Annotated in this window: 51 protein-coding genes (2 of these 51 cut by a window edge); 28 read left to right on the plus strand and 23 right to left on the minus strand. The window is 72.5% G+C overall.

Translation table 11 applies throughout. The annotated features are described in order from the left end of the window. Positions 1–131 carry the 5' portion of a UBP-type zinc finger domain-containing protein gene (locus IO36_RS17165; protein ID WP_037620866.1) on the minus strand. It extends 130 nt beyond the left edge of the window, so only the first 131 of its 261 coding nucleotides appear in the window; its start codon is at positions 129–131; its stop codon lies off the left edge, out of view. A gap of 62 nt (positions 132–193) precedes the next feature. On the opposite strand from IO36_RS17165, the gene IO36_RS17170 reads away from it, so the two are divergent. Further along, positions 194–1789, plus strand: coding sequence for a Na+/H+ antiporter (locus IO36_RS17170; RefSeq protein WP_037620868.1), 1596 nt, complete (start codon positions 194–196; stop codon positions 1787–1789). Here IO36_RS17170 and IO36_RS17175 read toward each other — a convergent pair. Continuing rightward, on the minus strand, positions 1771–2718 hold the full coding sequence (locus IO36_RS17175; protein WP_037621002.1) for a 1-aminocyclopropane-1-carboxylate deaminase/D-cysteine desulfhydrase: 948 nt from the start codon (positions 2716–2718) through the stop codon (positions 1771–1773). The genes IO36_RS17170 and IO36_RS17175 overlap by 19 nt on opposite strands. 520 nt (positions 2719–3238) lie before the next feature. Further along, positions 3239–3829, minus strand: coding sequence for an N-acetylmuramoyl-L-alanine amidase (locus IO36_RS17180; protein WP_037620869.1), 591 nt, complete (start codon positions 3827–3829; stop codon positions 3239–3241). A 260-nt stretch (positions 3830–4089) separates the two neighbouring features. Between IO36_RS17180 and IO36_RS17190 the strand changes: the two genes are divergently transcribed. From IO36_RS17190 to IO36_RS17220, 7 genes are all read left to right on the plus strand, one after another. Further along, positions 4090–5496 (plus strand): family 2B encapsulin nanocompartment shell protein, encoded by a 1407-nt coding sequence (locus IO36_RS17190; RefSeq protein ID WP_037620873.1) that lies wholly within the window; start codon positions 4090–4092, stop codon positions 5494–5496. Further along, complete coding sequence (locus tag IO36_RS17195) at positions 5487–6632, plus strand: family 2 encapsulin nanocompartment cargo protein polyprenyl transferase (RefSeq protein ID WP_037620877.1); 1146 nt, start codon at positions 5487–5489, stop codon at positions 6630–6632. Before IO36_RS17190 ends, IO36_RS17195 begins: the two co-directional genes overlap by 10 nt. Positions 6633–6848: 216 nt before the next feature. Continuing rightward, complete coding sequence (locus IO36_RS17200; RefSeq protein WP_037620879.1) at positions 6849–7475, plus strand: GNAT family N-acetyltransferase; 627 nt, start codon at positions 6849–6851, stop codon at positions 7473–7475. A 50-nt stretch (positions 7476–7525) separates the two neighbouring features. Continuing rightward, the gene (locus IO36_RS17205) at positions 7526–7738 is read left to right on the plus strand and encodes a hypothetical protein (protein WP_037620882.1); all 213 of its coding nucleotides are present in this window, start codon (positions 7526–7528) and stop codon (positions 7736–7738) included. 139 nt (positions 7739–7877) lie between these two features. After that, positions 7878–8291, plus strand: coding sequence for a YciI family protein (locus tag IO36_RS17210; protein ID WP_037620884.1), 414 nt, complete (start codon positions 7878–7880; stop codon positions 8289–8291). A gap of 5 nt (positions 8292–8296) precedes the next feature. Continuing rightward, entirely contained in the window at positions 8297–9523 is a 1227-nt protein-coding gene (locus tag IO36_RS17215) for an RNA polymerase sigma factor (protein ID WP_037620889.1), read from the plus strand. A 10-nt stretch (positions 9524–9533) separates the two neighbouring features. Next, positions 9534–9881 (plus strand): DUF952 domain-containing protein, encoded by a 348-nt coding sequence (locus IO36_RS17220; protein ID WP_037621003.1) that lies wholly within the window; start codon positions 9534–9536, stop codon positions 9879–9881. Positions 9882–10066: 185 nt separating this feature from the next. On the opposite strand, the gene IO36_RS17225 is transcribed toward IO36_RS17220, so the two are convergent. From IO36_RS17225 to IO36_RS17250, 6 genes are all read right to left on the minus strand, one after another. Further along, positions 10067–10858 carry a VOC family protein gene (locus tag IO36_RS17225; protein ID WP_051900585.1) on the minus strand — a complete coding sequence of 264 codons (792 nt, stop codon included), beginning with the start codon at positions 10856–10858 and terminating at the stop codon, positions 10067–10069. Beyond that, positions 10855–11691, minus strand: coding sequence for an ATP-grasp domain-containing protein (locus IO36_RS17230; RefSeq protein WP_037620891.1), 837 nt, complete (start codon positions 11689–11691; stop codon positions 10855–10857). The genes IO36_RS17225 and IO36_RS17230 overlap by 4 nt, the downstream gene beginning before the upstream one ends. A 117-nt stretch (positions 11692–11808) precedes the next feature. After that, positions 11809–12228 carry a VOC family protein gene (locus tag IO36_RS17235; protein WP_037620893.1) on the minus strand — a complete coding sequence of 140 codons (420 nt, stop codon included), beginning with the start codon at positions 12226–12228 and terminating at the stop codon, positions 11809–11811. A 36-nt stretch (positions 12229–12264) separates the two neighbouring features. Next, entirely contained in the window at positions 12265–12645 is a 381-nt protein-coding gene (locus tag IO36_RS17240) for a helix-turn-helix transcriptional regulator (protein ID WP_051900599.1), read from the minus strand. Between the two features lie 173 nt (positions 12646–12818). After that, the gene (locus tag IO36_RS17245; RefSeq protein ID WP_037620895.1) at positions 12819–13238 is read right to left on the minus strand and encodes an SHOCT domain-containing protein; all 420 of its coding nucleotides are present in this window, start codon (positions 13236–13238) and stop codon (positions 12819–12821) included. Positions 13239–13938: 700 nt separating this feature from the next. Next, entirely contained in the window at positions 13939–15426 is a 1488-nt protein-coding gene (locus IO36_RS17250) for a DUF2254 family protein (RefSeq protein WP_051900587.1), read from the minus strand. Positions 15427–15964: 538 nt separating this feature from the next. On the opposite strand from IO36_RS17250, the gene IO36_RS17255 reads away from it, so the two are divergent. Next, positions 15965–16162, plus strand: coding sequence for a hypothetical protein (locus tag IO36_RS17255; RefSeq protein WP_037620896.1), 198 nt, complete (start codon positions 15965–15967; stop codon positions 16160–16162). 152 nt (positions 16163–16314) lie between these two features. On the opposite strand, the gene sodN is transcribed toward IO36_RS17255, so the two are convergent. Then, on the minus strand, positions 16315–16710 hold the full coding sequence (sodN, locus tag IO36_RS17260; RefSeq protein WP_037620897.1) for a superoxide dismutase, Ni: 396 nt from the start codon (positions 16708–16710) through the stop codon (positions 16315–16317). 145 nt (positions 16711–16855) lie between these two features. Here sodN and sodX point away from each other — a divergent pair, with 145 nt between their 5' ends. Beyond that, entirely contained in the window at positions 16856–17290 is a 435-nt protein-coding gene (gene sodX / locus IO36_RS17265; protein ID WP_037620899.1) for a nickel-type superoxide dismutase maturation protease, read from the plus strand. Here sodX and IO36_RS17270 read toward each other — a convergent pair. Further along, entirely contained in the window at positions 17194–17823 is a 630-nt protein-coding gene (locus tag IO36_RS17270; RefSeq protein WP_037620900.1) for a CGNR zinc finger domain-containing protein, read from the minus strand. The two genes, sodX and IO36_RS17270, sit on opposite strands and share 97 nt — an antisense overlap. Before the next feature lie 100 nt (positions 17824–17923). Here IO36_RS17270 and IO36_RS17275 point away from each other — a divergent pair, with 100 nt between their 5' ends. The 3 genes from IO36_RS17275 (at position 17924) to IO36_RS17285 (ending at position 20070) form a co-directional block, all read left to right on the plus strand. After that, positions 17924–18682: a class I SAM-dependent methyltransferase gene (locus IO36_RS17275; RefSeq protein WP_037620901.1), complete on the plus strand. Its 759-nt coding sequence runs from the start codon at positions 17924–17926 to the stop codon at positions 18680–18682. Between the two features lie 126 nt (positions 18683–18808). Next, positions 18809–19297, plus strand: coding sequence for a SigE family RNA polymerase sigma factor (locus IO36_RS17280; protein ID WP_037620902.1), 489 nt, complete (start codon positions 18809–18811; stop codon positions 19295–19297). After that, a complete protein-coding gene (locus IO36_RS17285) occupies positions 19294–20070 on the plus strand; it encodes a hypothetical protein (protein WP_037620903.1) in 777 nt (258 codons plus the stop codon). Before IO36_RS17280 ends, IO36_RS17285 begins: the two co-directional genes overlap by 4 nt. 87 nt (positions 20071–20157) lie before the next feature. Here IO36_RS17285 and IO36_RS17290 read toward each other — a convergent pair whose 3' ends face one another. From IO36_RS17290 to IO36_RS17300, 3 genes are read right to left on the minus strand one after another with little or no spacing between them, the layout of a single operon-like run. Continuing rightward, complete coding sequence (locus IO36_RS17290) at positions 20158–20919, minus strand: amino acid ABC transporter ATP-binding protein (RefSeq protein WP_037620905.1); 762 nt, start codon at positions 20917–20919, stop codon at positions 20158–20160. Next, positions 20916–21881: an amino acid ABC transporter permease gene (locus IO36_RS17295; protein WP_037620906.1), complete on the minus strand. Its 966-nt coding sequence runs from the start codon at positions 21879–21881 to the stop codon at positions 20916–20918. The genes IO36_RS17290 and IO36_RS17295 overlap by 4 nt, the downstream gene beginning before the upstream one ends. A 28-nt stretch (positions 21882–21909) precedes the next feature. Next, a complete protein-coding gene (locus tag IO36_RS17300; protein WP_037620908.1) occupies positions 21910–22860 on the minus strand; it encodes an ABC transporter substrate-binding protein in 951 nt (316 codons plus the stop codon). 538 nt (positions 22861–23398) lie between these two features. Between IO36_RS17300 and IO36_RS17305 the strand changes: the two genes are divergently transcribed. From IO36_RS17305 to IO36_RS17320, 4 genes are all read left to right on the plus strand, one after another. Continuing rightward, a complete protein-coding gene (locus tag IO36_RS17305; RefSeq protein ID WP_037620909.1) occupies positions 23399–24622 on the plus strand; it encodes an NAD(P)-dependent malic enzyme in 1224 nt (407 codons plus the stop codon). A gap of 346 nt (positions 24623–24968) precedes the next feature. Further along, positions 24969–25934, plus strand: a complete 966-nt coding sequence (locus tag IO36_RS17310) for a zinc-binding dehydrogenase (RefSeq protein WP_037620910.1) — start codon at positions 24969–24971, stop codon at positions 25932–25934. Positions 25935–26158: 224 nt separating this feature from the next. Next, complete coding sequence (locus IO36_RS17315; RefSeq protein WP_010984411.1) at positions 26159–26368, plus strand: helix-turn-helix domain-containing protein; 210 nt, start codon at positions 26159–26161, stop codon at positions 26366–26368. Next, on the plus strand, positions 26368–26955 hold the full coding sequence (locus tag IO36_RS17320) for a Clp protease N-terminal domain-containing protein (RefSeq protein ID WP_051900589.1): 588 nt from the start codon (positions 26368–26370) through the stop codon (positions 26953–26955). The genes IO36_RS17315 and IO36_RS17320 overlap by 1 nt, the downstream gene beginning before the upstream one ends. A gap of 265 nt (positions 26956–27220) precedes the next feature. Here IO36_RS17320 and IO36_RS17325 read toward each other — a convergent pair whose 3' ends face one another. Then, a complete protein-coding gene (locus IO36_RS17325) occupies positions 27221–28291 on the minus strand; it encodes a PadR family transcriptional regulator (protein ID WP_037620913.1) in 1071 nt (356 codons plus the stop codon). 1 nt (position 28292) lies between these two features. Further along, a complete protein-coding gene (locus IO36_RS17330; RefSeq protein ID WP_037620915.1) occupies positions 28293–29243 on the minus strand; it encodes a DUF4097 family beta strand repeat-containing protein in 951 nt (316 codons plus the stop codon). Between the two features lie 163 nt (positions 29244–29406). On the opposite strand from IO36_RS17330, the gene IO36_RS17335 reads away from it, so the two are divergent. Continuing rightward, positions 29407–30240 carry a hypothetical protein gene (locus tag IO36_RS17335; protein ID WP_037620916.1) on the plus strand — a complete coding sequence of 278 codons (834 nt, stop codon included), beginning with the start codon at positions 29407–29409 and terminating at the stop codon, positions 30238–30240. A gap of 24 nt (positions 30241–30264) precedes the next feature. On the opposite strand, the gene IO36_RS17340 is transcribed toward IO36_RS17335, so the two are convergent. Continuing rightward, on the minus strand, positions 30265–30450 hold the full coding sequence (locus IO36_RS17340) for a DUF6104 family protein (RefSeq protein ID WP_037620917.1): 186 nt from the start codon (positions 30448–30450) through the stop codon (positions 30265–30267). Between the two features lie 155 nt (positions 30451–30605). Between IO36_RS17340 and IO36_RS17345 the strand changes: the two genes are divergently transcribed. The 8 genes from IO36_RS17345 (at position 30606) to fxsT (ending at position 44262) form a co-directional block, all read left to right on the plus strand. Continuing rightward, a complete protein-coding gene (locus IO36_RS17345; protein ID WP_037620918.1) occupies positions 30606–31160 on the plus strand; it encodes a CU044_2847 family protein in 555 nt (184 codons plus the stop codon). Next, the gene (locus IO36_RS17350; RefSeq protein ID WP_037620920.1) at positions 31157–33283 is read left to right on the plus strand and encodes a VMAP-C domain-containing protein; all 2127 of its coding nucleotides are present in this window, start codon (positions 31157–31159) and stop codon (positions 33281–33283) included. Before IO36_RS17345 ends, IO36_RS17350 begins: the two co-directional genes overlap by 4 nt. 157 nt (positions 33284–33440) lie before the next feature. Then, positions 33441–34469 carry an AAA family ATPase gene (locus tag IO36_RS17355; protein ID WP_037620921.1) on the plus strand — a complete coding sequence of 343 codons (1029 nt, stop codon included), beginning with the start codon at positions 33441–33443 and terminating at the stop codon, positions 34467–34469. A 7-nt stretch (positions 34470–34476) separates the two neighbouring features. Continuing rightward, positions 34477–37791, plus strand: a complete 3315-nt coding sequence (locus tag IO36_RS17360) for an SAV_2336 N-terminal domain-related protein (RefSeq protein ID WP_037620923.1) — start codon at positions 34477–34479, stop codon at positions 37789–37791. A gap of 43 nt (positions 37792–37834) precedes the next feature. Further along, a complete protein-coding gene (gene fxsA / locus IO36_RS44575) occupies positions 37835–38134 on the plus strand; it encodes an FxSxx-COOH cyclophane-containing RiPP peptide (protein WP_037620925.1) in 300 nt (99 codons plus the stop codon). Between the two features lie 308 nt (positions 38135–38442). Next, positions 38443–39555 (plus strand): FxsB family cyclophane-forming radical SAM/SPASM peptide maturase, encoded by a 1113-nt coding sequence (locus IO36_RS17370; protein WP_051900600.1) that lies wholly within the window; start codon positions 38443–38445, stop codon positions 39553–39555. Further along, positions 39555–41036, plus strand: a complete 1482-nt coding sequence (locus IO36_RS17375; RefSeq protein ID WP_037621008.1) for an aKG-HExxH-type peptide beta-hydroxylase — start codon at positions 39555–39557, stop codon at positions 41034–41036. The genes IO36_RS17370 and IO36_RS17375 overlap by 1 nt, the downstream gene beginning before the upstream one ends. Before the next feature lie 214 nt (positions 41037–41250). Continuing rightward, the gene (fxsT, locus tag IO36_RS17380; RefSeq protein WP_037620927.1) at positions 41251–44262 is read left to right on the plus strand and encodes an FxSxx-COOH system tetratricopeptide repeat protein; all 3012 of its coding nucleotides are present in this window, start codon (positions 41251–41253) and stop codon (positions 44260–44262) included. Positions 44263–44357: 95 nt separating this feature from the next. Here the strand turns inward: fxsT and IO36_RS17385 are convergent, their stop codons facing one another. The 4 genes from IO36_RS17385 to IO36_RS17400 all read right to left on the minus strand — a co-directional run bounded on the left by IO36_RS17385 (position 44358) and on the right by IO36_RS17400 (position 51156). Continuing rightward, positions 44358–48143, minus strand: coding sequence for a multifunctional oxoglutarate decarboxylase/oxoglutarate dehydrogenase thiamine pyrophosphate-binding subunit/dihydrolipoyllysine-residue succinyltransferase subunit (locus IO36_RS17385; RefSeq protein WP_037620928.1), 3786 nt, complete (start codon positions 48141–48143; stop codon positions 44358–44360). A 281-nt stretch (positions 48144–48424) separates the two neighbouring features. Further along, complete coding sequence (locus IO36_RS17390; protein WP_245173325.1) at positions 48425–49564, minus strand: HAMP domain-containing sensor histidine kinase; 1140 nt, start codon at positions 49562–49564, stop codon at positions 48425–48427. Positions 49565–49627: 63 nt separating this feature from the next. Next, entirely contained in the window at positions 49628–50365 is a 738-nt protein-coding gene (locus tag IO36_RS17395; protein ID WP_037620929.1) for a response regulator transcription factor, read from the minus strand. 113 nt (positions 50366–50478) lie between these two features. Continuing rightward, positions 50479–51156, minus strand: coding sequence for a spermine/spermidine synthase domain-containing protein (locus IO36_RS17400; RefSeq protein ID WP_037620930.1), 678 nt, complete (start codon positions 51154–51156; stop codon positions 50479–50481). Positions 51157–51916: 760 nt separating this feature from the next. Between IO36_RS17400 and IO36_RS17405 the strand changes: the two genes are divergently transcribed. Beyond that, positions 51917–52642 (plus strand): rhomboid-like protein, encoded by a 726-nt coding sequence (locus IO36_RS17405; RefSeq protein WP_051900590.1) that lies wholly within the window; start codon positions 51917–51919, stop codon positions 52640–52642. Positions 52643–53029: 387 nt separating this feature from the next. Here the strand turns inward: IO36_RS17405 and IO36_RS17410 are convergent, their stop codons facing one another. Beyond that, entirely contained in the window at positions 53030–53308 is a 279-nt protein-coding gene (locus IO36_RS17410) for a hypothetical protein (RefSeq protein WP_037620931.1), read from the minus strand. A 199-nt stretch (positions 53309–53507) separates the two neighbouring features. Here IO36_RS17410 and lon point away from each other — a divergent pair, with 199 nt between their 5' ends. Further along, positions 53508–55922 (plus strand): endopeptidase La, encoded by a 2415-nt coding sequence (gene lon, locus IO36_RS17415; protein WP_037620933.1) that lies wholly within the window; start codon positions 53508–53510, stop codon positions 55920–55922. Between the two features lie 92 nt (positions 55923–56014). On the opposite strand, the gene IO36_RS17420 is transcribed toward lon, so the two are convergent. Next, positions 56015–56600, minus strand: partial view of a lysozyme gene (locus IO36_RS17420; protein ID WP_037620934.1) — the 3' portion only. 233 nt of this gene lie beyond the right edge of the window; the window shows 586 of its 819 coding nt (coding positions 234–819); its start codon lies off the right edge, out of view — the gene reads right to left on this strand; its stop codon occupies positions 56015–56017.

Below are 56600 nucleotides of genomic sequence, written 5' to 3' on the forward strand. Positions count from 1 at the left end.
AGATGCCCGCACTCCAGACACAGCCGGAGCTGCACCGGGTGGGTACCGGCGGCCACGCACTCCAGGCAGGTCTCGCTCCCGGGGGCGGGTTCGGGCTGCGGCAGCGCGTCGGCGTGCGTGCACTGTTTCATGATTGCCAGGTTACGTCGGGCGTGCGGGATGCCGCGCGGAAAAAGAGGGCGGGCGGAAGTCGATGGATGTGTTGCCACTGCTGTTGCTGGTCGCGGGGAGCGCGGCGGTCGCCGGGGCCGCCCGCCGCACCCCCGTCCCGGCGCCGCTGCTGATCGTCGCCGTGGCGCTGCTGGTCTCGTACCTGCCCGGGGTGCCCGCGTACGAACTCGACCCCGAGGTCGTGCTCCCGCTGGTGCTGCCCCCGCTGCTGTACACGGCCGCCACGGACAGCTCCTACCTCGACCTGAGGGCCCAGCTGCGGCCCGTGGCGCTGCTGTCGGTCGGCTACGTGCTCTTCGCGACCCTGGCGGTCGGCTGGGCCGCCTATCTGCTGGTGCCGGGCCTGCCGCTGCCCGCGGCCCTCGTCCTCGGCGCCGTGGTCGCGCCGCCGGACGCGGTGGCCGCGACCGCCGTGGCCCGCCGGGTCGGGCTGCCGTCACGGATCACCACGATCCTCCAGGGCGAGTCCCTGGTGAACGACGCGACCGCGATCACCGCCTACAAGGTCGCCCTCGCCGCGGCGGTCGGCGAGGGCGCGACCTGGGCCGGCGGCATCGGGGAGTTCCTGCTCGCCGCGGTCGGCGGGGTGGCCGTCGGACTCGTGCTGATGATCCCCATCCACTGGCTGCGCACCCACATGAACGAGGCGCTCCTGCAGAACACCCTCTCCCTGCTGATCCCGTTCGTCGCCTACGGGATCGCCGAGCAGCTCGGCGCCTCCGGGGTGCTCGCGGTGGTCGTCGTCGCGCTCTACCTCGGGCACCGCTCCTGGGAGGTGGACTTCGCGACCCGGCTCCAGGAGGAGGCGGTGTGGAAGATGGTCGCCTTCGTCCTGGAGTCCGCGGTGTTCGCGCTGATCGGACTCCAGCTGCCGGTCGTCCTCAAGGGCCTCGGCGCCTACGAGGGCACCAGCGCCGCCTGGTACGCCGTCGCCCTCTTCCTCGTGGTCGTCCTCACCCGCTTCGTGTGGGTGTACCCCGCCACCTTCCTGCCGCGCCTGGTGTCGGCGCGCATCCGCGAGCGCGAGGAGAACCCCACCTGGAAGGGGCCGTTCGTCATCGGCTGGGCCGGCATGCGCGGCGTCGTCTCCCTCGCCATCGCCTTCTCCATCCCGCTCACCGTGCACGGCGGCGGCGCCTTCCCCGACCGGAACCTGATCCTCTTCCTGACCTTCACCACCGTCATCGGCACCCTCGTCGTCCAGGGGCTGACCCTGCCCCCGCTCATCCGGCTGCTGAAACTGCCCGGACGCGACACCCAGGCCGAGACCCTCGCCGAGGCCAACGCCCAGGCGCAGGCCTCCCGCGCCGCCGAGGAGCGCCTCGACGCACTCCTCGCCGACGAGCGCAACGAACTGCCGCCGCCGCTCGCCGAGCGGCTGCGCACGGTCATGGAGCGGCGCCGCAACGCCGTCTGGGAGCGGCTCGGCGCGGTCAACCCGGTCACCGGGGAGACCGCCGACGACACCTACCGCCGGCTGTCCCGCGAGATGATCAGCACCGAGCGCGACGTCTTCGTCAGGCTGCGCGACCACCGCTACATCGACGACGAGATGCTGCGCACGCTGCTGCGGCGGCTGGACCTGGAGGAGGCGGCGGCCTACCGGGAGGCGGCCTGAGGCCCGTCTCCCACGGAGGGGAACGGCGCTCCGGTGATCACCGCCGCCACCGTCGTGCCGCGCGGGAAGGCCCCCTCCCCGGCGAGGGCGACAAGTCCGTAGAGCATCTTGGCGACATAGAGACGTTCGACCGGCAGCCCGTGCCGCTGCTCGAAGTCCTCGGCGAAGGCGTCGAGTTCGGGCGTGGTGCGGGCGTAGCCGCCGAAGTGGAAGCGGTCGTCGAGGGACCAGGTCCCGCGCCGGGCGCCGAACGCGGCCCGCTGGAGTGCGGTCGTGTCGGCCTCCAGGAAGCCACCGCGCACGACCGGGATCCCCAGGGTCCGCCGGCCCGGGCCGAGCCCCGCGGCCAGGCCGGCGAGGGTGCCGCCGGTGCCGCAGGCGACGGCGGCCACGTCGACGCCACCTGCCTCCCGCAGCTCCTCGCCGAGCGCGAGGCAGCCCCGGACGGCGAGGGCGTTGCTGCCGCCCTCGGGCACCACGTACGCGTCCTCGGTGCCCGTCGCGCGCAGGATCCCGGCCAGGGTGCCGGGGTCCGTCTTGTGCCGGTAGGTCGATCTGTCGACGAAATGGAGCCGCATGCCGTCGGCGGCGCAGCGGGCCAGCGAGGGGTTGAGGGGGCGGCCCGCCAGTTCGTGGCCGCGGACCACGCCCAGGGTGGGCAGGCCCAGCAGCCGGCCCGCGGCGGCGGTGGCGCGCAGGTGGTTCGAGTAGGCGCCGCCGAAGGTGACCAAGGTGCGGCCCGCCGCCGCCTCCAGGTTCGGCGTGAGCTTGCGCCACTTGTTGCCGATCAGCTCCGGGTGGATCAGATCGTCCCGCTTCAGCGCGAGCCGCACCCCGTACCGCTCGAACCGCTCGTCCACGACGTCCCCGAGGGGTGAGGGGAGCCGCGGGGGCGGGCCGGGGGAACCGGGGTCCGGGGCGCCGGGCACCCGCGGGCCCCGGGAGCCGGTCGGCGTGCGCGTGCCGACGGCCCGGTCACCGGCGTCGTCCGGGACGGCGGGGTCCGGGGTGTCGGGGCTGGTCACGGACTCATTGTCGGACACATGTCCGGGGGGTGCCGGACGTGGGGGCCGTCGGCCCGGCCGCCGTCCGCGGTCGCCCCTCCAGGGGTGCCGGACGCCGGCGCCGAACGCCTGGCCACCGTCCGCGGGCGTTCGTACGCGGTCGCCCCTCCAGGGGCGCCGGACGTGGGGCCGGACGAGGCCGTGCGCCCCGGCCGTCGTCCACGGTCGCCCCTGCGCGCTCACCTCTCCGCGGTCGCCGGACGCGTGGCCGGACACCGGGGCCGTGACTCCGGCCGTCCGTGTCCGCCCGCCGGCGCTCGCCCTCGCGGTCCCCGTCCCCGTCCCCGTCCCCGTCCGCGGTCGCCGGCCGCCGGGGCCGTGGCGTCGGGGCCGTGGCGTCGGGGCCGTGGTGTCGGCCGGCGGCCTTCGGCCCCGGCGGCTCGGCTCACTTCAGGAGTTCGCGGACCCGACCCCGCAGGAAGCTCATCGTGAAGCCCCGGGGGTCCACCTTGCCGGGCTGCCACTCCAGGTGGCCGATGACCGAGCGCTCCGTCCAGCCGTGGAAGCGGCAGATCGCGGCGCAGACCTTGGCGATGGCGTCGAGCTGCACCTCGGGCCACGGGTCCTTGCCGTCGCCGAGGTTCTCGCACTCGAAGCCGTAGAAGTGGCGGTTGCCGTCGGTGTTCGCCTCGTTGTCGTGCGGCAGCGCCCGCTCGGCGATCACCGCGCGCAGTACGTCGTCGTCGCCGAGGCCCGCGTGGTTGGCGCGGCCGTAGCCGACGAGATGGACGACGCCGTCCTTGGTGATGACCCCGTGGCACAGCGGTCCCGGCAGGTCCTCGCGGCCCTCGCGGCACAGTCCGACGGTGAGCGCGCCGCCGGAGGTCACCGTGTGGTGGATCATCACCCCGTGCACCGGCCCCCACGGCCCCTTGTGGTTGCGGTTGTGGTGCTCCCAGTCGCCGACCTCGACGACACGGACGCCTTCGTCCCTGATCCGGTCCAGGAAACTGCCCGCGGACATGGGCGATGCCATGGCCGACTCCTTCGCGCTGTACGCCGGCCACCCTGCCGTGGCCGTCTGGTACCGCAGCTTCTATATCCGGCCAGGTGGCCGGACCCAGCCGTTCGCACAGCGTGCGAGCCGATCCGGTCAGGCCCGCGAAAAGCGGAACCGGCCCTCCCTGCCCACGTCCGGAGTGATCCATTCCCCCTCATTCGTGTAATGGCATCAGCACACACCGTGATGAAAGGCTTGGCCGCGAAGATCAGTGCACGACCGGGAGGGCAATTTTCATGTCGGTAGGCGAAGAGGTCCGCGCGGAGCAGAACCGTCCGCAGCAGAGTCTCGGCACATCAGCCGCGCGGAACCTGGCCACCACCACCAAGTCCGCGCCACAGATGCAGGAGATCAGCTCACGGTGGCTGCTGCGCATGCTTCCGTGGGTGAACGTGCAGGGTGGCACGTACCGCGTGAACCGGCGGCTCAGCTACTCCGTGGGCGACGGCCGGGTGACGTTCGTCAAGACCGGCGACCGCGTCCAGGTCATCCCCGCGGAACTCGGAGAACTGTCCGTGCTGCGGTCGTACGAGGATCACGACGTGCTCGGCGAGCTCGCCCAGCGCTGCCAGCAGCGGGAGTTCGCGCCCGGGGACGTGCTGGCCTCGTTCGGCAGCCGAGCCGAAGAGGTGTTCCTCCTCGCGCACGGCAAGGTCGAGAAGATCGGCACCGGTCCCTACGGGGGCGACGCGGTGCTGGGCGTCCTCGCCGACGGCGCCTACTTCGGCGAGCAGTCGCTCATCGACCCGGAGGCCATCTGGGAGTACACGGCCCGCGCGGTGACGGCGGTGACCGTGCTCGTCCTGCCCCGCAACGACCTCGAACAGGTGGCGGAGCGCTCCGAGTCCCTGCACGCCCACCTGCGCGAACTGCGCGCGATCCCGTCGCAGCGCACCAACAAGTACGGCGAGAAGGAGATCGACCTCGCGGCCGGCCACACCGGCGAGCAGGACATCCCGGGCACCTTCGTCGACTACGAGGCGTCCCCGCGCGAGTACGAACTGAGCATCGCCCAGACCGTCCTGCGGCTGCACACCCGTGTGGCCGACCTCTACAACCAGCCGATGAACCAGACCGAGCAGCAGCTGCGGCTCACCGTGGAGGCGCTGAAGGAACGCCAGGAGCACGAACTCGTCAACAACCGCGAGTTCGGCCTGCTCAACAACTGCGAGTACGACCAGCGGCTCCAGCCGCACGACGGCGTGCCGAGCCCGGACGACATGGACGAGCTGCTCAGCCGCCGTCGGGGCACCAAGCTGTTCCTCGCCCATCCGCGCGCGATCTCCGCGTTCGGCCGTGAACTGAACAAGCGCGGACTGGTCCCCGAGAGCATCGAGGTGGCGGGCAACCGCATCCCGACCTGGCGCGGGGTACCGATCTTCCCGTGCAACAAGATCCCGGTCAGCGACGCCCGGACGACCTCGATCATCGCCATGCGTACCGGCGAGGCCGAACAGGGAGTCGTCGGGCTCCAGCAGGCGGGCATCCCGGACGAGATCGAGCCGAGCCTGTCGGTGCGCTTCATGGGCATCAACGAGCAGGCGATCATCTCCTACCTGGTGACGGCCTACTATTCGGCCGCGGTCCTCGTCCCGGACGCCCTCGGCATCCTGGAGAACGTCGAGATCGGCCGATGGCGGTGACGACCCGGACCCGCCAGTCGGCGGCCGGGATTCCCGCCGGGCGCCGCCCGGCGGGCACCGCCGACCGGCGCGGTCCCGGCGCCCGGCCCGGCGACGGACAGGTGCCGCCGGACCCGCCCGACGCACAGGAGGCCGCGGCCGTCCTGGAACGGGCCCGGGCGGTCGTCGACCCCGAACTGCGCCGGGCCCTGGACTCGCTGCCGGGCTCGATGCGCCGGATCGCGCTCTACCACTTCGGCTGGGAGCAGGCGGACGGCACCCCGGGGACCGGGAACGCCGGGAAGGCCATCCGGCCCGCGCTCGTGCTGAGCGCGGTCCAAGCGCTCGGCGGAGCGCACACGAGCGCCGTACGGGCGGCCGCCGCCGTGGAGCTGATCCACAACTTCACCCTGCTCCACGACGACGTCATGGACCGGGACACCACCCGAAGACACCGTCCCACCGCGTGGACCGTGTTCGGCGACGCCGACGCGATCCTCGCCGGGGACGCGATGCAGGCCCTGGCCCTGCGACTGCTCGCCGAGGACCCGCACCCCGCGTCCCCGGCGGCCGCCGCGCGGCTCGCGGGCTGTGTCGTCGAGCTGTGCGCCGGACAGCACACGGACACGGCCATGGAGAAACTCGGCCCGCACGAGGTCACCCTCGACGAGTGCCTCGCCATGGCCGAGGCGAAGACCGGTGCCCTGCTCGGCAGCGCCTGCGCCATCGGCGGGCTGTACGCGGGGGCGGACACCGAGGACGTCGACGCGCTCGACGCGTTCGGCAGGGAGGCGGGACTCGCCTTCCAGCTGATCGACGACGTGATCGGGATCTGGGGAGACCCGTCCCGCACCGGCAAACCGGCCGGAGCGGACCTCGCCGCCCGCAAGAAGTCGCTGCCCGTGGTCGCCGCGCTCACCTCGGGCACCCCGGCGGCCGCCGAACTCGCCGCGCTCTACGCGGCGCCCTACCAGGAAGGGGAGTTGGAGCGCACCGTACTGGCCGTCGAACGGGCGGGAGGGCGCGACTGGGCACAGATCCAGGCGGCCGACCGGATGTCCCGGGCGATGCACGAACTGTCCCGGGCGGTTCCCGACCCCGAGGCGGCGGGCGGCCTGCTCGCCCTGGCCGAGTACGTGACGCGGCGCAGCAGCTGACCGGCCCCGCGCCGGCCGACGGCTCCGGAGCCCGGGCGGCGCACGGCACCTGACGTCCGTGCGCCGCCCGGCTCCGGCGGGCGGGCCCCGCGCGTCCCCACGGCGCCCGGGGCCCGCGCCTCCGGACGCACCCCGGGGGCGATGGGCCGACTCCGGCCCGTAATAGGCTCAACCCCCGTACGTTCGAGGCTGGTTGGGCGAGAGGCGGGGCTGGTCATGGGTGTGGCGATCCGGGTGGCGGGGGAGACGGACCGGGAACTGGTCGTCCGGCTGCTGGACGAGGCCTTCCAGGACGATCCGGTGAGCAACTGGGTGTTCCCCACCCCGGCGCACCGGCGCGCGAAGCACCCCGCGCTGATGGCGGCCTTCACCGACGTCGTCCTCGCCGAGGGGCGCATCGATCTGGCCGAGGACGGTTCCGCGTGCGCCCTGTGGCTGTCCGTCCCCGCCGCCGCGCAGCACGACGGCGGGGACGGACAGGGGGACGCCGAGGACGGTCCCGCCGAACTGCGCGCGGCCGTCGACCCGGACAACGAACGCGTAGAACAGATCGGCCGGCTGACGGCCGGCGTCCACCCCGAGGGGCGGGCCCACGCGTACCTGTGGATGATCGGGGTGGCACCGGAGCGCCAGGGCCAGGGGCTCGGCCGCGCGCTGATCGAGTCGGTCCTCGACCGCTGCGACCGGGAGGGCCTCGCCGCCTATCTGGAGGCCAGCAACGCCCGCAGCCGCGCGCTGTACGAACGGCTCGGCTTCGAGCCCGAGGGCAGCCCCCTCGACCTTCCCGGCGGTCCGCGGATGTGGCCGATGTGGCGCGAGCCGCGTCCGCTCGTACGGGACTGATCCCGGGCGTACGACAGGAAGTGGGGAGGCCCCCGTCCTACCCTGAAGGCATGGGCACCGATGAGCATGTATGTCCCGAATGCGGGCAGTCCGTCGCCACGACCGTGCACCGGTACAAGACCCTGGGCGCCTGGGTGCCCAAGTGGGGCCCCGGCCCCTGCCACAACCCGGACTGCGCGGCCTACGTGTACGAGCCCGGACACGAGCGGGACCGGGGGCACGGGGACGGCCTGCCGCGGGAGACCGCGGCGGAGCAGTCCTGACGCGCACCGCACCCCCCGGCACGACGACACGAAAGAGACGGGCACCGACGTGTAGAGAACCGCGGGCCGGCTCCGACGTCTCCTGTGAGAGCCGCCCACCACGGGCGGTCCGGACCGAGGAAGCCGAAGGAGCGGACTCATGAAGTACCTGGTGATGGTGCAGGGAACCCAGGCCGACTACGAGGGCATGCGGGGCAACGCCTCCGAGCACGCACCCGCCTGGAGCGAGCAGGAACTCCAGGCCATGTACGCCTACATGGGCGCGATCGGCGACGACCTCTCCGAGTCCGGCGAGCTCGTCGACGCCCAGGGGCTGACCGATCCCGCGCGGGCCCGCCAGGTGTCCCTGGGCCCCGACGGCAAGGCCGTGATCACCGACGGCCCCTACAGCGAGACCAAGGAGCTGATGGCCGGCTACTGGGTGGTCGACTGCGCGAGCCTGGAACGGGTCACCGAGATCGCCGAACGCGTCACCCACTGCCCGGGCCCCGAGGGCGCCACCGGCCGCCCGGTCGTCATCCGGCCCATCCAGGACGGTGCCGGGGACCTCTGAGCGGGATGCCGGGCACGAACACGACCGAGGACCTGCTGCGCCGCCACGCGCCGCAGGTCCTCGGCGCGCTCGTCCGCCGCTACGGCCACTTCGACGCGGCCGAGGACGCCACGCAGGAGGCGCTGCTCGCGGCCGCCGGGCAGTGGCCCGCCCACGGCGTGCCGGACAACCCGCGCGGCTGGCTGATCAAGGTCGCCTCCCGCCGGCTCGTGGACGCCCTGCGCGCCGAGGAGGCGCGGCGGCTGCGCGAGGAGAAGGCCGCGGCGCTGACCCCGCGGGACGCCTTCACGGCCCCGCCGCCCGGCACGGACCGCGCCCCGTCCCAGGACGACACCCTCTCCCTCCTGTTCCTGTGCTGCGACCCCGCACTGTCCCCGCCCGCGCAGATCGCCCTCACCCTGCGCGCGGTCGGCGGCCTGACCACGGCCGAGATCGCCCGGGCCTACCTGATTCCCGAGGCGACCATGGCGCAGCGGATCAGCCGGGCCAAGCAGCGGATCCGCGGCGCCGGACTCACCCGCCCCGACCACTGGGAGCAGCGGCTTCCCGCAGTCCTGCACACCCTCTACCTGATCTTCAACGAGGGCTACACGGCCACCTCGGGCACCGCGCTCCAGCGGGCCGAACTCGCCCACGAGGCAATCCGGTTGACACGCACGGTCCGGCAACTGCTGCCCGAGGAGGGCGAAGTGGCCGGACTGCTCGCGCTGATGCTGCTCACCGACGCCCGGCGCGGAGCGCGCACCGGTCCGCACGGTGAGCTCGTCCCCCTCGACGAACAGGACCGCACCCGCTGGGACGGCGCGGCGATCGAGGAGGGGGTGGCGCTGGTGACCGGGGCGCTCGCGCTCGGACCGGCCGGCCCCTACGCGCTCCGGGCCGCCATCGCCGCGGTCCACGACGAGGCCCCCTCGCCGGAGGCGACGGACTGGAACGAGATCCTCGGCCTGTACGACCTCCTCGTCCGCCGGGTCCCGGGACCGGTCGAACACCTCAACCGGGCCGTCGCGGTGGCCATGGTGCACGGACCGCGCGCCGCCCTCGCCGAACTCGACCGGCTGGAGGGCGCGTCGGCGGCGGGCCACCGGCTGGACGCGGTCCGCGGTCATCTGCTGGAGCGCGCCGGCGACGCGGCCGCGGCCAGGGCCGCCTACGCGTCGGCCGCTGCCGGGACCCTCAGCCTGCCCGAGCGCCGCTATTTGGAAGTGCGTGCGGCCCGGCTGCGTGCGTAGCGTGGTCCGCATGTCCGAACCCTTGCTGCATCTGACCGAGCGTTCCCTGTGGGACGCCGCCCGCGCGTCGGGCACCTTCGAGATCTCCACCCGGGGGCGGACCCTCGCGGAGGAGGGCTTCATCCACTGCTCGCTGCGCGGCCAGCTCCCCGCCGTGGCGGCCATGGTGTACGGCTCCTACACCGGCCCGGACGAGCTGGTGGTCCTCGTGATCGACGCCGACCGGCTCACCGCGCCGGTCCGCTTCGAGGCGATGAAGCCGGGCGGGGAGGAGTTCCCGCACGTCTACGGGCCGATCGAGACCGACGCCGTCGTGGACGTGGAGGTGTGGGACCACGGCGGCCCGGCTCCGGCCTGACCCCAGGCGGTCCGGCCCCGGCCCGACCCCACCGGTCCGGTCGCGGTCGCCGGGCTCCGGCAGGCCGCCGCCGTCCGGGCTCCGGCCGGCCGCCATGATCGTTGGCCGGGGCAGGACGCCGTGGTCCCGGGCCCACGGCATCCGGCGCTGCGGTCCTGGGCACCCCGGACCCTCGCCGTCCCGCGCTACGGCAGACTGCCCGTCGCCGGATCGCGGCCGGTCAGGCAGTAGACGCCGCCGACGGGGTCCCGCATCACGGTCCAGCGCGCGCCGTGGCCGACCGTCGTGGCCCCGAGGGCCTCGTGGCCGGCCCGGACCGCCTCGACGTCCGAGCAGGCGAGGTCCAGGTGCGCCGACGTGGTGCGTTCCGTACCCAGCCGCTGCAACAGGATGCGCACCGGCAGTTCGGCGGGCGGCCTGATCAGATGGAACTCCGGGAACGCGCCGGGGAGCGACTCCCAGCCCGTGAGGCGGCCCCAGAAGACGGCCTCGGTGTCGAAGACGTCCGGCGCCAGGTCGATGCTCACCTGGTCGAGCCGGCTCGTCGCCCCGTCCGGCCCCTCGGTGACCCGCGGCCGCACCGACTCCCCCTTCCAGGGCACCGCGCAGAACGGCTGGCCGCCGGGCGAGCGCAGCACGGCCCACTCCCGGTGGTCCGCGACGAGCCCCGCCCCCAGCCGCAGCGCCCACTCCACCAGCGCCGGCACGTCGTCCACGGACAGACAGACGTGCGCGCCCCCGGGGCCCTCCTCGACTCCCTGCGCCTTGACGTACGCGTCGCCGTCGCCGGGCAGCAGCGTCACGAACTCACCCCGCTCTCCCCGGGGTTCGGACAGCTTCGTACCGGTGACCGCCGTCCAGAAACCGAGCGCGGACCCGAGACCGGCGGCCGGCCGGTCGACGAAGACGTGGGTCCACCGGATGACCGGGCCCGTGGCGGACGAAGGGCCGTCCCCCGGAGCGCCGTCCTGGTTCATACCGTCTCCTGTGCGATCAGGGCGCGCAGCGACGTCGTCATCCGCGCGACGAAGGAGTCCCGGGCCTCGGGGGAGAGGACGTCCAGGGACAGATACGGGTTGAGGTCCTCGAGCTCGACGAGCAGCAGCTCACCGCCGGGGGCGCGGCAGGCGTCCACGCGCTGGATGCCGTACGCGATGTCGTTCCAGTCGACGAACCGCTGCGCGAACTCCCGCTCCTCGTCGGTCGGTTCGTAGGGTTCCAGGTCCCAGCGCCGCTCCGGGTCGGGCGCGTACAGGGCGTACTGCAGGGTGTCGTCGACGAAGTAGAACGACACCTCGTAGCGGAAGGCGATGCGCGGCTGGACGAGGAGGTCGCCGAACGGCAGCCCCGCGAGCCTCTCGCTCGGCACGAACTCCAGGCCGATGGAGTCGGCCCCCTGCCTCGGCTTCACCGCGTACAGGTCGGCCTCGGGCAGCAGGTGCAGGTCCTCGGCGCGGTCGATGGTCGGGATGACGGGGAACCCGGCCGCGGTCAGCTCGAGCAGGTAGCCCTTGCCGGCCATGTCGCCCTTGCCCGACAGCTGGTTGTAGACGCGGACGCCCTCGGCGAGCGCCCGCTCGCGGAACGCGTCGTAGGCGGCCTGGTGGTGCAGGACCGGTCCGCTGTTGCGGACGACCACGGCGTCGAAGCCGGTCATCAGCGCGGCCGCGTCGAGCGGATGGCAGACGGCGATGTCGAACTCCTCGCGCAGCCGCGAGGTCAGGGCGATGTCCTCGTCGCAGTAGCGCCGCCCCTTGGCCGGATAGGCCAGGTCGCTGACGAACAGGACACGGGGGCGCGCTGACGGCACGGGTGGCTCCTCGAAGCGTTCGGACGGTTCGCCGCGCGGACGGACCCCGCCCGTGCGACCACGGACGTAGTGTCCCTCCCGCGCGATCCCGTCCTCGCGCCGCCCCCGCCGTCCCGGTCAGCCGGCGGGGCGCTTCTGGGTGAAGCGCAGCAGATTGCCCGCGGGGTCGCGGAACGCGCAGTCCCGCAGGCCGTACGGCTGGTCCTCGGGCTCCTGGACGACCTCGGCGCCCGAGGCCTGGACCCGCTCGAACAGTTCGTCGCAGTCGGTCGTCGCGAAGATCACTCCGCGGAGCATCCCCTTGGCCAGCAGCTGGGCCATGGCCAGCTTGTCCGCGGGAGACGCGTCCGGGTCGGCCGCCGGGGGTTCCAGGACGATCTCCACGTCCGGCTGGAGCGGCGAGGCGACGGTGACCCACCGCATCCCCTCGAACCCGACGTCGCCCCGGACCTCCAGGCCGAGCACGTCACGGTAGAAGGCGAGCGCCTTGTCGTGGTCGTCGACGGAGATGAAGCACTGGGACAGTTTCAGATCCATACGTCCAACCTAGGTCGTGCGTCCGGACGGCGGGCCTCAAAGACGCGTGCCCGGTTCCGCTTCCGGGTTGCGGTGGCGGCCCGGGCGGGTGAGCCGACGGGCCACGCAGGAGGGGATGGGGGCGCCGTGGTCGTGCGGGCGGGCCCGGTAGGCACTCGGGGTCTCGCCCACCAGTTCCGTGAACCGGGAGCTGAACGAACCGAGCGAGGTACAGCCCACGGCGAAGCACACCTCGGTCACCGTCAGGTCGCCGCGCCGCAGCAGCGCCTTGGCCCGCTCGATGCGGCGGGTCATCAGATAGGTGTACGGGGTCTGGCCGAACGCCTCCCGGAAACTGCGCTGGAAGTGTCCGGGCGACATCAGCGCGGTGCGCGCGAGCGTGGCCATGTCCCACGGCTCGGCGTACTCGCGGTTCATCCGGTCGCGTGCCTGCCGCAGCCGGACCAGGTCGTCGAGCGGTCGGGGATGCGCCACCTCCTCAGGATGGCACACGGCCCGCCGCCCGCCCGGGCGATCACTGACCCGGGGGGCGGCGGTGGTCCGTCGTGCGCGGGGGTGTCCGTGCCGCCGGGCGGCGACGGCCCCGTCCGTCAGGCGGCCAGGACCTTCGCCTTGGCCTTCTCGAACTCCTCGGCCGTGATGTGGCCGTGGGTCTTGAGGTCCGCGAGCTTCGCCAGTTCGTCGGCCTTGCCGGCGCTGCTGCTGCCGGCGGTCTCGCGGATGTAGGCGTTCATGTCCTCCTGGCTCTTCTGCATGCGCCGCAGCTCGCGCTCGCCCATGCCCCGGCCGCGGGCGATGAGGTACACGAAGATGCCGAGGAAGGGCAGGATGACGACGAAGACGCACCAGCCGGCCTTGCCCCAGCCGTTCAGCTCGTCGTCGCGGAAGATGTCCCCGATGACGCGGAACAGCAGCATGAACCAGAGGATCCAGAGGAAGAACCACATCGTGGTCCAGAAGACCTGCAGCAGGGGGTAGTCCGCTGCCAGATTGACCGTCGAGCCGTTCATGGTCGAACTCCTGTCGGTTGTGCGACATCTCCGCGAGCGTTGCCAGGGTGTCGGGCGGATCGAACTGTCGCCGGGCGCCGGGTCGCGATCTCGGGGATTCCGCCCAGGTCCGGCCGGTAGGGATCGCGGCCGGCCACAGGGCCTGGGAGGCGGTGCGCAGAGCGCGGTGGAGCGGCGGACGGGGACGGTCCTGCGGTGTCCGCCGGCGGACAGACGCTCGAAGGCGGGGGGCGAGCGGGACCCCCCGGACACACGGGGCGGGCCGTGACGGGGCCGTCCGGTGTGCCCGGCGTGAGCGGTGCGACGTTCGTCGCCTCGTCCGGGGCCCGCGACGGCCGCAGCGACGGCGTGCGCCGCGGGGATCCCGAGGGCCACGGTGACGCGGAGGACCGTACGGGGTCCTCCGGGCCGTGGCGCACGGGCCCGGGGCGCGGAGCACCCGGCACGGGCCGGGTCTGCCGCTGGATGCAGGCCATGAGCGGAGCCCTTTCTGACGCGTGACGTCTTGCTTCGGCTCCAGCGTGAGGTCACCCCCGGCCCCGGCGGATCACCCTTCGCGGGTGAGCTCGCGCAACCGCCGTTCCGACCCCTCGACGGAAGCCCGCCCCGGCCCCGCGGGCCTCGGACGCCCCGCTCATCCGGCGTCCGGTGATTCCGGCGGCGCCGAGCCCCTGGCGCCCGGTGACCCTTGCCGCCCTGCTCACCGGCCGTCCGGCTCCTGTCCGGCCGTGCCCCCGCCGTCCGCGCCCCGGTCCCTGCCCGCGTCGCCCCCAGCCGGTGACGGGCGCCCCACTCGCTCCCCGTGCTCCCCGGTGAGCCCGTCCCGGAGGCGGGGGAAGCCGGTGTCGAGTTCCTCTTCCACCCAGGCGAGGCGGCCGGCGAGCTGCCGGTCGGCGGCGCCGTGGTCCGTGCCGCCCAGGTCCTGGAGGAGCGTGCGCAGGCGCACGAGGACCATCGGGGAGTTCCGGGCCGCCGGGATCACGTCGTCGAAGGCCGTCCGCAGGAAGTCCTCCCGTCCGGGCAGCGGCACGAGCACCCGTACGGTTCCGGCGCGGTCGGTGATCTCGCGCGGCCCCTCCCGCGGCGGCACCGGACGGCGCAGCAGATCCTCCATGGCGTCCAGCGCCTGCACCGCCGTCGCGGGGTCGTTGACCGCGGGGGACAACGCCCTGAGCGCGATGTCGGCGAGCAGCCGGAACGCGAGTTCCGGGTCCTGGTCGAAGACCCGTTCGGCGCCGGTCTCCAGGGCGCGCAGGACGCCGGAGCCGGGGAGGTCGCCGTCGTACACCTCGGCGACGGTGGTGTCGTACCGCAGGGTGGTGCCGGGGCTCACCCGCAGGACGACGACCGCGTTCGCGGCCCGCGCGGCCTGAGCCAGCCGGCCCGTGTCCACGCGTTGCAGCACCGCGCCGGCGCCCGGCCAGCGGATCGTCGACCGCAGCCGTTCGGGGCCGGGACCGAACCGGCCCTGGGGGGCCGGGCCGGGGCCGGCCAGGGGCCGACGGTCCGGGGCGGGACCGTCCGGGTTCTCGGGGCTCCCGGGCGCCGCGGGGTCCGGGGGGTGAGGGAGGTCAGGGAGGTCAGGGAGGTCCGAGGCGGGGTGAGAGAGGTCCGGGGTGCCTTCGGGGCCGCTCGTGCCGAGGGCGTCGAGGCCGGCCCGGCCGCGTTCGGAGATGGAGCGGAGCACCGGGGCCAGCTGGATCGCGGCGACCGCCTGGAGCAGCAGACCGCGCAGCAGCGCCAGCAGCAGGAGCAGCAGGACGCCCGCCGCGACCGGCACGACCACCGAGACGTGCTCCCGGCCGGCGACCGCCAGCGCGGCGGTGGCGCAGAAGACGGTCAGACCGACGACGAAGGCGAAGGTCCGCCAGACGATCGGGGCGTCCCGGAACAGGGTGAGCCGCGGGGTGAAGGTGGTGGCCGCCCACTGCACCACGAGGAAGAGCACGGAGAAGATGACGGTGGCCGCGCCGAGGACCCCGAACCCGGTCGCGAACAGCAGCTCGGCCACCTCGCGGGACGGCAGCACGGGTCCGCGGCGGATCTCCGGGACGAGCAGGCCGAGGCCAAGACCGACGCCGACGGAAATCAGCTGGAGGAGGCCTGCGCGCAGCCGCCTGCGGCGGCGGAACGCGGCGCGGCCGGTGCGGACGGAGGCGTTCCGGCCGACGGTCGCGCGAGCGTTCATCGGGCGTCCTCCGGGCGGTCCGGGCCCGGCGAAACCCGGACCCGCCCCTCAAGGTTCACCGCCCACCGGCCCCGACGCATCACCGCCGAGCGCCCGGAGCACCCCGGCCCCACGCCGGCCGGACCGGTCGCCACCGCGCCCCGGCCGCTCGCCCGGCCCCGTACCAACACGGCCCGGGCGCCCGCCGGCCCACCCCCGTACCTGCCGGGGCCGTCACCGCCGAACACACCCGCACTCCGGCCGCAGGCCCCGCCCCTCACCCGCCGGGGTGGTCGCCGTCGCCTCACCCTTCCGAGGGTGAGGTCCGCGTCCGCTCACCCTTTTCCGGGTTTCCGGTGTTTTTCCGGCCTTTTTCCGTGCCCGGAGGGCGCGGGGCCGCACCCGCGGGTGGAAGGTGGAGTGGCGAGGGTGTGAGCGGGAGCGTTCCGGGGTGGGCGGGAGGTCGCCCGCACCGGGGGATGCCACATCGGCGCGCGCGACCGACGATGGCAGGGCATCGCAGCGGACCCCGCGCCCCGGCCCCGAGGGAAGTGCTCGTATGCGCTACGAATTCCGCATCGCCGGCATTGTTTCGGACACGCTCGCCTCGGCCTTCGCCGAACTCGACAGGGTTCGTACGAAGGAGCAGACCCTGTTCTTCGGCACCGTGATCGACGACGCCCATCTGTACGGACTGCTCACCCGGTTCCAGGCCCTGGGACTACGGGTGATCGAGATGCGCCAGCTGCCCGTGTGACCGGGGCACGCCGGCCGGGGGTACGCCGACGGCCCCGGAAAGCAGGACGCACCCGGACCGTCGGGCCGCCGATGACGGCGGCCCGCGGTCCGGGTGCGGACATGCGGCCCACGCGATCCGCGCGGACGCGGTGCGCATGGCCAGGGCGAAGGTCAGGCCTTCTTCGTCTCCCAGAAGATCTTGTCGATCTGGGCGATGTAGTCCAGCGCCTTCTGGCCCGTCGCCGGGTCGGTGGACGCCTTCGCGGCCGAGAGGGCCTTGAGGGTGTCGTTCACCAGCTGGTGCAGCTCCGGGTACTTCTCGAAGTGCGGGGGCTTGAAGTAGTCGCTCCAGAGCACCGACACGTGGTGCTTGGCGAGCTCGGCGCGCTGCTCCTTGATGACGGTGGCGCGAGCCTGGAAGTGCGGGTCGTCGTTGCCGGCCATCTTGTCCTGCACGGCCTTGACCGACTCCGCCTCGATGCGGGCCTGGGCCGGGTCGTACACGCCGCAGGGCAGGTCACAGTGGGCGCTGACCTTGACCGTGGGGGCAAACAGGCGGGAGAGCATTGAGCTGTCCTTCCTCGTGATCGTCTTCTCAGGTGGGACATTACTCCGTGGGGGAGGGTATTTCGCGGGTGCCCCCATGGGCTTACGACAAAAGTCCGGGGTGAAACTGGGACTGGTGGAGGATAGGACCGGGGAGGTGCCGTTGATGCCGGAGCTGTCGCAGGAGACCGAACGCGGGAAGGCTCTGCTGCCGTTCGGGGCGGCGGAGGTGACGGGCCCTTCGATGGTGCCCACGCTCCTTCACGGGGACCGGCTGCTCGTCCAGTGGGGGGCGAGAGTGCGGCCGGGCGACGTCGTCGTCCTGCGGCATCCGTTCCAGCAGGACCTGCTCGTCGTGAAGCGGATCGCGGAGCGGCGCGAGGGCGGCTGGTGGGTGCTCGGCGACAACACGTTCGCGGGCGGGGACAGCACCGACTACGGAACCGTCCCCGAGGAGCTCGTCCTCGGAAAGGTCCGGTTCCGTTTCCGGCCGCCGGCCGCGGGTCAGCGATCCCCGTTGGGCGTCGTCCGCTGGGTGCTGGTGGCCGCCAGGCCGGTGCTCGCGGCCCGGTCCGCCTCCAGGCGCTTGCGGGCACGGTAGGCGGCGACGTTGGCGCGGGTCGCGCAGCGGTCCGAGCAGTAGCGCCGGGAGCGGTTGGTCGAGGTGTCCAGGTAGGCGTTGCGGCACGGCGCGGCCTCGCACAGGCCGAGGCGGTCCACTCCGTACTCGGTCAGGTGGAAGGCGAGACCCATCGCCGCGATCGCCGCGTAGCCCGCCGTCGCGTTCGACGGGTGGTCCGCGAGGTGCATGTGCCACAGCGGACGGTCGTCGTCGTCCCGGTGGTCGTGCCCCGAGATCTGCGGGCTCACCGGGAACTCCAGGAGCAGGGAGTTCAGCAGGTCCACCGCGAGCGTCTCCTCGCCGCCGGCCGCGGCCTCGAAGACAGCGCGCAGCCGTCCCCGTACCGAACGGAAGCGGGTGACGTCCGCCTCCGTGGCGCGGCGGGCCGCCGAGGCGTTGCCCTCGAACAGGTCGCGGACGGCCTCCACCGAGGTGAGGGAGTCCCTTCCTCGAACCGGTTCCTCCGTGTTGACGAGACGGACGGCGTAATCCGAGTAATAGGCCAGTTCCACTTGTAGTCCTTACGGGCGCGCTCTATCGTCGTGGCGGCGGTCGGGTAACAGCTGATCGCCCTTAAAGGGTATTACGTGGTCGACTGGGGGAGGGGCTTTCATGGCCATCGGCACCGGGACCGACTGGCAGGCCTGGCAGCGGAGCTGGGACCGGCAGCAGGAGTGGTACATGCCCGACCGCGAGGACCGCTTCCGGGTGATGCTCGACATGGCCGAGGCGCTCGTCGGACCCGCGCCCCGCGTCCTCGACCTCGCCTGCGGCACCGGGACCATCACCGCCCGGCTGCTCGCCCGCCTCCCCGGCGCCACCAGCACCGGCGTCGACCTCGACCCCGCCCTCCTCGCCATCGCCGGGGGCACCTTCGCCGGCGACGACCGGGTCGAGCTCGTCACGGCCGACCTGAAGGACCCCGACTGGCGCGCCCGGCTCCCGTACGACACGTACGACGCCGTCCTGACCGCCACGGCCCTGCACTGGCTGCACAGCGGACCCCTCGCCGTGCTCTACGGCCAGATCGCCGAACTCGTCCGCGACGGCGGTGTGTTCATGAACGCCGACCACATGCCCGACGAGGCGACACCCCGGATCGACGCCGCCGACCGCGCCCGGCGGCACGCCCGTATGGACCGGGCGAAGGAGGACGGGGCCCTCGACTGGGCCGACTGGTGGAAGTCCGCCGCCCAGGACCCCGTCCTGGCCGGCCCCACCGCGCGCCGCTTCGAGATCTACGGCGAGCACGCCGACGGCGACACACCCTCCGCCGAGTGGCACGCGCGCGTGCTGCGCGAACGGGGCTTCGGCGAGGCCCGGTCCGTGTGGCGCTCCCCCTCGGACGCGCTGGTGCTCGCGGTCAAGTAGCCCGCGCGGGCGACCGGTCGGAGGCGGTACGGAAAATCCGTACCGCCTCCGCCGCGTCCTGCGGGGCCTCCCGCCGCACTGGAAGGGTGAGACGGTCCGCGAGCGCGGGCCGGGAAGGGGGGCGGGATGACGCGCGGCGAGGAAGCCGCTCTGCACGCTTTCGTGGAGGGCAGACGACCGGCCCTGTTCCGCAGCGCCTATCTGCTCTGCGGCAATCGCGACGAGGCGGAGGACCTCGTGCAGACGACGCTGGTCAAGGTCGTCCTCGGCGCGCGGCGGCACGGACGTCTCGAAAGTCTCGAGGCCTACGCGCGCAAGACGCTGGTCAACACCTTCATCTCCGCCCGCCGCCGGTTCTGGCGGCGTGAGCACGCGTACGGCGAGGTGCCGGACGTGGCGGGGCGGTCGGTCGACAGCGACACCGGACTCGTGGTGCGGGCCGCGCTCGCGGAACTCGCGCCGAGACAAAGAGCGGTGCTCGTCCTGCGCTACTGGGAGGACCTGAGCGTGGCCGCCACGGCCCAGGTGCTCGGTATGCGCGAGAGCACGGTCAAGAGCCACACGGCCAGGGGACTCGCGGCACTGAGGGCCGCGGTGCGGGAGGAATACGTATGAACGAGGAAGCGGAGACGGAATACGTGAGGGGACTGCTCGGACGGGCGGTGGACGAGGTCCAGGTGCCCGGGAGCCGGGGGAGCGAGGCGGTCTTCGCCAAGGCCTCGCGGGTGCGGTGGCGCCGGCGCACGACGGCGACCGGTGTCGCCGCGGCGGCCGTCGCGGCCGGTCTCGTCTTCGGGCCCGGCGTGCTGAGCTCCGGTCACGGGGCGAGGGTGGCGAGCGCGCCCACCGCCGGCGAGTACACCACCAAGGCGGGCCGCTTCGCGAAGCTGCTGCCCGCCGGGACCGGGAAGATCAGCGAGATCTCGCTGGTGCGACTGTTCAAGCAGCAGCCGAAGGCGAAGGAGCCCAAGCCGGTCGGCCCGTACGACGGCGCCTACGCCGTCGCCCGGCCCGACGGGGTCGGCTACATCGCCGTGGGAGTGGTCCCACGATCGGTGATCGACGCGAAGACGGGCGGCGCGGGCCTGGGCAACCCCTGCAAGGACGCCCCCAAGGACGGACGCATCGGCTGCACCACCCAGAAGCTGCCCGACGGCAGCATCCTGGGCGTCTGGGAGACGCCCCCGGCCGATCCCGCTCTCCACCCGGTTCCGGCCGGGGGACGGGAGTTCGACGCCAGCCTCCGGCTGAAGGACGGCACCCACCTGGACATCCGAGCCAGCACGGGCTTCGAGGGCAAGGGCCAACTCGGCCCCCTTCTCAAGACCCCACCCCTGACCCGGGCCCAGCTCACCAAGCTGATCCAGAACCCGGCACTGCTGAAGTAGCGGCGGGAACCGGGAGCACGAGGAAGGGGCGGTACGGGAGACCCGTACCGCCCCTTGTCCTTGCGCCCGAGGGCGTGGACGTCCCGGTCAGAGGACCTTCGACAGGAACGACTTGGTGCGTTCGTGCTGGGGGTCCGTCAGGACGTCGCGCGGGTTGCCGGACTCGACGACCACGCCGCCGTCCATGAAGACCAGGCTGTCGCCGACCTCACGGGCGAAGCCCATCTCGTGCGTGACGACGACCATCGTCATACCGGACTCGGCGAGGTCGCGCATGACGTCGAGGACGTCACCGACCAGCTCCGGGTCCAGAGCCGAGGTCGGCTCGTCGAAGAGCATCAGCTTCGGGTCCATGGCCAGCGCGCGGGCGATCGCCACGCGCTGCTGCTGGCCACCGGACAGCTGCGACGGGTAGTTCTTCGCCTTGTCGCCGAGGCCGACGCGCTCCAGCAGCTCCATCGCCCGGTCCCGGGCGTCCGCCTTCTTCACGCCCTTGACCTGGATCGGCGCTTCCATGACGTTCTCGACGGCCGTCATGTGCGGGAACAGGTTGAAGCGCTGGAAGACCATGCCGATGTCACGGCGCTTCAGAGCGACTTCGCTGTCCTTGAGCTCGTAGAGCTTGTCGCCCTTCTGGCGGTAGCCCACCAGGTAGCCGTCGACGTACAGCCGGCCGGCGTTGATCTTCTCCAGGTGGTTGATGCACCGGAGGAAGGTCGACTTGCCGGAGCCCGACGGGCCGATGAGGCAGAACACCTCGCCGGTGTTGACCTCCAGGTCGATGCCCTTGAGCACCTCCACCTGGCCGAAGGACTTGTGGACGCCCTCCGACTTCACCATCGCGGTCATCCCTTGCCCCTCTCACTGCCGAGCCCGATCAGGTTCGCCTTGATCTTCTGGAAGACCGTCGGCGGCAGGCTACGGCTGGAACCCCGTGCGTAGTAGCGCTCCAGGTAGTACTGGAAGACGCTGAACACGCTGGTCATGGCCAGGTACCAGATGGAGGCGACGAACAGCATCTCCATGACGGCGTACGACGTGGAGCCGATCGCCGAGGTGGAGCGCAGCAGCTCGTTGTACGTGACCGCGTACACCAGCGACGAGGTCTTCAGCATGTTGATGAACTCGTTGCCGGTCGGCGGCACGATCACCCGCATCGCCTGCGGGATCACGATGCGGAACAGCGTCTTGGTGTGGCTCATGCCGAGGGCCTGGGCGGCCTCCGTCTGGCCCTCGTCGACGGCCAGCAGGCCGGCGCGGCAGATCTCGGCCATGTAAGCGGCCTCGTTCAGACCGAGACCCAGCAGGGCGCACATGAACGGCGTCATGACGTCCGTCATGTTGTTCTTGTAGATCGGCCCGAGGTTCAGCACCGGGAAGATCAGCGCCAGGTTGAACCACAGCAGCAGCTGGACGTAGACCGGCGTGCCGCGGAAGAACCAGATGTACAGCCACGCGACCGTGCTGGTCACCGGGTTCTTCGAGAGCCGCATCACCGCGAGGAGGATGCCCAGCACCACGCCGACGATCATGGCGAGGATGCTGATCAGCAGTGTGCGGCCGGCGCCCTGGACGACGCTGGACACGAAGAGCTGGTCGCTCACCGTGTGCCACTGGATGTTGCCCTGCGAGAACGCGATGCCGAGCGCCACCAGCAGCGCGACGACGATGACGCCGCTGATCCACCGGCCGTAGTGCCGGACGGGGATCGCCTTGATGGTCTCCGGGGCCGGCCCGGACGCCGCACCCGCGGACACCGAGTCGCCCGGGGGCGGGGTGTCCGAGGGGGACTTGTCGAGTTTGTCAGTCACGTGACTGCCCTTCAGTGGTGCGCTCGGCTTACTTGCCGCCGTTGATCGCGGACTGCGAGATCGCGCCGGACTGGGCGCCCCACTTCTCCAGGACCTTCTGGTACGAGCCGTCCTTGATGATCGCGTCGACGGCTTCCTTCAGCGCGTCGCGGAGCTGGGTGTTCTTCTTGTTGAGGATGATGCCGAACGGTCCGGCGTCGTACTGCTTGTTGATGACCTCGAAGGCCTTGCCGCCGTCGGCCTTGTTGGACAGGTCGACCGCGACCGGGTAGTCGTTGATGCCGGCCACGGCGCCGCCGGACTTCACACGGGTCTGGGCCTCGGTGTCGTTCTGGAACGACTCGATGTTGATGGCCTTCTTGCCGGCGTCCGTGCACTTCTTGGACTGGTCCTTCAGGGCCGTCTCGTACGTCGTGCCCTGCTGCACGGCGGCGGTCTTGCCGCAGAGGTCCTCGATGCCCTTGATGCCCTCGGGGTTGCCCTTCTTCACGTAGATGGCCGTACCGGCCGTGAAGTAGTCCACGAAGTCGACGCCCTCGCCGAGCTTCTTGCCCTTGTCGTCCAGGCCTTCCTGGCGCTGCTTGTTGTCCGTGATGGACGACATGCCGATGTCGTAGCGGCCCGAGTTGACGGCGGTGATCAGGCCGTCGAAGGAGCCCGAGGTGAACTCGAACTTCACGCCGAGCTGCTTGCCGAGCGCGTCGGCCAGGTCCGGGTCGACACCGACGATCTTGCCGCCCTCGGTGGACTCCATGGGGGCGTACTCGGCGTTGGTGCCGACCTTGATGACGCCCGCGTCCTGGATGGCCTTGGGCAGCTTGGAGAAGAGGGGGGCACTGTTCGTGGCCGTGCCGGAGTTGTCCTTCTTGGTCTGGTCACCGCAACCGGTGAGGACAAGGGCGCCGGCGACCGCGATCGCACCGACCGCTGCTATCCGGGACGGCGCGGTCTTGGTACGACGGGTGGTGCGTGCGGTCATGAGGGTTCCTCCGGCAGATCAGGGAGTAGCCGATAGGTCGACGGAAACACACACCTTCGAGTGTCGCGACCTCGTGTAATGACGGCATCTTGCCATTCGGACCGCGAGATTCAGGGTGGCCGCTATGTCAAAATCGGATAACGGGTGACCCCCGAAGTGCTACCGGGCAGTACCTCTCGGCCGGATCATGTGCGGGAATCCTCCCTTCCGGCCGGAAGATCTCCGGTCCACCGCGACCGGCGGAAGACCGCTACACGGCAGTTCTGTCCGAACGAGGACATGTCGGTATGTGTCAATGGATGCGGGCATGAGTCATCTCACCGACGTGTGATCTTGGTTCTATCGACTCGTCCTCGACGCCGTTCGTCCGGTAAGAAGGTTCTTTACACCCCTCATCCGGGGCTCAGGGCGCGTGTGCGGCGCGCCCGTCGCGCAGCGGCCCGTACGCAACCACGGCGGCAGGGCCTGCGCGGTGCCCGCCCACCCCTCAACCAGGAGTGGCCACCCTCGATATTGAAGACTTAAGGGGTAAAACAAAGTGGCAGCGGAGATCGTCAATCCTCGCAGCGACAGCAGTACGGATCACGAAGGCGGGGCAGAGCCCCTCGATTCCTTCGACCCGGCTTTCGCGCTGCACCGCGGCGGCAAGATGGCAGTGCAAGCCACCGTGCCGATCCGCGACAAGGACGACCTGTCCCTGGCTTACACGCCCGGCGTCGCGAAGGTGTGCAGCGCGATCGCCGAGCAGCCGGAACTCGTCCACGACTACACGTGGAAGTCGTCCGTGGTCGCTGTGGTGACCGACGGGACGGCAGTGCTCGGGCTCGGTGACATCGGCCCGGAGGCCTCGCTCCCCGTCATGGAGGGCAAGGCCATCCTGTTCAAGCAGTTCGGCGGGGTGGACGCGGTTCCGATCGCGCTCGCCTGCACCGGCGTCGACGAGATCGTCGAGACGGTGGTCCGGCTCGCTCCCTCCTTCGGCGGCGTCAATCTGGAGGACATCTCGGCGCCGAGGTGCTTCGAGATCGAGCGCAAGCTCCAGGAGCGGCTCGACATCCCCGTCTTCCACGACGACCAGCACGGGACCGCCGTCGTCACCCTCGCGGCCCTGCGGAACGCCGCCAGGCTCACCGGGCGCTCGCTCGGCGACCTGCGCGCGGTGATCTCCGGAGCGGGCGCGGCCGGTATCGCCATCGCCAAGTTCCTGCTGGAGGCCGGCCTCGGCGATGTCGCGGTCGCGGACCGCAAGGGCGTCGTGTCGCGGGACCGGGACGACCTGACGGACGTCAAGCGCGAGCTGGCGGAGATCACCAACAGGGCGGGGATCTCCGGTTCGCTGGAGGAGGCGCTCGCGGGCGCCGACGTCTTCATCGGCGTCTCCGGCGGTACGGTGCCCGAGCCGGCGGTCGCCTCGATGGCGAAGGACGCCTTCGTCTTCGCGATGGCCAACCCGAACCCCGAGGTGCACCCGGAGATCGCCCACAAGTACGCGGCCGTCGTCGCGACCGGGCGGTCGGACTTCCCGAACCAGATCAACAACGTGCTGGCCTTCCCGGGAATCTTCGCCGGTGCGCTCCAGGTCCGGGCCTCCCGGATCACCGAGGGCATGAAGATCGCCGCCGCCGACGCGCTGGCCGCGGTCGTCGGGGACGACCTCGCCGCGGACTACGTCATCCCCTCGCCGTTCGACGAGCGGGTGGCGCCGGCGGTCACGGCCGCGGTGGCCGCCGCGGCCCGGGCGGAAGGCGTCGCCCGCCGCTGAGCCGACGCCCACCGTGACCCCGCCGGGAGGCTTCCTCCCGGCGGGGTCGGCTTTTTCGCCCCCTCCGCCCCTACCCGTCCCGTCACGGGGGCGCTGCCCCGGCCCCCCGCTCCTCAATCGCCGGAGGGCTTGAGTTTCCCGCCGGAGAGTTTCAGCCCGTCCGGCGTTTGAGGACGAGGCCGTTCAGGCCGAAGCGGGGGTCCGGGGGCGGCAGCCCCCAGGCATGGGACGGGTAGGGGCGGAGGGGGCGAAGAAAAGGCTGTGCCCGGGGCCACCCGGTCGGTGGGGGACGTGTCACAGACGAGGGCGGTTCCCCCGGCCGGGGGCGGAGCCTATCGTCAAGGTCATGTTCGCTGCCTATGCCGCCCGAATCGACCGTGACCAGCCGCTGAACGGCCTGGAGTTGGGGGAGCGTCCGGCCCCCGAACAGAGGCCGGGCTGGACCACCGTGAACGTACGCGCCGCCTCCCTCAACCACCACGACCTCTGGTCGCTGCGCGGGGTCGGTCTCGCCGAGGACAAGCTGCCGATGATCCTCGGCTGCGACGCCGCCGGGATCGACGAGGACGGCAACGAGGTCGTCCTGCACTCCGTCATCGGCCAGAGCGGGCACGGTGTCGGCCCGAACGAGCCGCGGTCCATCCTGACCGAGCGTTACCAGGGCACCTTCGCCGAGCAGGTCTCCGTACCGACCTGGAACGTGCTGCCGAAGCCCAAGGAGCTGTCCTTCGCGGAGGCCGCCTGTCTGCCGACCGCCTGGCTGACGGCGTACCGCATGCTCTTCACCAACGCCGGGGTGCGCCCCGGCGACTCCGTGCTCGTCCAGGGTGCGGGCGGGGGCGTGGCCACGGCCGCGATCGTGCTCGGGAAGGCCGCGGGCCTGCGCGTCTTCGCCACCAGCCGGGACGAGGCCAAGCGGAAGCGGGCGCTCGAACTCGGTGCCGTCGAGGCGCTGGAGCCCGGGGCGCGGCTGCCGCAGCGGGTGGACGCGGTCATCGAGACGGTCGGGGCCGCCACCTGGTCCCACTCGGTGAAGTCGCTGCGTCCCGGCGGGACCGTCGTGATCTCCGGCGCCACCAGCGGCGACCGGCCCTCGCACGCGGAGCTGACTCGGATCTTCTTCCTCGAGCTCAAGGTGGTCGGCTCCACCATGGGCACCAAGGACGAGCTGGAGGACCTGCTCGCCTTCTGCGCGGCCACCGGGGTGCGGCCCGTCGTCGACGAGGTGCTGCCCCTCGACCGCGCCCGCGAGGGTTTCCAGCGGCTGGAGTCCGGCGATCTCTTCGGCAAGATCGTGCTGACGGCCGGCTGAGAGCGTCCTGGGCCGTCTTCGTGACGGCTCCTCCATGATGGCGAGCGGCGGGTCCGGGTTTCCGGGCCCGCCGTTCCGTGTGTCCGGCCCGTGTGTCCGGCCCTTGTCCCGGGCTGGTCCACCGCGCCGGCTGCCTGCGTCCGGCCAGGGCACCCCACCCGTCTGCATACGGCCGCTTGTCAATTTTGGTTGACAGGGAGAGTCTGTCAACGTAGGTTGACATCATGACCGAAGCAACGGATCTCGCCGAGCGCGCGGGCGACCGTGATCCGCGGATCGGGCTGCGGGCGGTCTCCGCGCTGCGGAGGCTGCTGGAGCAGCTCGAGGCGGTACAGGTGCGCAGCGCGCGCAATCAGGGCTGGTCGTGGCAGGAGATCGCCGCGGAACTCGGAGTGAGCAGGCAGGCCGTGCACAAGAAGTACGGGAGGCAGTGATGTTCGAACGCTTCACGAAGGACGCGCGTGCCGTCGTCGAGGGCGCGGTGTCGCACTCCGGGCGGGTGGGGGCCGGGAGCGTCGAGGAGGAGCACATGCTGCTCGCCCTCCTCGACCGGGAGGGCAGCCGGGGCTCCTTCGCCCTGACCTCGCTCGGGGAGAGCGGGTTCAGGGCGTCACTTGAACGGGACCTCGCCGAGGCGCGGCGCAGGGGCGGGCTCTCGCGCGCCGACGCGGACGCCCTCTCCGGGCTCGGTATCGATCTGTCCGAGATCGTCGCCCGGATCGAGGAGGCTCATGGTGAAGGGGCGCTCGAATCGGGCGGGCGCGGCGGGAACGGCAGGCGCGCCCGGCGCCGGCCCTTCGGGCAGGAGGCGAAGGACGTGCTGGTACGAGCCCTGCGGATCGCCGCGGCCCGACGCGACCGGCACATCGGGGACGAGCACCTGCTGCTGGCGATCACCCTGCGCGGCGGAGTGGCCGCCGAGGTCCTGGCCGACCACGGCGTCACCTACGAGTCCGTGACCCGGGTGCTGTACGGCCCGTCCGGGGCGTCCGGCGGGGGCGCGGCGGCGAAGGCGAGCTGAGCGGAGTTCCGGTCGGCCGGCTTGGCCGGCCGGGTTGTGGGTACGGCGGGGTCGGCCGGGACTGCCGGGGCGTGGGTACGGCGGGGCGGCCCGGTCCAGCGGGGTCGGCCCGGTCGCGGGCGCGGCGGGGGCCACCTGTCGGGCCGTGGGGGGCGGCCCCACCGGCCCGGGGTTCCGCGCGGCGCCCCGAACCCCGGGCCGAGGTTCCGGGCGCCGCACGCCGGAGAGCGGGGCGCCGGACCCAAGGACTGCGGTCGCCCGGAGGCTAGGCCCGCCTGCTGTGCAGGGCCGCGCCGATGTGGGCCGCCGCCGACGACAGATGGCGGCGGATGTCGCGGAGCTGGTCCTCCGTGACGCCGTGGTCGCGGGACGCGTCACGGATGTCGTCCCGGAAGCGGTCCAGCAGCCGGTCCAGGTCCCGGGCCGGGTTGCCACTGGAGCCCTCGTGGGCCCAGGCGGGTTCGTACTCGGCGGGGAAGTCCTCCGGTGTGGCCGAGTACTCCGGCTCGACGGGTGCTCCCGAGGGCGTACGGCCGAAGCCGAAGTCCTTTCCCAGGTCCTTGCCGAAGTTCTTCCCGAAGTCGCCGAACTCCTTGGCCAGTTCGGTCAGCCCCTCGCGCACGCCCGTCGGCCAGTCCCCGCGAGCGAAGTGGTCCTGGACCTGGTCCTGGACGCGCTTGGCCATGCGCTGCATCTCCTCCTGGGCCTGGGCGCGGGCCTTCTCCTGCGCCTCCTTGGCCTGGCGGCGGGCGCGCTGCGCCTCGTCCCGCGCGCGGCGGCTCTCGTCCTTCGCGCGGCGGGCCTGCTCCTTCCACTCCTGGCGGGCGCGCCGCATCTCCTCCTTCGCGGCCCGCCACGACTCCCTGTCGTGGAGGTCGTCGAAGCCGCCGAACCCGCCCGCCGCCGCCTCGTCGGGCTGCTGCGGCCGGGTGCCGCCCGGGGAGCCCCGGCGCGCCTCCGTGGCCGCCGCCCGCATCTCGCGGCGCAGATCACCGGCCGCGCCCCGGACGTCCGCGCGGATCTCCGCCGCGAGCTCCGCGACCGACTCGCGGATCTCCAGCTCCAGATCGGCCAGTTCGCCGCTGCGGTCGGCCAGTTCGGCACGGCCCGCGTCGGTGATCGCGTACACCTTCCGGCCGCCCTCGGAGGTGTGCGTGACGAGGCCCTCGGCCTCCAGTTTCGCCAGCCGCGGGTAGACGGTGCCGGCCGAGGGCGCGTACAGGCCCTGGAAGCGCTCCTCCAGGAGGCGGATCACCTCGTACCCGTGGCGCGGGGCCTCGTCGAGCAGCTTGAGGAGGTACAGACGCAGTCGGCCGTGGGCGAAGACGGGGGCCATGTCAGAGCACCTTCTTGTCGGTCGCGGAGTCGGCCGGCCGGCCCTCGGCGGTGTCGTCGCCCCGGGCGTCGCCCTCGGCCTTGTCCATGCCCGGGACGGCCGCCGTGTCCCGGGGTCCGGGAGCGTCCTCGAAGGGTTCGTCCTCCGCCGGAGGCCTGCGCAGCAGGGCGATCGAGCCCGAGACGGTCATCGCCTTCAGTCTGCCGTTGCCCGCGCCGAGCCGGCCGGTGATCTTCTTGGCGCCCCACTGGCCGTTGACCCGCAGGTCCTCGAAGGCGCTGGAGACGCTGCCGCTCGCGGTGTTGGCCTCCACCTCGGCGTCAGCGGGGTGGGGGAGCCGGATGGCGATCTCGCCCGAGACGTTCGACAGCCGGACGTCGGTGGGGGCGCCCGTGACGTCCAGGTCCACGATCATCGAGCCGCTCACCGACTCGGCCCGCACGGAGGAGCCGGAGCCCTCGACGACGGTCAGGTCCCCGGAGACGGAGTTGAACCGCAGGTCGCCGGTGACGGCCTGGGCCTCCAGGTTCCCCGAGACGGTCTCCACATGGGCCGGGCCCGCGACCCGCACCAGCGTGGTGTCGCCGGTGACGCCCTTGACCTGGACCCGTCCGTCCACGCCCGAGACCACGGCGGCGGCCCCGACCACGCCCACCTCGACGTGCGTACCGGCCGGGACGGCCAGGGAGACCACGGCCGCGCGGCGCCAGCCCTTGCGGTCGAGCCACTTGAGGAAGCCCTTCCAGGGGAGGTCGTCGTACGCCACGGTGAGCGTGCCGCCCTCCTGGCTCACCTGGAGCGGGGGGCCGTCCAGCTCGGACACCTCCAGCCGGGCGGAACCCTCGTCGGTCCCCACGACGTTCACCGTTCCGTTGACGATGCGTACGCGCAGCGTCTGCACGGGGCCGTCGAAGGAGAGCTTCTTCGGCTCTGTCACGGACCACTCGGACATGGTGCAGACCTCCTCGACCGGCCGGACCCTCGGACGAGCCCGAACTCGACGCGCCATATCGCGTCTCCCGTATTCACGATATATCGCGGATACGGAAAGTCAAGACACCCGTTCTGGGGATCACTGCTACGTTGAAATGGGCAAATCGCCCTAAAGTAGGGCTATGTCGACTGCTTCCGGCGCGTCCCGGGACGACCGTCCGGCCCCCGGGGCCCTGCTGCTGTGCCGGGCCCGTCCCGAGTCGGCCGGTCCCGCCGCCCAGCTGCTGCGCGAACGGATGCTGCTGGCCGGGGCGGGACCCGACTGGAGCGTGCTGGTCCCCGAGGGCAAGCCCTGGCAGCACGGCACCGAACCCGTCGACCGCGTGCTCACCGGCTGGGCCGCCGCGCTCGCCGTCGGCGCGCCCTGGCCCGTACTCGCCCTGTGGTGGGACACCGACCGCAGCGGCTTCACGCTGGCCTCGGGCTTCCGCCGCACCGTGGGCTACGAATGGCTGGCGAACGGCACCCCGGTCGGCCAGGACGAGGCGATGCACACCTTCGCCGCGCGCCTGGGCCTCGACCCGGTCCTCGACATCCAGGCGCTCGAACCGCTGACGCAGCCCGACCCGGCGTCCGACGCGCCCGCGCGCGTGCGCGGCCTTCTCGCCGTCCTCACCCGCGCGGGGGTGCGCCTCCCGGACGGCGTCGAACCCGGCGAGAGCGTGGACCGGCTCCGCGACGCGGTCCGGATCCGTCCCGACGCCGAGCAGATCGAGTGGTCCGGCTGGCGTGCCGCCGTCGGCGCGGAACTCGACGTGGTGGAGAGCGGGGGGCTCGGGCCCTGGCTGCGCGGACCGCGGGCCCGCACCCTCGCCGCGGTCCAGCTGGCCGTCGGCCTCCCGCTCACGGCCTGGGGCATCCGCCGGCACAGCGGCGGCTGGACCGTCGCCGGCGCGGTCCTGACGCTCCGCGGCCTCCTCGGCCTGGCGTACGACCAGCTGCGCGCCTACGACTGAACGCCCCGGGCCCGGGGAACGTCCCTACGCGTCGTCCTCGTCCTCGTCGTCCAGCCGGGCCAGCCAGGTCGCCAGCCGCTCCACCGGCACCTCGAAGTCCGGGTTGAGGTCGACGAACGTACGCAGCTGCTCGGCGAGCCACTCGAAGGTGACCTCTTCCTCGCCGCGCCGCTTCTCAAGTTCCTCGATGCCGCGGTCGGTGAAGTACATGGATGGTGCTCCGTGGGTGAAAGGGAAGTGGAACGCTGGGAAAAAGGATAGGCGCGGGGGCGGGGCCCGCGGAGGGCCTCTGTCGGGGCCGGGTCCCGGCCGCTAGCCTGCAAGGTCGGCTCGTGCCACGGGGGCGTGGGGGAACGGGGGATGCCATGAGCGACGCGGTGACGCGCATAGCGCGGATCGAGATGCCCGACGGGACACCGGTGTGGGCGCGGATCTCCGGGGCGGACGAGCTGGAGGACCCCGGCGGCGAGCTGTCCCTGACGGACGTCGGCTTCGCGGAGCGCGTCGAGGCGCAGGTCGAGAGCCTTCAGTCGCTGATCACCGGGGTCGCCCGCTCCCTCGCCGTCCCGCTGCGCGCGGTACGGCCCGACGAGGTGAGCGTCGAGTTCGGCATCGAGCTGACCGCGAAGGCGGGCAAGGTGGTCGGCCTGCTCGCGGACGGGGAGGCCAAGGCGGCGATCACGGTCACGCTGACCTGGAACGGCGGCCCGCCGGACCCGACCACGCCCGCGAACCGGACGGCGATCCCGGGTCCGACCCCGGCCCCGACCACGACACCGGCCCCGACCGCATCCCCGCACCCGACCCCGGCCACGCCCCCACCCCCCGGACCGCCCGCCTCCGCCCCGCACGCGGGCGCGTCTCCCGGCGCCCCGGCGCACGGCGGGGCCACCGATCCCTCCGGCGGGGGCGGGGCATGACGGACGGGCACGCCCCGGGCGCACCGGGCGGCCCCGGGAACGCTCAGCGTGCGCTGCGTGATCTCGTCATGGCCGCCACCGTGCGCATCCATCGCGCGGGCCCCGGGTATGCCCAGGACGAACCCGGCACGTTCCTCGGGAGCGGCTTCTTCATCGCTCCGAACTGGGTTCTGACCTGCGCACATGTGGTCCGGAGCGGGGAGGGGGACGAGGTGCGGGTGGTGTACGAGAAGGGGCCGGGCCGCGGGACGTCCGCCGTCACCGGCGAGATCGCGACGGTCCTTCCGGAGGACCGCGCCGGCATCCCGGTGCGAGGCACCTGGCCGTCCCCCGACCTCGCGCTGGTGCGGCTGCGCGAGCCGGTGGACCACGACTGCGCGTACGTCACCGAACGCCCGGCCGCCTACTACGAGGAGTCGGTGGTCCTCTACTCCGGCTGGTCCGTCGTCGGCGGGGAACTGCGCCGGCTGAGCGGCACCTGCTCGGTCCAGGGCACGCTCGGCGGCTGGTCCGACGACGAGCAGATCCGCCTCGGCGGTGACGTCCTGCCGCCCGGCGTCTCGGGCGGGCCGGTCGTCGACCCCGTCCGCGGCGAGGTCGTCGGCGTCCTGAAGTCGCGCACGGACCGGGGGCTCGGCGGCACCTGCACGGGAGTGGAGCAGTTACGGTCCCTGCCGGTGCCGGACGGGGAGCCGGCCGCCGAGCACGACGACCCGTACCAAGCCGTCTTCCACGCCCACGACCGCTACCACCGGGACCGGCAGCGCCATCCGGACACCGACCGGAACACCTGGGCCGACGTCCAGAACCAGCTCGGCGCCCGGCCCGGCCGGGTGCTCAGCCCCGAGGAGCGCACCCAGCTGCTGGGCCGGCTCGCCGACCTGCCGCCCCCGGTCAGCACCCGCGCCCTGCTCGGCCTCCTCGAATCCCTCGCGGGCGACCGCACCGCGATACCGCATCCGGCGCCGCGCGGCTGGCGCGACGGACTCGGGGCGCTGTACGAGAGCGCGCGGCACGACGCCGCCCTCGACCTCGTCCTCGACTACGCCATGCGCGCGATGTCCGCCGAACGCCCCTTCGTCACCCCGGGCACCCGGGCCGCCGAAAGGGCGCTGTGGGAATGGGTGCGCCAGACCGCCGAGGGCCGGCCGGGTCCCGCGTACCGGCGCCGTCTCGGCCAGCAGTGGATCGAACGGCTCCAGCTGGCGCCCCGCGGTCCCCTTCCGGCGGAAGCAGAGGCGGCGCACGCCACCGCGCACAGCGCCGACCGTGCGCCCCGCCTGTTCGTCCTGCTCGAACTGGAGCAGCTGGGCTGGGAGCCGGGCCGCTGCGACTGGCACGTCTCGGTGGGCCGCCCCACCGGGGAGGTGGTGCGGCTGCGCGACGGCGAGCGCACCCCGCTGGAGGAACTTCCGGACGCGCTCGGACCGCACCTGACGGAGGCCTTCCGGCACTGCGACGAACCCGGACGGCCCGCCGGCCTCCAGGTGGCGCTGCCCCATCTGCTGCTCGGACTCGACGTCGACGCCTGGCGGCTCGGCCCGGACGACACCCCGCTCGGTGCCCGCCGGCCCGTCGTCGTGCGCTGCGCCGACCGGGAACAGCTGCCCGAACCGCCCGGACCGGCCGCCCCGGACGGCGGGCCGTTCCCGTCGGACGAGGAACGCCACGAGCGCGAGGCGCGCTGGCGCTGGATCCACGCCCACGGCGCCCAGGCCGAGATCCTCGACTGCGAGGACGGGCTGCGGGTACCGGTACCGGCGGCGGAGTCGCTGCGCGGGCTCCCGCACAAGACGATCCCGGTGCTCTGCCGCTACGGCGACCACCGCTTCGAGGACGACCCGGTCGCCATCGTCCGGATCGTGCACGGCGGATACGGCGTCGCGCTGTGGCGGCGCTGGCGCGGGCAGTCCGAGGCGGTCTGCGGCGAGTTCCACCGAAGAGCCGGGGACACCGTGGCGGGCGCGGGCGGCGCCGACCGTCTGCCCGACCTGGTGCACGCCCTGCGGGCCGGGCTGAGCGAGGGCCGGCCGGAGACGTACTGGGCCCACGGGATCGCCCTCTTCTACGACGATCCGCGCCGGCCCCTGCCCGGGACCGGAGACCTGCTGGAGGCGCCATGACCGAGGCGGTGGACCAGGGGTCGCGCCCTGCTCGGAAGTGGCCCAAGTGGACTGCCGCGAGCTCCTCTTGGGACCTTACGGCGCCCTCCGCGGATCGATACGGTGAGGCGACGATCGACGGCTGCCGGGGTGGACGAGTGACGGCGAGGACTGGGCAATGACCGATTCCAGCGAGTGGCTCATCTACCGAGGCGCAGGCGAACCCCACGACGGCCTGGACCGGCTCCCGGCCCCGCCGCCCTGGCGCGACTTCGCGAGCCGGGACGCCGCCGGGGGCGACGGCGACGGCTCCGAGGACCGCAGGCTCGGCGCGTACCGGCACCTGGCCGAACTGCACCGGCCCGGCGCCGAGGAACTGGAGATGATCAACGCGGCGCTCTATCTGCGCCGGCCCCTGCTGGTCACCGGCAGCCCCGGCGCGGGCAAGAGCACGCTCGCGCACTCGGTGGCGTACGAACTCGGTCTCGGCAACGTCCTGCGCTGGCCGATCGTCAGCCGCTCGACGCTGCAGGACGGGCTCTACCAGTACGATGCGATCGCCCGGCTCCAGGACGTGCAGATGGCCGCGCCGCAGGGCGCCGACCCGGCCGCTCCCGGCGCCCCCGGATCCGTCGAGGGCATCGGCAGCTACATCCGGCTGGGCCCGCTCGGCACCGCGCTGCTGCCCTCCGACACCCCGCGCGTCCTGCTCATCGACGAGCTCGACAAGAGTGACATCGACCTGCCCAACGACCTCCTGAACGTCCTGGAGGAGGGCGAGTTCGCGATCCGCGAGCTGGAGCGCGTCGCCGACCGGCTGCCCGGAGGCGAGGCCGAGGTGCTCACCGCCGACGGCACCAGGGCGAGGGTCCGCGACGGCCGGGTGCGCTGCCACGCCTTCCCCTTCGTCGTCCTCACCAGCAACGGAGAGCGCGACTTCCCGGCCCCGCTGATGCGCCGCTGCATCCACCTCGAACTGGGCCGCCCGGACCACAAGCGGCTCGCCACCTTCGTACGGGCCCACCTCGGCGACGAGGCGGCCCGGGCCGGGGACGATCTGATCACCCACTTCCTGGAGCGCTCGCGCAGCGAACTCGTCGCCGCCGACCAGCTGCTGAACGCCATCTACCTGACCGACGCCGCGGCCCCGGCCAGCCGCGACCGGCTCGCCGACCAGCTCATCCAGCGACTCGACCGTCCGAGGTGACGCGCTGATGCCCGGCGGCGACCCGATCGCCGAACTCATCGCCCGGATACGGCAGACCGGGCTCGATCCCGATGCCCGGCAGCTCGCCGACGCACTGTGGCTGGCCCGCTGGTCGCGCCCGACGCACCAGGACGCGAACGGACCGGGCGACGCGCCGCCGTCCGGCCGGGTCCCGGCGGCCGAGGACCCCGCCGCCGGGCGCCAGGACGCCCGCGGAGACGAACGTCCCCCGCCGGCCGAGCGGAGCGCACCGGAGGTGCGGGAGCCGGACACGGACCGGCGCGTCACCCTGTACCCGGTACCGCGCGACGGCGCGCCCCGCGGCTACGGACAGGGTCGCTCGCCCGTGCTCCCGGTCGGCGTACCGGCCGCGCCCGCGTTCCCCTCTCCCCTCGAACTCCAGCGCGCATTACGCCCGTTGCAGGGCTACCGCACCGCGGCGCCACCCCTGCGCACCGTCCTCGACGAGACCGAGACCGCCGAACTGACCGCCCGCGCCGGCGGACTGGTCCTGCCGGTGTTCCGCGGGGTGACCCGCGCCGACGCCGCGCTCCAACTGGTCATGGACGCCTCCTCGTCCATGCGCGTGTGGGACCGGATGTTCGCCGAACTGGAACAGGTCTTCGGCCGGCTCGGCGCGTTCCGGGACATCCAGGTCAGCCATCTCCACCAGGGCCCGGACGGCGAGCCCGCCGTCAGCCGCAGCCCCGAACCCGACGCGGCCCCCCTGCACTCCGCCGACCGGCTGAGCGACCCGACGGGCCGCCGCGTCACCCTCCTCGTCAGCGACTGCGCCGGCCCCCTGTGGCACAGCGGCCACGCCCACCGGCTCCTGCACCACCTGTCCGGGCTCGGCCCCGCCGCCGTGCTCCAGCCCCTGCCACAGCGCATGTGGAACCGCACCCGGCTGCCGGTCTCGTACGGCGAACTGACTCGCGGAGAGGCCCTCGCGGGCGCCGCCACGCTGAAGGTCCGGCTGCCCGCCGGCACCCCGCCGGAGGCACGCGGCGGCGCCCTGCCGATACCCGTCCTGCCGCCCGAACCCGCCGCGCTCGGCGCCTGGGCCCGGCTGCTGTCCGGAGCCGGCGCCGGACCCGTGGCAGGCGCCGTCGGCTGGGTGCGCCGCCACCACGAGCCCGCCCCCGGCACCCGCCCCGGACGCCGGATGTCCGGACTCGAACTGGTCAGCCGCTTCCGCTCCACCTCCTCGAAGGCGGCCGGACGGCTGGCCGGCTATCTGGCCGCGGCCCCGCTCAGCCTGCCTGTGATGCAGCTAGTCCAGCGCACCATGCTCCCCGACTCCGGCCCCTCCGAACTGGCCGAAGTCCTGCTCAGCGGCCTGGTCGCGCGCACCAGGACCGAGGAATACGGCACGGACGGCACCCAGTGGTACGAGTTCGCCCCCGGCGCGCAGGAAGCCCTGCTGTCCCCGCTGGGCCTCGACGAGGCGATGCTGGTGCTCAAGCACTGCTCCGAGTACATCGAGCAGCGCTTCGGCAAGGGCGGCCCCAACTTCCCCGCCCTGGCGCTCGCCCAGCTCGGCGAGGGCGGTCTCGGACCGTCCTTCTCGCCCCGCGCCGGATACCCGGGCGAGAACGGCGACAACGGCGGCGCCACCCTCGTCCCGCAGCCCTTCGCCGAGGTCGCCGCACGCGTACTGGAACGCTTCATGCCACTGCCGGACCGCTTCGCCACGTACGCTCCGCCCCGCGGCCCCGACGACCCCTCCGACCAGCGGCCCACCCACCCCGCGGTGCTCCGCGCCCGCTCCCTGGCCGGCCAGTTCGGCAGCGACCGCATGGTGCAGGACCTCATCGACGCCGTACAGCTGCTGCGCGGCGCGACCGAACACGAACTGCGCCCCGGCACCGACCCGGAACTGTGGGCCGAGTACGCCAACTGCGTGCTGCTGCTGTGGGAGGTGCAGGGCGGCGCGGACCTCCTGCGAGAAGCCGAGGGTGCCGCCGAACGCGCCGTCGCACACCCCCGCGCGCTGCGTGAGCGGGCCGTCCTGGCCCGGGTGCTGCACGCCGCCGCCACCGACCGCAGACGGCGCGGCGACCGGCGCGGCGCGCTCGACCTGCTGCAACGCGCCGACCGCGAGTACGCGGTGGCCTGCGCCGCGCCGGACCTGGACGCCACCGAGGCCCTGCGGCTCACCCTGGAGCGGGTACGGGCCCTGGAGGCGCAGTGGCGCCTCGGCGGCGACAGCGCGTTGCTCCAGGGCGCCGTCGGCATGCTGGAGGCGTTCGCCGACGCCTGGCCCGACCGGGCCAGCCGCCCCTCGGGACTGCCGCTCGCCCACGGCCGGGTCCTGCTGCGCCTGTCGGGCGCCACGGCCGACCACGAACAGGCCAGGCTGTACGCGGAACAGGGCGCGCGCTCCCTGCGCGCCGCGCTGGAGACCGGCCCCGGGGACCCGCCCGCCGCCGACGGCACCTCCGCGCGCGTCCGCATCCTGCTCGACCTCGTCGACGCGCTCCTGAGGTCCGGCGGCCCGCTCGAGGACGCCCAGGGCCACGTGGACGAGGCACTCGGCCTCACTCGCGAACAGGGGCTGCGCTCCGCCCTGCTGGTGCGCGCCGGGCGCATCCACCTCGCCCGGTACGCCGACTCGGGCGATCCGCGCGAACTCCAGGACGCCGCCGCCCGGTTCGAACAGGCCTCCCGGGGAGTGCCCAGGGACGCCCCCGCGCACGCGGACGTCCTCGCCGAATGGGGCGAGGCCCTGCTGCGGCACGCCGCGCTCGACCAGGGTCGCGTCCCGGGCGAATCGCTGTACCGCGCCATCCGGGTGCTGCGGGACTGCCGCACCGAGACACCCGCGGGCAGCCCCGAGCTCGCCCGCCGTCTGCTGCTGCTCGGCCGCGCGCTGATGCTGCGCTTCCGCTCCCGCGGCGACCGGGTCGACCTGCGGGAGGCCGAGCACCTCTTCGGCCTCGCGGCCCTGGAGGACGGCCCGCCGCTCACCACCGCCCGGTGCCGGCTGGAGCTCGGGCAGGCGCAGTTCGAGGCGTACCAGAGCCTCGGCCGCAAGGCGCGGCTCGACGAGGCCATCGACGCCTTCCGGGCCGCGGCCGAGTCCGCCCGCGAGGCCGAGGAGGAGGCCGAGACGGAGCGCTCCCGCCACGAAGCGGTGGAACTCGCCGCTCGGGCACAGCACTGGCGGGGTATGTCCTACGAAGCGGCGGCGCGCCCGCGCGCCGCCCGCGAGGCCTACCGGGCCGCCAGGACCGAGTGGTCCCGGCTGCCGGACGGTGTCGCGAGCACGGGAGAACCGACGGCCCGGCAGACGGCACAGCGGCTGGCCGAGCTGGAGTGAGAGCCGCCGGCGGGCGACCGCCGGGGACGACGAGGGAGACGCCATGAGTGTGCGGGACGACGTAACGGACGGAGCGCAGGACCGTGATGCCTCGGGGGAGCGGCAACCGTGGTCACCGGGCCCGCCGAAGACCCCGGACCCCTCAGGGGCGCCGACGCGTGAGGGAGCGCCGGGCGGTCCGACGGAGGCGCCGGATCCCGCGGAGCTCCCCGACCTGCTGGACCTGGACTTGGCGGCGCTGCGGACCGTGCAACACCCGGTGCTGGCGGAGGTACTGGCCGAACTGCGGACGCGGTCCGGACAGCCGAGCGAGATCCTCTGGGGGTTCAACAGCGCTTTTTGAGCGGCGAAGCGAGGGACGGTCCGGGCGAAATGACTCACGATCAGTCAGTTTCAGTCTCGCTTCGCAGTCGAACCGGACAGTTTCGAAAAGGTTGAGTTTGTGTCCGGTCCGCGTCCGGGAATGTCGCCCCGTACGGGCACGGGGCCGTGGCGCGGTTCGCGGCGTGGAATCGCGCGGCCGTACATCATGGGGGTGCCGGAGTGTCTGCAGAGGTGACCTCCCCGATCCCCGTACCGCACTCGGAACCGCCTCTGCCCGAGCAAGCCCCGTCCGAACCGCCCTTTCCCTTCCGGCAGTTCATCGTCAAGATGCACGGCCGCTGCAACCTCGCCTGCCGTTACTGCTACCTCTACGAGGGCCCCGACCGCACCTGGCGCACCCGTCCCGCCGCCGCCCCGCCCGGGGTCCTGGCGCGTACCGCGGAGAGGATCGGCGAGCACGCCGCCGCCCACGGACTGAAGGCCGTCTCCCTGGTCCTGCACGGCGGCGAGCCCCTGCTGGCCGGTGCGGACACCCTCGCCCGGTTCACCGGCCTCGTCCGCGACCGGGTCCCGGACGGCTGCGCCCTGCACGCCACCGTCCAGACCAACGCCACCCTGCTCACCGAGCGGCGGCTCGCCGTCCTCGCCCGGCATTCGATCCGCGTCGGCATCAGCCTGGACGGGGGCCTGCCCGAGCACAACGCCCAGCGCACCGACCACGCCGGGCGTCCGTCCTGGCCCGCCGCGGCGCGGGGCGCCCGACTGATCGCCGAACGCCACCCGGAGACGTACGCCGGAATCCTCACCGTCGTCGACCCCACGACGGACCCCGTCGAGCTGTACGAGTCCCTGCTCGCGCTGCGGCCGCCGGCCCTCGACCTGCTCCTGCCGCACGGCAACTGGTCCACCCGGCCGCCGCACCACGAGGGCCCCGGAACCCCGTACGGCGACTGGCTGTGCGCCGTCTTCGACCGCTGGTGGGGGGCCGGGCGACGCGAGACACGGGTACGGCTCTTCGAGGAGTGCCTCGCCCTGCTGCTCGGGCTGCCCGCCGCCACCGAGTCGCTCGGCCTCGCGCCCTTCGACGCCGTCGTCGTGGAGACGGACGGCTCCATCGAGCAGGTCGACTCCCTCAAGTCCTGCTACGAGGGAGCGGCCAGGACCGGTCTCGACGTCTTCCGGAACAGCTTCGACCAGGCCCTGCGCCACCCCGGCGTCGCGGCCCGGCAGGCGGGCGCCGACTCACTGGCCGCACAGTGCCGGGCCTGCCCCCTGCTCTCCGTGTGCGGCGGCGGACACTACGCGCATCGATACCGGGCCGGACACGGCTTCGCCAACCCGTCCGTGTACTGCGCCGACCTCCAGCGCTTCATCCGGCACGTCGCTCGCCGACTGGCCGGGGCCGGGACCCCCGCCGCTTCCGAAGGAGGAGTCCCGTGATTCTTCCGGAGGTCCCGGAACGGGCCCTGACCGAACTCGGCCGCACCGAAGGCGGCCCCGAGACCCTCCGGCTCCTCGTCCGCGACCAGCACACCCGACGGCTGCTCCTGCTCCGCGCGGTCCTCGACGCGGCCGAGTCGGCCGGACCGGGCATCTGTCCCGCCGCCGCCCTGACCCGGCTGCGCGAGGACTGGGCCCTGCTGGAGGAGGCCGAACGGCTGGAGCCGTACGGGCCCGCCGGCCCCTCGTCGGAGCCCGCGGCGGACGCGACCCGCCGGAACCCGCCTTCGCCGTCCCCCGTGCGGGCCCTCCTCCTTCACCCGTTCATCGGCCCCTGGGCCGCGGAGGCCCTGCGCTTGCTCGGGCCCGGAGCGGGCCCTCTCTCCGGCCGGGACGCCCGTGAACCGGGCCGCGCCCTCGCATACATCGGGAGACTCGCGGCCGTCGCCGCCGCCCGCGCCGGGGTGCCCTACGCGCTGCGGCTGACCGCCTACGACGGTGTGCTGACGCTGCCCTCGCTCGGCGCGCTGCGCACCGGCGGCTCCGGCCGGGGGGAGACGGAGGTGGCGGTCGTGCACCGGCGCGGGCGGCTGACGCTCCGCCGGTCCGGCGAGACCGACGTGGTCGTGCGCCTGCAGAACGGCGCCGGCGCCTGGTCGGAGGCCGCGGCCTGGACACCGGCGTACGCCCTGCCCGGTCTGGTGCCGGGCTCTACCGCCGTACCGCTGGACGACCTCGACCCGTACCGGACCGCGCGCGGCGGACCCCGCCCGGACACCCTGAGCGGCCCGGCCCTCCTCGACGATGCCGACCGCAAGCACTGGTTGCACACCTGGTCGGGCACCGCGGCGGCGCTCGGTCTCGGCGGTGAACGGCGGCTCGCCGAAGCGGTGACCCTGCTGCACTGCCTGGTCCCGCTGGCCGCCCCGCCCGGTTCGGGCCCCGACGGAGCCGGCGGCAGTTGCAGCGGTACCCGGCGCGAGGCCTTCGGTGCCGTCCTCAGCAGCGCGCCAGGCACCGCGACCACGCTCGCGGCCACCCTCGTCCACGAGCTTCAGCACACCAAACTCGCCGCCCTCAGCGACATGGTGACGCTCCATCGGGCCACCTCGGAAGCGCGCCACTTCGCGCCCTGGCGTCCCGATCCCCGCCCGTACGACGGCCTGTTGCAAGGCGCCTACTCCCACCTCGCGCTCGCGGACTTCTTCCAGCGCAGTGCGCTCGCCGCGACCCTCCCCGTCCGCCGTGACGCCGCCTGGGAGCGGCACGCGCGGTATCAGGCACAGGTCGGCGCCGTGCTGCCCGCCCTCGTCGGATCGAGTGACCTCACCGTGCGCGGACGCCGGTTCGTCGACCGCATGGTCGAGGTCCACGAACGGCTCGCCGAACAGCCGCCTCCTCGCGGACACGCGGCACGTGCCACGGCGTACGTCCTGGCGGCCCGGACCCTGTGGAACCGGCGCCACGCACTCGCCGAATGAACCGCACACCGTGAGCGGCGAACGCGCCATGCACCGAACGGATTGAGCCATCCTCGCCGAGAGCGGCGGGTTCCCGGACGCGCGCGTGACGGTACGTCAAGATCGACGCTGAACACGTATGGGAAGGAACCGTGGAGCAAGCGACCGGCGTACGTCTGCGCCCTATCGCCGACCCTCGCGGCGGTTCTAAAATTACGCGCGGGGAGGCCGCTGCATGTCTGGAGCTCGTACACCGGTCGGGTCAGCCGAGAGGGGGCCCGCGAAGCAGACCGTCACCATCAGCTTCGCCGGTTTCAACCGGGCCTGGGCGGCCTGGATCGGCGACCTTCTGGAGCGGCGCGGACATCGTGTGGTGTACCAGCGCTGGGACTCCCCGGCCGAGGTGCCCCTCGTCGACCTGCTGCGGGACCTGACCCTGGCCAAGGGCCGGATCCTCATCGTCGTCAGCGAGTGGTACTTCCAGCTCGGCCCGCGCACCCATGACGAGTGGAACGCAGCGCTGCGCGAGGTCGTCGCACCCGACTCGTCCCGCTTCGCAGCCGTCTCCGTCACCAACAGCACCCTGCCGACGGCCACCACCGTGCTCGGCGCCGTCGACCTGAACAACATGGGCGCCGACGAGGCCGAACGCCGTGTCCTGGAGCGTCTCGACCTGCCCTCCGACCCCCTTCCCGAGCCCCCCGAGGGAGCCCGGCGCGGACCCCGTTTCCCCGCCGCCATGCCGGAGGTCTGGGGCGGCGTCCCCCGCCGCAACACCCGCTTCACCGGCCGTGAGCCTCTCCTGAACGACGCCTACCACCTGCTCCAAGGCGCCGAGGCGGGCGCCGGCGTGGTCACCCTGCACGGCATGTCCGGGGTCGGCAAGACCCAGCTCGCGGCCGAGTACGTCTACCGCTTCGGCTCCGAGTATGACGTCGTGTGGTGGGTCAACGCCGAGAAGCGGGTCACCTACCGGCGCCGACTGGCCGAACTCGCACCCCAGTTGGGGCTGTCCACCGGAGCCGAGTACGGCGAACGGCTGCGCGCCGTGCGCGACTCGCTGCGCCGCGGCGACCCGTACGCCCGCTGGCTGCTGATCCTGGACGGCGCGGACGAACCCGACCAGATCTACGACCTCGTCCCCACCGGCCCCGGCCACGTCCTGATCACCTCGCGCAACCCCGAGTGGAGCGAGCACAACAGCAGACTGCTGGAAGTGCCCGTCTACGCCCGCGACGAGTCCGTCGCGTTCATCCGCCGCCGCGCGCCCCGCCTGACCGAACCCGAGGCCGACCAGCTCGCCGAGGCGCTGGAGGACCTGCCCCTCCTGCTGGACCAGACGGCCGGCTGGCTCAACGACTCCGACCTGTCCGTCCAGGAGTACATCGCCCTGCTGGACGGAGGCATCGACGGGGACGTCGTCAAGGTCTCCGCCGACTTCCCCGTCGCCTTCCAGACCGCCTGGTCGATACTGCTGAACAAGCTCCGCGACACCGTCCCGGAGTCCGTCGACCTGCTCCGCCTGTGCACCTTCTTCGCGCCGGGCTTCATCCCCGTACGCCTGCTCAAGGAGATGCCGCACGACCAGCTGCCGGAACAGATCGCGGGCCTGCTCAACGACCCGCTGCTGTGGAACCGGGCCATCAACCAGCTCCGCCAGTACTCCGTCGTCCGCCTGGAGTCCCACGAGGCGGCCGACGGCGAGGCGGCGTCCTCCGGCGAGTCGCTGTACCTGCACCGCATGGTCCACCAGATCGTCCACAAGGACATGCCCGACGAGGACCGCCGCGAGTTCATCGACGTGGTCCGGCGCGCCCTGGCCGCCGCGGACCCGCGCCGCCCCACCGACACCCGGCTGTGGCCCGGCTACGCGGAGATCGTTCCGCACCTGAAGTACGCGGACGTCCTGCAGAGCAAGGACTCCGCGGTCCAGATGCTGGTCTTCAACTGCCTGCGCTACATGTACCTTTCGGGCGAGTACGTGGCAGGCATCAAGCTGGGCGAACGCGCCATGGAGGCATGGCGGAACCTGCTCGGCGAGAAACACCCACGGATCTGGGAACTGACCCACCACTACGCCAACCTGCTGCGCGTGGTCGGCGACTACCAACGCACCGAGGCCATCGAGCGCGCCGCTGTCAAGCACCTGCGCGATGAGCGCGGCTCCCAGGACCTGGAACATCTGCGCGCCGCCACCGGCCTCGCCGCCGACCTGCGCGGCCTCGCCCGCTACGACGAGGCACTGGAAATCTCCCAGTGGATCTTCGTGGCCTACCGTGACCTCCTGGGTGACGCCGACTCCCGTACCCTCGGCGCGCAGAACAACCTGGCCGTGTCGCTCCGGCTGCTCGGCCGTTTCGAAGAGGCCCTGGACATCGACCGGCGCACCATGGAGTCGCGCAGGCAACTGCTGCGCGGCCGGCATCTGTGGACCCTCTCCTCCCAGATCCACTACGCGACCGACCTGCGCTACCTCGGCCGTTACCCCGAGGCGGAATCCATCCAGACGGAGAGCGTGCGCGAGCACCGCATCGTCATGGGGGCCGACAACCCGCAGACCCTGGACGCCGAACACAACCTGGCCCTGTGCCAGTACCGCAGCGGCGACCGCCGGGGCGCGGGGGCCCTGTTCGCCCGCGTCCTGGAGCGCTGCGAACGCGTGCTGGGCGAGACCCATCCGCAGACCCTGCGCTTCGCCGCCAACACGAGCTGCTTCGTGCGCGAGCACGGCGACATCGACCAGGCGCGGGAGATCGGCGAGTCCGTCGTCGCCCGCTACGAGGTGATGCTCGCCGAGGGGCACCCCTACATCGCCGGTGTCCGGGCCAACCACGCCCTGGTCCTGCGCAGCGTCGGCGAACGCGACCACGCGCACGCGGCCATGGACGAGGCGCTCGCCGACATGACCGCGGCCGTCGGCGAGAACCACCCCTGGACGCTCGGCTGCGCCATCAACGCCGCCGCCCTGCGCAACCTCATCGGCGACCCCGAGTCGGCCGCCATCCTCACCCAGGACGTGGTGACCCGTGCCACCGAGACCCTCGGCCGCACCCACCCGCTGACGCTCTCCGCCCGGATCGCCCTCGCGGCCGATCTGCGCGGTCTGCGGGACCGTCAGCAGGCGGAGAAGGTCGAACAGGCGGCCCTCGACGACCTGGCGGCCACCCTGGGCGCCCAGCACGTCCACACCATCTCGGCCCGCTCCCGCAACCGGCCCTTCTGGGACTTCGAACCGCAGGAGACCTGAGGCCCGCGCGAAGAAGGACCGCGCACCACCGAAAAGGCCCGGCCCCGAGTCCAGTGACTCGGGGCCGGGCCTCTTGCTGCTGTCCTGCCGGAGGCCTACGCCTCGAACACCTCACGCACCAGCTGCTCCTGCTCCGCCTGGTGCCGCTTCGCGGAACCGACGGCGGGGGAGGAGGAGTGCGGACGCGAGATGCGGCGCAGGCGCTCGGCGCCCGGGACGTCCGCGCCGACCGCGAGGTCCAGGTGGTCGATCAGGTTGAGCGCGATGAACGGCCAGGCACCCTGGTTCGCCGGCTCCTCCTGGGCCCACAGGTACTTCTCGGCGTTCGGGTACTTGGCGATCTCCGCCTGGAGCTCGGCACCCGGGAGCGGGTACAGACGCTCGATGCGGATGATCGCCGTGTCCGTGGAGCCGCGCTTCTGACGCTCGGCCTCCAGGTCGTAGTACAGCTTGCCGGCGCAGAACACGACCTTGCGCACGGCGGCCGCGTCGACCGTGTCGTCACCGATGACCGGGCGGAACTGGCCCGTGGTGAACTCCTCCGCCTTCGAGGCGGCGGCCTTCAGGCGAAGCATCGACTTCGGGGTGAAGACCACCAGCGGCTTGTGGTGCGGGTTGTGCACCTGCCACCGCAGGAGGTGGAAGTAGTTCGACGGGGACGTCGGCTGGGCGACCGTCATGTTGTTCTGGGCGCACAGCTGGAGGAAGCGCTCGATGCGGGCCGAGGAGTGGTCCGGGCCCTGGCCCTCGTAGCCGTGCGGCAGGAGCAGGGTGACGCCGGACGTCTGGCCCCACTTCTGCTCTGCGGCCGAGATGTACTCGTCGACGACCGTCTGCGCGCCGTTGACGAAGTCGCCGAACTGCGCCTCCCACATCACCAGCGCGTCGGGGCGGGCCAGCGAGTAGCCGTACTCGAAGCCCATGACCGCGTACTCGGAGAGCAGCGAGTCGTAGACGTTCAGACGGGCCTGCTCGTCCGAGAGGTACTGCAGCGGGGTGTAGTCCTCGCCGTTGACCCGGTCGATCAGCACCGCGTGGCGCTGGCCGAAGGTGCCGCGGCGCGAGTCCTGGCCGGACAGCCGCACCGGCGTGCCCTCCAGGAGCAGCGAACCGATGGCGAGGGTCTCGCCCATGCCCCAGTCGATCGTGCCGTCCTCGATCATCGCCGCGCGGCGCTGGAGCTGCGGGAGCAGCCGCGGGTGCACGGTGACGTTGTCGGGGATGTTGACCTGGGACTCGGCGATCCGCTTCACGACCTCCTGGGAGACCGCGGTGGACACGGCGACCGGGAACTCGGCCTGGACGTCCGGGACGTGGGCCTCGGGCGCCTGCGCGACGGCCTCGCGGACCTCGGTGAAGACCTTCTCCAGCTGGCCCTGGAAGTCCTGCAGCGCCTGCTCGGCCTCTTCGAGGGTGATGTCGCCGCGGCCGATCAGGGACTCGGTGTAGAGCTTGCGCACCGAGCGCTTCTTGTCGATCAGGTCGTACATCAGCGGCTGCGTGAACGCCGGGTTGTCGGACTCGTTGTGTCCGCGGCGGCGGTAGCAGATGAGGTCGATCACGACGTCCTTGTTGAACGCCTGACGGAACTCGAAGGCCAGGCGCGCGACGCGGACGACGGCCTCGGGGTCGTCGCCGTTCACGTGGAAGATCGGCGCCTCGATCATGCGGGCCACGTCGGTGGCGTACATGGAGGAGCGCGACGACTCCGGGGCGGCGGTGAAGCCGACCTGGTTGTTGATGACGATGTGGACCGTGCCGCCCGTGCGGTAGCCGCGCAGCTGCGACATGTTGAGCGTCTCGGCGACCACACCCTGGCCGGCGAAGGCCGCGTCACCGTGCAGGGCGACGGGCAGGACGGTGAAGTCCGTGCCGCCCTTGTTGATGATGTCCTGCTTGGCGCGGACGATGCCCTCGATGACCGGGTCGACCGTCTCCAGGTGGGACGGGTTCGCGGCCAGCGAGACGGCGATCTGCTCGCCGTCCAGGCCGGTGAAGGTGCCCCGGGCGCCCAGGTGGTACTTCACGTCGCCGGAGCCGTGCATCGACTTCGGGTCGAGGTTGCCCTCGAACTCGCGGAAGATCTGCGCGTACGACTTGCCGACGATGTTGGCGAGGACGTTCAGGCGGCCGCGGTGGGCCATGCCGATGACGACCTCGTCCAGGCGGGACTCCGCGGCGCTGTCGATGACGGCGTCGAGGAGCGGGATGACGGACTCGCCGCCCTCCAGGGAGAAGCGCTTCTGGCCGACGTACTTCGTCTGCAGGAAGGTCTCGAAGGCCTCGGCGGAGTTCAGCCGGCGCAGGATGCGCAGCTGCTCCTCGCGCTCCGGCTTGGAGTGCGGGCGCTCGATGCGGTCCTGGATCCACTTGCGCTGCTTCGGGTCCTGGATGTGCATGAACTCGATGCCGGTGGTGCGGCAGTACGAGTCGCGCAGCACGCCGAGGATGTCGCGCAGCTTCATCAGGGACTTGCCCGAGAAACCGCCGACCGCGAACTCGCGCTCCAGGTCCCACAGGGTGAGCCCGTGCTCGGTGATGTCCAGGTCGGGGTGCTTGCGCTGCTTGTACTCCAGCGGGTCGGTGTCGGCCATGACGTGGCCGCGGACCCGGTAGGAGTGGATCAGCTCGAAGACGCGGGCGGCCTTGGTGACGTCGTCGTCGTGGCTGGCGTCGATGTCCTTGAGCCAGCGGACCGGCTCGTAGGGGATGCGCAGCGACTCGAAGATCTCGTCGTAGAAGCCGGTCTCGCCGAGCAGCAGGTTCGCGACGATCCGCAGGAACTCGCCGGAGGCGGCGCCCTGGATGACCCGGTGGTCGTACGTCGAGGTCAGCGTCATGACCTTGGAGATGCCGAGCTTGTTCAGGGTGTCCTGGGAGGTGCCCTGGAACTCCGCCGGGTAGTCCATGGAGCCGACGCCCATGATGACCGACTGTCCGGGCATCAGACGCGGGACCGAGTGGACGGTGCCGAGGCCGCCGGGGTTGGTCAGGGAGACCGTGACCCCGCTGAAGTCGTCCATCGTCAGCTTGCCGTCACGGGCGCGGCGGACGATGTCCTCGTAGGCCTGCCAGAACTCGAAGAAGTTCAGCGTCTCGGCCTTCTTGATGCCCGCGACGACCAGCTGGCGGTCGCCGTTGGGCTTCACCAGGTCGATGGCGAGGCCGAAGTTGACGTGCTCCGGCTTGACCAGGGTCGGCTTGCCGTCCTTCTCCACGAAGGAGTGGTTCATCGACGGCATGGCCTTGATGGCCTGCACCATCGCGTACCCGATGAGGTGCGTGAAGGAGATCTTCCCGCCCCGGGCGCGCTTGAGGTGGTTGTTGATGACGATGCGGTTGTCGAAGAGCAGCTTCACCGGGACCGCGCGCACGGACGTGGCCGTGGGCACCTCCAGCGAGGCGTTCATGTTCTTCGCGACGGCACCGGCGGGACCGCGCAGGGTGACGTACTCGGGGCCGGCGGGCGCCTCGGAGGCCGGAGCGGCCTTCGGCTTCGCGGCGGCGGCGGGAGCCGGAGCGGCCGCGGCGGGCTTCGGCGCCGCGGGGGCGGCGGCCGGAGCGGGCGCGGGCGCGGCCGGGGCCTGGGGAGGAGCCTGGCGCGCCGCGGGCGGCACGGGAGCGGCCGGAGCGGCCGTGGTGGTGGTCCCTGCGGCCCCCGCGGCCGCAGTACCCGCCGGAGCCGCGGCGGCGGGCGCCCCGGGCTTGTAATCGGCGAAGAAGTCCCACCAGGCTCGGTCTACCGAATTCGGGTCCTGGAGGTACTGCTGATAGATCTCGTCGACGAGCCACTCGTTGGCACCGAAGGCCGCCGCGGGGTTCCTCCCGGCGGCTTGGTCTTCGGTCGAGATGCTCGAGTTACTGGGGGACTGTGGCGACACGGCGCTAACCGCCCTCTTCCGCTTCGCAAGGTGATGGACAGCGGGAATAAAGGCTACGCCTCCCTGGCCGGGAAGGTCAGGCCGGGCCTGTCCAACGTCGCGTAAGTCACATCGGAATCCGCGTTTCGCCCAGGGGAATGGCGGGAAACAAGCGAGGTTCCGGTTCGGGATGGGTACGTCGATCAAGGGTCGCGGCGTGCTTCACGCGGCCCTGTGCCTGATCACACGTGTACGCGCACGGCGACATCCGTGGATCTTGTGGCTCCGGTTCGAACTTTACGTCAACTTGGCAGAGAAGGAAGGCCCGGAAGGATGACCTGGATCCGGCAGCCCCGCTGAGATTCGGCCACACCGATGCGTCCGCCGTGCAGATCCACCGCCCAGCGGGCGATCGCGAGCCCCAGTCCCGTGCCGCCGTCGCTTCCCGGGCCGTGCGGTGAGGGCACCCCGCCGCGGTTGAAGCGCTCGAAGACGCGGTGCCACTCCGACTTCGGGATGCCGGGCCCCTCGTCCAGGACCTCCAGGGCCAGCGACTCGGGATGGTCGCCCCGCCGGGCCCGGACCGTCACCCGGCCGTGCGGCGGGCTGTGCTTGACCGCGTTGTCGATCAGATTCGCCACGACCTGGTGGATCCGCTCCGGGTCCGCGTGCGCGGTCAGCTCCGGCGGGGACACGTCGAGGTGCAGATGGACGTCCGTGCGGGTGTGGCCGCCGCCGGAGCCCGAGCTCAGGTCCGCGCGCGCCGAGGCGACCATGTTGGCCTCCTTCAGCACCCCCGACAGATAGGGCCACACCTCGAAGCGCCGCCGGCGCAGCGGTACGACGCCGTTGTCCAGCCGGGACAGGTCGAGAAGGGTCTCCACCAGCCGCCCGAGGCGCTCCGTCTGCTTCAGCGCGGTGCGCATCGTCTCGGGATCGGCGGCCGAGACCCCGTCCACGACGTTCTCCAGGACGGCCCGCAGGCCCGCGATCGGCGTCCGCAGCTCGTGCGAGACGTTCGCCACGAGCTCCTTGCGCTGACGGTCCTGGGCCTCCAGCTCGTCGGCCATCAGGTTGATCGTCTGGGCCAGGTCGCCCAGCTCGTCCCGGCGGTCGTCGCGCACCCGGCGGGTGTAGTCGCCGTGCCAGATCGAGCGGGCCACGGCGTTCATCTCGTCCAGCGGCGCGGTCAGCGAGTGCGCCACGAACTGCGTGATCAGCAGGGTGGCGATCATCGAGAACACCGTGATGAAGCGGAGCTCCGTCTTGGTGTGCACCGCGATCATCGACAGACCGGTCGTGATGAGCACGGAGATGACGACCAGCGCGCCCAGCTTCGTCTTGATCGAGAACGGCCGCACCTCGCCCCAGGAACCCGAGCTCCTGCGCTCCGCGGACACGCGCTCGCCGAGCCCGCGCCCTCGTTCTCCGAGTCCGCTCATCACATCAGCCCTTCGCGCGGGCCCCGGTCACCGGGGCCCCTACGTCTCCTGCGGCGGCCCGGCTCAGGGAGTCGGGGTCTCCAGTGCGTAGCCGACGCCGTGCACCGTACGGATCCGCTCGGCACCGATCTTGCGGCGCAGCGCCTTGATGTGACTGTCGACCGTCCGGGTGCCGGAGGCGTCCGCCCAGTCCCAGACCTCGGCGAGCAGCTGCTCGCGCGAGAGTACGGCACGCGGGGTGTTCGCAAGGCAGACGAGCAGGTCGAACTCGGTCGGCGTGAGGTGCACGTCCTCGCTGCGGACCCGCACGCGGCGCTGCGCGTGGTCGATCTCCAGCTCGCCGAGCCGCAGGATGCCGCTGCGCGGGGTCGAGGCCGCGACGACGGCGCGCTCCACCCTGCGCAGCAGGACGTGCACGCGGGCGGCGAGCTCGCGCATCGAGAACGGCTTGGTCATGTAGTCGTCGGCGCCGACCCCGAGCCCGACCAGCATGTCGGTCTCGTCGTCGCGCGCGGTGAGCATCAGCACCGGCACCGGGCGGGCGGCCTGCACGCGGCGGCAGACCTCCAGACCGTCGAAGCCGGGCAGCATGATGTCGAGGATCAGCAGATCGGGCTGCCAGGCCTCGGCGGTGTCGACGGCGGCAGGGCCGTCACCCGCGGTTTGCACGAGGAATCCCTCGGCTCGCAGACGGGCCGCGATGGCGTCGACGATCGTGGGGTCGTCCTCGACGACCAAGACCCGGCGCTGAGCGCCCGGAGTCGCCGCCGTGCCGTTCTGGGAGGTGTGTGTCTGCTCCATCGCCCGCCCCTGAAGTGTGCTTTCCGGAATCCGTGGGGTGATCCCATGACTGCGCTTGACGCTTGAATGATCCGCGTCAGGCAAGCAGGGTACGGGCAGTGGGTACGGCTCGGCTATCCAGGGCTTACCGCGAGATGCACCACGTCGGGAACGCCCCGGGCAACGGGGATCACTTCGGTGCGAACCCGCTGGAATCCGGCATTCCGCAAGGTTCCTTCAAATTCCGGAGAGGGCTGTGCCGACCACACGGCGAGAACGCCGCCGGGCCTCAACGCCCTTGCGCAGCTTGCCAGTCCGGACGTTCCGTACAGTCCCGCGTTGCCCTCGGTGACCGTCCAGCCGGGGCCGTTGTCGATGTCGAGGCACAGGGCGTCGAACGTGTCGGAGATCTCATTGACGTAGTCGACGAGGTCCCTCTCGACGATGTCCGTGCGCGGATCGGCGAGCGCCCCGGCGGAGAGCGCGGCCAGGGGGCCGTCGCGGTGCCAGTCGATGATCGCCCGTTCGCGCTCGACAACGGTGATGCGTCCCCAGCGGTCATCGGCCGCCGCGTGGGCCAGCGAGAACCCGACGCCGAGCCCGCCGATCAGCACGCTCGGCTCCGGGCGCCCGTCCAGGGCGTCGTACGCCGCGTCCATCAGCAGGCGCTCCGAACGCCCGTCGGAGGTGTCCATCAGGAAGCACCCGTTGGCGATGATCTGCAGCAGGGCGCCGTGGCGCCGCAGTACGACCTCGCCGTACGGGCCCTGGCGGCGGTCGATGACCTCGGGGATCTCGTACGAGGCAGTCATGGCCGCCATCCTGGCATTTTCACCTGTACGGGTCGCGGGAATTGCCGGGGACGACGGCGGCGGCCGGGGTTTCGCGGGGTGCGGGACGTGATCGCACGCCCGGTGCGCGGCACGGTCGCCGGCTCCTGCGCCTCAAGGGTGAGCCCAGGGACGCTCGCGTTGACGCCGGGCCGTTGGTTGAGGACTTCCTGAGAATCGTCCCGCGCGTGACCCCGGTCATGGACAGGGGCGGAGGGGACGCGAAGGGTGGAACGCGAGGGGAAGGAGTGAGGTGGAACAGACCAGCGCGCACCGGTCCGGCGCCCTCCCCGGCGACACACCCCTGTCCCCGGCGGAGCCTCCGGCGGCCGCACGGCACACCGCCGAGCCCGCGGACGGACCGGCACGCCATGGAGACCGGGGCGCGGCGGTGTCCGGCGACTCCTTCGCGGCCGCCGGCCGAAATCGTGCGTCCGGGGCGGGGGAGGCGCCGGGGTCGTCGCCTTCGGGTCGGCTGCCCGGGGTGCCTCGACAGCGGGAGGGCTCCGCACCGGATGCCGGGCTCATGTCCGGAGCGGCGGGCGGGCCTGGCTCCGGGGGCGGTACGGCGGTGGGCTCGGCCGGTGGTTCCGGGGGCGGCTCTGGTGTGGCCGGTGGTTTCGGGTGCGGCACTGGTGTGGCCGGTGGTTCCGGGGCCGGTATCGATGCGACCGGCGCCAGGTGTTCCGGCGCCGAATGCTCCAGCACGGATGCGTCCGGCGGAGAATGCTCCGGCTCCGGTGTGCCGGGTGCTCCCGAGGCCGGCACCGCTCCGTCCGGCGCTTCCGGGCGGGCCGGTGGTGGACGGCTGCTGCGGCTCGTGCCCGCCCTCGTGCCCACCCCGCTGGGTACGCCCTTCACCTTCGGGTACGCGGCCGTCGTCGCCGCCACCTCCTACCTGGCCGACCACGCGGACCCCGCGTTCGTCCACGCCCTGCACCAGGCGTCCAGTACGGACGTCGCCCACCTCGTGCGGCACCCGCTGCTCGCGCTCATCGCCAGCGCCGTGTGGATCGTCGGCGGGATCGCCTCGCCGTACGCGGCCGGTTTCCTGCTCGTCCTGACCGCTCTGGAGCGTCGTATCGGCACCGCGTGCGCGGCGGGCGTCTTCCTGCTGGGGCACGTGGTGGCCACGCTCGCCACCGAGCTGCCGGTCGGCGCGGCCGTACTGGCCGGTGCCCTGCCCGCCACCTCGCTGCACCGCCTCGACTACGGCATCAGCTTCGGTGTCGCCGCGAGCGTCGGCTCGCTCGCGGGACTCCTCTCTCCCTGGCTGGGCCGGCCGCTGCTGCTCGCGTTCGGCGCGGCCCTCGCCCAGGACCTGGTGCTCCTCGGCGACCCCGTGGCGGACACGGGCCATCTGATCGCGCTGGCGCTCGGCATCGCGACCTGGCCGTTGGTGCGGAAGCGCCGGGACCGGCTTCGCGAGCGCCCCGGGGCCGGCGGTGTCGCGGCCCCGCGGGGCTGAGGGGTCGGGTCAGGCTCGGCCGGGTCCGGCGACCCGGTGTCCCCTTACTTCCGGGTCGCTTCCCGGTGCTTGTTCCCGGCGGATCGAGAACGTCCGATGTGCCGCCCCGGACCGGCTTGAGCCGTTCGAGGGGCGGCCGAGGTGGGCGGCCGAGATGGGTGGCCGAGGTGGGCGGCCGCCAAGCCCCGCGCGTGGCGGCAAACGCCCGGCGCCAACGCCCGGCGCCAACGCCCGGCGCCGACGCCCGGTGCCACCCGACGCACAGCGCGGCACGACACCTCTGCGCGGCGCGCCCCCCGGTGCGGACGCACGGGTGACCCGCCCGGGACCCGACACATGGGCCGGTCCGGGTCCACGTCGGGCGCCGGCCGCGACCGGCCCCGGCATTCAGCGGGCGGCCGAACCGTTCTGGGCGTCGGACGTGGACTGCCAGGCCTGCAGACCCGCGAGGGACGCCTCCTTGGCCCGCCGCCACTGCTGGGCCGCCTGCTGGGACGGGGGCACGTCCATGGTGCGGACCAGGCGCCGGCCCGCGGAGAGCACGGCGATGGCCGCGATGATCATGCCGGTTCCCGCCACCACGGTTCCGGCCACGGTGAGCACGGCACCGGTCGTGACGAGCCGGGTGTCGATGTCGATCTTGTGCTGGGTGAGGTGATGGTTCATGCCCCCACGATCCGTGGCCGGAGCCCACCCCGCATCCCGAGAGCCCACCGCCCTCCCGATCCCGGCAGCCCGCCCCCCCCCCAAGGCCCCCACCCCCGCGAACGAAGCGATCGCTCAGAGCGAACGGGTCCCGGGGAACATTGCGGAGCCCCCACGCATTGAGTCGACATAGCTCAACTTGACTGCCGAAGGGGAGATCATGGCTTCGACGTCCGCATCACTCACTCTGCCCGTGCTGCCGCTCGACGACGAGGTAGTGCTGCCCGGAATGGTGGTTCCGCTGGACCTGAACGACACCGATGTACGGGCCGCGGTGGAGGCCGCACAGGCCGCCGCCCGTTCAACACCCGGCAAGCCCCAGGTACTCCTGGTGCCGCGCATCGACGGGACCTACGCGAGCACGGGCGTGCTCGGCACCGTGGAGCAGGTCGGCCGGCTGGCCGACGGCGACCCCGGCGCGCTGATCCGAGGCCGCGGGCGCGTGAAGATCGGTGCGGGGACCACGGGCCCCGGCGCGGCCCTGTGGGTCGAGGGCACCCGGGTCGAGGAGACCGTCCCCGACCTCTTGCCCGGCCGGGTCGCCGACCTGGTGAAGGAATACAAGGCCCTGGCCACCAGCTGGCTCCGCAAGCGCGGCGCCTGGCAGGTCGTGGACCGGGTGCAGCAGATCGACGACGTCTCCGCCCTTGCCGACAATTCCGGTTACTCACCTTTCCTCAGCGTGGAACAGAAGGTCGAACTGCTGGAGACCGCCGACCCGGTGGCCCGGCTGAAGCTCGCCACCGAACAGCTCCGCGAGCACCTCGCCGAGCAGGACGTCGCCGAGTCCATCGCCAAGGACGTCCAGGAGGGCGTCGACAAGCAGCAGCGCGAGTTCCTGCTGCGCCGCCAGCTGGAGGCCGTACGCAAGGAGCTGCGCGACCTCAAGGGGGAGGACGGCGAGGAGGAGTCCGACGACTACCGCGCCCGTGTGGAGGCGGCCGACCTTCCGGAGAACGTCCGAGAGGCGGCGCTCAAGGAGGTCGAGAAGCTGGAGCGGTCCAGTGACCAGTCGCCCGAGGGCGGCTGGATCCGGACCTGGCTCGACACCGTCCTGGAGCTCCCGTGGAACGAGCGGACCGAGGACGCGTACGACATCCGGGGCGCCCAGGCCGTGCTCGACGCCGAGCACGCCGGTCTGGAGGACGTGAAGGAGCGCATCACCGAGTACCTGGCCGTGCGCAAGCGGCGCTCGGACCGGGGCCTCGGCGTCGTCGGCGGCCGCCGCGGCGGTGCCGTGCTCGCGCTCGTCGGCCCGCCCGGCGTCGGGAAGACCTCACTGGGCGAGTCCGTCGCGCACGCCATGGGCCGCAAGTTCGTCCGCGTCGCCCTCGGCGGCGTCCGGGACGAGGCCGAGATCCGCGGCCACCGCCGTACCTACGTCGGCGCGCTGCCCGGCCGGATCGTCCGCGCGATCAAGGAGGCCGGGTCGATGAACCCGGTGGTCCTGCTCGACGAGATCGACAAGGTCGGCTCCGACTTCCGGGGCGACCCGGCGGCGGCGCTGCTCGAGGTCCTCGACCCGGCGCAGAACCACACCTTCCGCGACCACTACCTGGAGGTCGAACTCGACCTCTCCGACGTGGTGTTCCTCGCCACGGCCAACGTCCTCGAAGCCATCCCCGAGGCCCTGCTCGACCGCATGGAGCTGGTCCGTCTCGACGGCTACACCGAGGACGAGAAGGTCGTCATCGCCCGGGACCACCTGCTGCCGCGTCAGCTGGAGCGGGCCGGTCTGGAGAAGGACGAGGTCGTCCTCGACGAGAGCGCGCTGCGCAGGCTCGCCGGGGAGTACACCCGGGAGGCGGGCGTACGGAACCTGGAGCGGGCCGTCGCCCGGCTGCTGCGCAAGGTCGCGGCCCAGCACGAACTGGGCGACCGGGAGCTGCCGTTCACGGTGACCGACGCCGACCTGCGCGGGCTCATCGGGCGCCCGCACCACGTGCCCGAGTCGGCGCAGGACCCGGCCGAGCGCCGTACGGCGGTGCCCGGTGTCGCCACCGGGCTCGCGGTTACCGGCGCGGGCGGTGACGTCCTCTACGTGGAGGCGTCGCTGGCCGACCCGGAGACGGGCGCGGCCGGTCTGACCCTCACCGGTCAGCTCGGCGACGTGATGAAGGAGTCGGCTCAGATCGCGCTGTCCTTCCTGCGCTCGCACGGCGCGGAGCTCGAACTGCCCGTCGGCGACCTGAAGGACCGGGGAGCGCACATCCACTTCCCGGCGGGCGCGGTCCCCAAGGACGGCCCGAGCGCGGGCGTCACGATGACGACCGCCCTGGCGTCGCTCCTGTCCGGCCGGCTGGTCCGTACGGATGTGGCCATGACCGGTGAGGTGTCGCTGACCGGACGCGTCCTGCCGATCGGCGGGGTGAAGCAGAAGCTGCTCGCCGCGCACCGGGCGGGTGTCACGACGGTGATCATCCCCAAGCGCAACGAGGCCGATCTGGACGACGTCCCGGCCGAGGTCCTGGAGAAGCTCGACGTCCACGCCGTCACGGACGTCCGCCAGGTCCTGGAGCTGGCACTGGCGCCGGCGACGAACGGCGCGGTGCCGGAGGTTCCGGTAGCCGCGTGACGGAGGTTGCCGGAAGGGAAGGCCCGGGTCCCGTGAGGGAGGCCCGGGCCTTCGCCGTGCGCGGGACCCGGACCTCCGGCCGGGCCGTCGCCTCAGCCGGTGGCGAGGGCCTGGACGCGGTCCAGGGCGCCGTTGAACTTGTCGTGGTCCCCGACCGTCGGGCCGGACGACGTGTACTGCCACATCGTGTAGTAGCCCCAGCCGGCCGGCAGCGTCCCCGGGGCGGAGGCGTAGCGCGCGATCCACAGGGGGTTGGACGCGGCGAAGCCGCCGTAGTTGCCGGTGCACTGGGTCCACCAGCTCGCGGCCGTGTAGATCACCGCGTCGCGGCCGGTCCGCGCCTTGTACTGGTTCAGGAAGCTGCCGATCCAGCTGACCATCGCGCTCTGCGTCTTGCCGTAACAGGCCGCCCCGTACGGGTTCCACTCGATGTCGAGCGTGCCGGGCAGCGTCTTTCCGTCGCCCGACCAGCCGCCGCCGTGGTCGACGAAGTAGTTGGCCTGGGTGGCGCCGGTCGTGGTGTCCGGGGTGGCGAAGTGGTACGACCCGCGGATCATGCCGACGTTGTAGGCGCCGTTGTACTGCTGGGCGAAGTACGGGTTCGTGTAGTACGTCCCCTCGGTCGCCTTGGTGTAGGCCCATCTGACCCCGCTGCTCCACAGGGTCGACCAGGCGACG

The sequence above is a fragment of the Streptomyces aureus genome (assembly GCF_000725495.1).
Classification (GTDB): domain Bacteria; phylum Actinomycetota; class Actinomycetes; order Streptomycetales; family Streptomycetaceae; genus Streptomyces; species Streptomyces aureus_B.

Bases quoted from the DNA above. Each gene is read 5' to 3' on its own strand.
- IO36_RS17170 (WP_037620868.1), top strand. From the start codon at position 194: ATGGATGTGTTGCCACTGCTGTTGCTGGTCGCGGGGAGCGCGGCGGTC.
- IO36_RS17180 (WP_037620869.1), bottom strand. From the start codon at position 3,829: ATGGCATCGCCCATGTCCGCGGGCAGTTTCCTGGACCGGATCAGGGAC.
- IO36_RS17190 (WP_037620873.1), top strand. From the start codon at position 4,090: ATGTCGGTAGGCGAAGAGGTCCGCGCGGAGCAGAACCGTCCGCAGCAG.
- IO36_RS17195 (WP_037620877.1), top strand. From the start codon at position 5,487: ATGGCGGTGACGACCCGGACCCGCCAGTCGGCGGCCGGGATTCCCGCC.
- IO36_RS17200 (WP_037620879.1), top strand. From the start codon at position 6,849: ATGGGTGTGGCGATCCGGGTGGCGGGGGAGACGGACCGGGAACTGGTC.
- IO36_RS17205 (WP_037620882.1), top strand. From the start codon at position 7,526: ATGGGCACCGATGAGCATGTATGTCCCGAATGCGGGCAGTCCGTCGCC.
- IO36_RS17210 (WP_037620884.1), top strand. From the start codon at position 7,878: ATGAAGTACCTGGTGATGGTGCAGGGAACCCAGGCCGACTACGAGGGC.
- IO36_RS17215 (WP_037620889.1), top strand. From the start codon at position 8,297: ATGCCGGGCACGAACACGACCGAGGACCTGCTGCGCCGCCACGCGCCG.
- IO36_RS17220 (WP_037621003.1), top strand. From the start codon at position 9,534: ATGTCCGAACCCTTGCTGCATCTGACCGAGCGTTCCCTGTGGGACGCC.
- IO36_RS17225 (WP_051900585.1), bottom strand. From the start codon at position 10,858: ATGAACCAGGACGGCGCTCCGGGGGACGGCCCTTCGTCCGCCACGGGC.
- IO36_RS17235 (WP_037620893.1), bottom strand. From the start codon at position 12,228: ATGGATCTGAAACTGTCCCAGTGCTTCATCTCCGTCGACGACCACGAC.
- IO36_RS17240 (WP_051900599.1), bottom strand. From the start codon at position 12,645: ATGAACCGCGAGTACGCCGAGCCGTGGGACATGGCCACGCTCGCGCGC.
- IO36_RS17245 (WP_037620895.1), bottom strand. From the start codon at position 13,238: ATGAACGGCTCGACGGTCAATCTGGCAGCGGACTACCCCCTGCTGCAG.
- IO36_RS17250 (WP_051900587.1), bottom strand. From the start codon at position 15,426: ATGAACGCTCGCGCGACCGTCGGCCGGAACGCCTCCGTCCGCACCGGC.
- IO36_RS17255 (WP_037620896.1), top strand. From the start codon at position 15,965: ATGCGCTACGAATTCCGCATCGCCGGCATTGTTTCGGACACGCTCGCC.
- sodN (WP_037620897.1), bottom strand. From the start codon at position 16,710: ATGCTCTCCCGCCTGTTTGCCCCCACGGTCAAGGTCAGCGCCCACTGT.
- sodX (WP_037620899.1), top strand. From the start codon at position 16,856: ATGCCGGAGCTGTCGCAGGAGACCGAACGCGGGAAGGCTCTGCTGCCG.
- IO36_RS17275 (WP_037620901.1), top strand. From the start codon at position 17,924: ATGGCCATCGGCACCGGGACCGACTGGCAGGCCTGGCAGCGGAGCTGG.
- IO36_RS17280 (WP_037620902.1), top strand. From the start codon at position 18,809: ATGACGCGCGGCGAGGAAGCCGCTCTGCACGCTTTCGTGGAGGGCAGA.
- IO36_RS17285 (WP_037620903.1), top strand. From the start codon at position 19,294: ATGAACGAGGAAGCGGAGACGGAATACGTGAGGGGACTGCTCGGACGG.
- IO36_RS17290 (WP_037620905.1), bottom strand. From the start codon at position 20,919: ATGACCGCGATGGTGAAGTCGGAGGGCGTCCACAAGTCCTTCGGCCAG.
- IO36_RS17300 (WP_037620908.1), bottom strand. From the start codon at position 22,860: ATGACCGCACGCACCACCCGTCGTACCAAGACCGCGCCGTCCCGGATA.
- IO36_RS17310 (WP_037620910.1), top strand. From the start codon at position 24,969: ATGTTCGCTGCCTATGCCGCCCGAATCGACCGTGACCAGCCGCTGAAC.
- IO36_RS17315 (WP_010984411.1), top strand. From the start codon at position 26,159: ATGACCGAAGCAACGGATCTCGCCGAGCGCGCGGGCGACCGTGATCCG.
- IO36_RS17320 (WP_051900589.1), top strand. From the start codon at position 26,368: ATGTTCGAACGCTTCACGAAGGACGCGCGTGCCGTCGTCGAGGGCGCG.
- IO36_RS17325 (WP_037620913.1), bottom strand. From the start codon at position 28,291: ATGGCCCCCGTCTTCGCCCACGGCCGACTGCGTCTGTACCTCCTCAAG.
- IO36_RS17330 (WP_037620915.1), bottom strand. From the start codon at position 29,243: ATGTCCGAGTGGTCCGTGACAGAGCCGAAGAAGCTCTCCTTCGACGGC.
- IO36_RS17335 (WP_037620916.1), top strand. From the start codon at position 29,407: ATGTCGACTGCTTCCGGCGCGTCCCGGGACGACCGTCCGGCCCCCGGG.
- IO36_RS17340 (WP_037620917.1), bottom strand. From the start codon at position 30,450: ATGTACTTCACCGACCGCGGCATCGAGGAACTTGAGAAGCGGCGCGGC.
- IO36_RS17345 (WP_037620918.1), top strand. From the start codon at position 30,606: ATGAGCGACGCGGTGACGCGCATAGCGCGGATCGAGATGCCCGACGGG.
- IO36_RS17350 (WP_037620920.1), top strand. From the start codon at position 31,157: ATGACGGACGGGCACGCCCCGGGCGCACCGGGCGGCCCCGGGAACGCT.
- IO36_RS17355 (WP_037620921.1), top strand. From the start codon at position 33,441: ATGACCGATTCCAGCGAGTGGCTCATCTACCGAGGCGCAGGCGAACCC.
- IO36_RS17360 (WP_037620923.1), top strand. From the start codon at position 34,477: ATGCCCGGCGGCGACCCGATCGCCGAACTCATCGCCCGGATACGGCAG.
- fxsA (WP_037620925.1), top strand. From the start codon at position 37,835: ATGAGTGTGCGGGACGACGTAACGGACGGAGCGCAGGACCGTGATGCC.
- IO36_RS17370 (WP_051900600.1), top strand. From the start codon at position 38,443: ATGCACGGCCGCTGCAACCTCGCCTGCCGTTACTGCTACCTCTACGAG.
- fxsT (WP_037620927.1), top strand. From the start codon at position 41,251: ATGTCTGGAGCTCGTACACCGGTCGGGTCAGCCGAGAGGGGGCCCGCG.
- IO36_RS17390 (WP_245173325.1), bottom strand. From the start codon at position 49,564: ATGAGCGGACTCGGAGAACGAGGGCGCGGGCTCGGCGAGCGCGTGTCC.
- IO36_RS17395 (WP_037620929.1), bottom strand. From the start codon at position 50,365: ATGGAGCAGACACACACCTCCCAGAACGGCACGGCGGCGACTCCGGGC.
- IO36_RS17400 (WP_037620930.1), bottom strand. From the start codon at position 51,156: ATGACTGCCTCGTACGAGATCCCCGAGGTCATCGACCGCCGCCAGGGC.
- IO36_RS17410 (WP_037620931.1), bottom strand. From the start codon at position 53,308: ATGAACCATCACCTCACCCAGCACAAGATCGACATCGACACCCGGCTC.
- lon (WP_037620933.1), top strand. From the start codon at position 53,508: ATGGCTTCGACGTCCGCATCACTCACTCTGCCCGTGCTGCCGCTCGAC.